The sequence below is a fragment of the Desulfitobacterium sp. genome, from assembly GCF_034927245.1.
GTDB lineage: Bacteria > Bacillota > Desulfitobacteriia > Desulfitobacteriales > Desulfitobacteriaceae > Desulfitobacterium_A.
Genome location: NZ_JAYFQK010000042.1, coordinates 1 through 41,042, shown reverse-complemented (window position 1 = coordinate 41,042; position 41,042 = coordinate 1). Strand labels below are relative to the sequence as shown.

At 44.5% G+C, this 41,042-nt stretch carries 38 protein-coding genes; 2 read left to right on the top strand and 36 right to left on the bottom strand.

Annotated features, from left to right (window positions below; translation table 11 throughout):
- Window positions 1-79: 79 nt before the first annotated feature.
- From VB077_RS11080 to kdpF, 13 genes are all read right to left on the bottom strand, one after another.
- Window positions 80-1,462 (bottom strand): radical SAM protein, encoded by a 1,383-nt coding sequence (locus tag VB077_RS11080; RefSeq protein WP_323415302.1) that lies wholly within the window; start codon window positions 1,460-1,462, stop codon window positions 80-82.
- A gap of 88 nt (window positions 1,463-1,550) precedes the next feature.
- The gene (locus tag VB077_RS11075) at window positions 1,551-1,688 is read right to left on the bottom strand and encodes a hypothetical protein (RefSeq protein ID WP_323415301.1); all 138 of its coding nucleotides are present in this window, start codon (window positions 1,686-1,688) and stop codon (window positions 1,551-1,553) included.
- Window positions 1,689-2,236: 548 nt separating this feature from the next.
- Entirely contained in the window at window positions 2,237-2,944 is a 708-nt protein-coding gene (locus tag VB077_RS11070; protein WP_323415300.1) for a response regulator transcription factor, read from the bottom strand.
- On the bottom strand, window positions 2,941-5,313 hold the full coding sequence (locus VB077_RS11065; RefSeq protein ID WP_323415299.1) for an ATP-binding protein: 2,373 nt from the start codon (window positions 5,311-5,313) through the stop codon (window positions 2,941-2,943). Before VB077_RS11065 ends, VB077_RS11070 begins: the two co-directional genes overlap by 4 nt.
- Entirely contained in the window at window positions 5,294-6,247 is a 954-nt protein-coding gene (locus VB077_RS11060; protein ID WP_323415298.1) for a polyprenyl synthetase family protein, read from the bottom strand. Before VB077_RS11060 ends, VB077_RS11065 begins: the two co-directional genes overlap by 20 nt.
- A gap of 4 nt (window positions 6,248-6,251) precedes the next feature.
- A complete protein-coding gene (locus tag VB077_RS11055) occupies window positions 6,252-6,446 on the bottom strand; it encodes a hypothetical protein (RefSeq protein ID WP_323415297.1) in 195 nt (64 codons plus the stop codon).
- 275 nt (window positions 6,447-6,721) lie between these two features.
- A complete protein-coding gene (locus VB077_RS11050) occupies window positions 6,722-7,117 on the bottom strand; it encodes a hemerythrin family protein (RefSeq protein WP_323415296.1) in 396 nt (131 codons plus the stop codon).
- Window positions 7,118-7,261: 144 nt separating this feature from the next.
- Window positions 7,262-7,945 carry a response regulator gene (locus tag VB077_RS11045; protein WP_323415295.1) on the bottom strand — a complete coding sequence of 228 codons (684 nt, stop codon included), beginning with the start codon at window positions 7,943-7,945 and terminating at the stop codon, window positions 7,262-7,264.
- A complete protein-coding gene (locus VB077_RS11040; RefSeq protein WP_323415294.1) occupies window positions 7,905-10,640 on the bottom strand; it encodes a sensor histidine kinase KdpD in 2,736 nt (911 codons plus the stop codon). Before VB077_RS11040 ends, VB077_RS11045 begins: the two co-directional genes overlap by 41 nt.
- A gap of 124 nt (window positions 10,641-10,764) precedes the next feature.
- Complete coding sequence (kdpC, locus tag VB077_RS11035; RefSeq protein WP_323415293.1) at window positions 10,765-11,343, bottom strand: potassium-transporting ATPase subunit KdpC; 579 nt, start codon at window positions 11,341-11,343, stop codon at window positions 10,765-10,767.
- A 13-nt stretch (window positions 11,344-11,356) separates the two neighbouring features.
- Complete coding sequence (gene kdpB / locus VB077_RS11030) at window positions 11,357-13,411, bottom strand: potassium-transporting ATPase subunit KdpB (protein WP_323415292.1); 2,055 nt, start codon at window positions 13,409-13,411, stop codon at window positions 11,357-11,359.
- Window positions 13,412-13,436: 25 nt separating this feature from the next.
- A complete protein-coding gene (gene kdpA / locus VB077_RS11025) occupies window positions 13,437-15,134 on the bottom strand; it encodes a potassium-transporting ATPase subunit KdpA (RefSeq protein ID WP_323415291.1) in 1,698 nt (565 codons plus the stop codon).
- Window positions 15,135-15,239: 105 nt separating this feature from the next.
- Complete coding sequence (kdpF, locus tag VB077_RS16635; RefSeq protein WP_416337054.1) at window positions 15,240-15,323, bottom strand: K(+)-transporting ATPase subunit F; 84 nt, start codon at window positions 15,321-15,323, stop codon at window positions 15,240-15,242.
- 249 nt (window positions 15,324-15,572) lie between these two features.
- On the opposite strand from kdpF, the gene VB077_RS11020 reads away from it, so the two are divergent.
- Entirely contained in the window at window positions 15,573-15,821 is a 249-nt protein-coding gene (locus tag VB077_RS11020; protein WP_323415290.1) for a hypothetical protein, read from the top strand.
- A 342-nt stretch (window positions 15,822-16,163) separates the two neighbouring features.
- Here VB077_RS11020 and VB077_RS11015 read toward each other — a convergent pair whose 3' ends face one another.
- The 18 genes from VB077_RS11015 to VB077_RS10930 all read right to left on the bottom strand — a co-directional run bounded on the left by VB077_RS11015 (window position 16,164) and on the right by VB077_RS10930 (window position 34,032).
- Entirely contained in the window at window positions 16,164-16,322 is a 159-nt protein-coding gene (locus tag VB077_RS11015; RefSeq protein ID WP_323415289.1) for a hypothetical protein, read from the bottom strand.
- Between the two features lie 203 nt (window positions 16,323-16,525).
- A complete protein-coding gene (locus tag VB077_RS11010; protein ID WP_323415288.1) occupies window positions 16,526-17,938 on the bottom strand; it encodes an NCS2 family permease in 1,413 nt (470 codons plus the stop codon).
- Between the two features lie 311 nt (window positions 17,939-18,249).
- On the bottom strand, window positions 18,250-19,632 hold the full coding sequence (gene lpdA, locus VB077_RS11005; protein WP_323415287.1) for a dihydrolipoyl dehydrogenase: 1,383 nt from the start codon (window positions 19,630-19,632) through the stop codon (window positions 18,250-18,252).
- Window positions 19,633-19,673: 41 nt separating this feature from the next.
- The gene (locus VB077_RS11000; RefSeq protein ID WP_323415286.1) at window positions 19,674-19,871 is read right to left on the bottom strand and encodes a DUF1858 domain-containing protein; all 198 of its coding nucleotides are present in this window, start codon (window positions 19,869-19,871) and stop codon (window positions 19,674-19,676) included.
- A gap of 95 nt (window positions 19,872-19,966) precedes the next feature.
- Window positions 19,967-21,028 carry a methionine synthase gene (locus VB077_RS10995; RefSeq protein ID WP_323415285.1) on the bottom strand — a complete coding sequence of 354 codons (1,062 nt, stop codon included), beginning with the start codon at window positions 21,026-21,028 and terminating at the stop codon, window positions 19,967-19,969.
- A gap of 24 nt (window positions 21,029-21,052) precedes the next feature.
- Window positions 21,053-23,197, bottom strand: a complete 2,145-nt coding sequence (locus VB077_RS10990; RefSeq protein WP_323415284.1) for a beta-galactosidase — start codon at window positions 23,195-23,197, stop codon at window positions 21,053-21,055.
- 130 nt (window positions 23,198-23,327) lie between these two features.
- Entirely contained in the window at window positions 23,328-23,753 is a 426-nt protein-coding gene (locus VB077_RS10985; RefSeq protein WP_323415283.1) for a transcriptional repressor, read from the bottom strand.
- A 214-nt stretch (window positions 23,754-23,967) separates the two neighbouring features.
- Window positions 23,968-24,141, bottom strand: coding sequence for a 4Fe-4S binding protein (locus VB077_RS10980; protein WP_323415282.1), 174 nt, complete (start codon window positions 24,139-24,141; stop codon window positions 23,968-23,970).
- Window positions 24,142-24,505: 364 nt separating this feature from the next.
- Complete coding sequence (locus VB077_RS10975) at window positions 24,506-25,843, bottom strand: vWA domain-containing protein (protein WP_323415281.1); 1,338 nt, start codon at window positions 25,841-25,843, stop codon at window positions 24,506-24,508.
- 24 nt (window positions 25,844-25,867) lie between these two features.
- On the bottom strand, window positions 25,868-26,767 hold the full coding sequence (locus VB077_RS10970) for an AAA family ATPase (protein ID WP_416337052.1): 900 nt from the start codon (window positions 26,765-26,767) through the stop codon (window positions 25,868-25,870).
- 36 nt (window positions 26,768-26,803) lie between these two features.
- A complete protein-coding gene (locus VB077_RS10965; RefSeq protein WP_323415280.1) occupies window positions 26,804-27,502 on the bottom strand; it encodes a hypothetical protein in 699 nt (232 codons plus the stop codon).
- Between the two features lie 97 nt (window positions 27,503-27,599).
- Complete coding sequence (locus VB077_RS10960) at window positions 27,600-28,265, bottom strand: HD-GYP domain-containing protein (protein WP_323415279.1); 666 nt, start codon at window positions 28,263-28,265, stop codon at window positions 27,600-27,602.
- A gap of 44 nt (window positions 28,266-28,309) precedes the next feature.
- The gene (locus tag VB077_RS10955; protein ID WP_323415278.1) at window positions 28,310-29,068 is read right to left on the bottom strand and encodes a histidinol-phosphatase HisJ family protein; all 759 of its coding nucleotides are present in this window, start codon (window positions 29,066-29,068) and stop codon (window positions 28,310-28,312) included.
- Window positions 29,069-29,442: 374 nt separating this feature from the next.
- Window positions 29,443-30,762: a metallopeptidase TldD-related protein gene (locus VB077_RS10950; protein ID WP_323415277.1), complete on the bottom strand. Its 1,320-nt coding sequence runs from the start codon at window positions 30,760-30,762 to the stop codon at window positions 29,443-29,445.
- On the bottom strand, window positions 30,759-32,219 hold the full coding sequence (locus VB077_RS10945) for a TldD/PmbA family protein (protein ID WP_416337053.1): 1,461 nt from the start codon (window positions 32,217-32,219) through the stop codon (window positions 30,759-30,761). The genes VB077_RS10950 and VB077_RS10945 overlap by 4 nt, the downstream gene beginning before the upstream one ends.
- Window positions 32,220-32,452: 233 nt before the next feature.
- Complete coding sequence (locus VB077_RS10940) at window positions 32,453-32,968, bottom strand: hypothetical protein (RefSeq protein ID WP_323415275.1); 516 nt, start codon at window positions 32,966-32,968, stop codon at window positions 32,453-32,455.
- Window positions 32,969-33,110: 142 nt separating this feature from the next.
- A complete protein-coding gene (locus VB077_RS10935; protein ID WP_323415274.1) occupies window positions 33,111-33,275 on the bottom strand; it encodes a hypothetical protein in 165 nt (54 codons plus the stop codon).
- A gap of 283 nt (window positions 33,276-33,558) precedes the next feature.
- Window positions 33,559-34,032, bottom strand: coding sequence for a GNAT family N-acetyltransferase (locus VB077_RS10930; protein WP_323415273.1), 474 nt, complete (start codon window positions 34,030-34,032; stop codon window positions 33,559-33,561).
- A gap of 111 nt (window positions 34,033-34,143) precedes the next feature.
- Between VB077_RS10930 and VB077_RS10925 the strand changes: the two genes are divergently transcribed.
- Complete coding sequence (locus VB077_RS10925; protein ID WP_323415272.1) at window positions 34,144-35,061, top strand: Na/Pi symporter; 918 nt, start codon at window positions 34,144-34,146, stop codon at window positions 35,059-35,061.
- A 154-nt stretch (window positions 35,062-35,215) separates the two neighbouring features.
- On the opposite strand, the gene mobB is transcribed toward VB077_RS10925, so the two are convergent.
- From mobB to VB077_RS10900, 5 genes are all read right to left on the bottom strand, one after another.
- A complete protein-coding gene (gene mobB / locus VB077_RS10920; protein ID WP_323415271.1) occupies window positions 35,216-35,719 on the bottom strand; it encodes a molybdopterin-guanine dinucleotide biosynthesis protein B in 504 nt (167 codons plus the stop codon).
- Window positions 35,720-35,754: 35 nt separating this feature from the next.
- A complete protein-coding gene (locus VB077_RS10915) occupies window positions 35,755-36,072 on the bottom strand; it encodes a hypothetical protein (protein WP_323415270.1) in 318 nt (105 codons plus the stop codon).
- Window positions 36,073-36,190: 118 nt separating this feature from the next.
- Entirely contained in the window at window positions 36,191-37,408 is a 1,218-nt protein-coding gene (gene glp / locus VB077_RS10910) for a gephyrin-like molybdotransferase Glp (protein ID WP_323415269.1), read from the bottom strand.
- A gap of 39 nt (window positions 37,409-37,447) precedes the next feature.
- Entirely contained in the window at window positions 37,448-39,442 is a 1,995-nt protein-coding gene (locus VB077_RS10905; RefSeq protein ID WP_323415268.1) for a FapA family protein, read from the bottom strand.
- 120 nt (window positions 39,443-39,562) lie between these two features.
- Window positions 39,563-40,687, bottom strand: a complete 1,125-nt coding sequence (locus VB077_RS10900; RefSeq protein WP_323415267.1) for an LCP family protein — start codon at window positions 40,685-40,687, stop codon at window positions 39,563-39,565.
- Window positions 40,688-41,042: the final 355 nt, after the last annotated feature.

The window sequence follows — 41,042 nt, the reverse complement described above, 5'->3', positions numbered from 1 at the left end:
ATTGGTTAGAATTAAGATTGCCGCCATCGGCAAAGATTTGCGAGAAAAAGAATAACCGCTGAAGGCGGTGAATCTAAAGTTAATAATTAAATGAAATTGGCAATGGGCACATTACCGCCAAAGAACTCAGTTCGCTACACTCAAGAGTTACATAACAAATTGTGCATAAATTTCTTACGTTACATTTCTCACAACGATTTTCAAATTTTGACAATGCCATATTTAGATATTTTATTTGCTTCTTTACGTCAAAACCTTGTTCTACGTTACCAATTGGATATTGTAAACTAATTTTTTCACACATATGAAAGTTTCCATTTACATCTACAGCGAGTTTACTAATCCCAGGAAAACATAGCCCGCGAGACCGGTCATAGTTATAATTGATATTCGTAGATGGTTCAAAAATAATTCCTTGTACATATTTGCGAATAAAATTAGTAATAGGCTGGTCAAATTTTATCATATATAAAAATGAATCTATTGCGTCTTTTTGCTTTTGGATTGTTCCATTATCGGATTGTTTACTATTTAAATAATAATTAGAATTCAAATCTTTTACTTTAGAAATACGAGAAATTCTCTTATCTAAATCAGGATGGTTTTTAAAAAAACCATATACTTCTTGCAAATCCGTAAAATTGTCATAAGTAACTAATATCACGTATGGATAAATATCGTTTTTAAAACTAAAACTAAAACGTTCGTTAAATTTTTTATCTAATATTAATAAATTTTGATAAACTATATCAAAAGTGGGTCTATTATTGATAGTTACTCTATTCCTGTTATGCTCTTGCTCACCACCGTCTAAACTTATAGAAATTGCAAAATTGTGATCTAACATAAATTGTATTTTTTCTTCATCTAGTAAATACCCATTAGTGGTAATTGCAAATATCGTTCTGAAAAAATAACTTTTGTATTTGTCTTCTACATAATGTACTACTCTAGTTATAGTTTTAAAATTTAAAAGTGGCTCTCCACCGTAAAATCCTATACTTATACTCAGGTTCGGGTTATACTTCAAACTTTTTATATTATTATCCATATATTTGTCAATAGCGGATTTTGCGGTATCAAAGCTCATTTCTTTATCTGAATAACCATTACTAAGTGTATAGTGGTCAGAATATATACAATATTTACATCGAAAATTACATGATTCGGTTAAGATCAAACATAGGTGTCCAATACCCTCTTTTTTGAGCTTATTCCTTACGTCTTCCTCTTTAAACGTTGTAAGTAAATACGTATTCTTAAATAAACCATATCTCTCTGCTTTTTCCGTTAAACTATGTAGTCGTGTATCCTGCTTCATTTTAATAATATCTGGTTGCTCATCTATATTTTCCAGGTGCTCTAAATAATCTTTTTCATATCCTTCAGTAGGAAACGTCATCCTAGTAGCATCATCATAAAAATACCAGTTATTATTTTCTGTTTTGAATAGAAGGGGCATTCATTTTTCCTCCTTGAGACTCTTTTCCCATATTGTATAAGGCACGATATTTTATATCGTGCCTTATACAATATGGGTGTGTTAGTAATTAAGCTGATTTACTTAGATTAAATCCGGTACCTGCACCGATTACATCTGCGACTGGTGATATTGTGTCAGCTGCACAAGCAATTCCACACTCTGTTACACACCAAACATCGCATACTAAACCCATTGGTTGCATCATACATCCTCCTTCCCTAATTTTACATAACCAACTTTGAAGTCCGTTCCACTTTATTGAGCGTCCCCCTCTTTTGGATATGTTCTACATCTGAAAAATAGTGCGACATTCACTATTCGGTTATGATTTGACTGAGGAGAAGATACACTACAAATCACGGTAGGAAGAGTCATAGACTGCTCTTCTCAGCTCAAATCAGTATTAAACAGTATGTAGTTCCCAAGGTATCTCAAGTTATTCGATTCGGTAAACTTTATTTAAATTATATCCTAGAGTAAAAACTCTAGTCACGTACCAAGGTACAGTTATTAAAAAATAAATACTGTACTAAAAGACAGGTATTATATCCTGAGTTCCCGGATTGTGTAACGAGTAACCTCGAAAACCTGCATAGATACTGGAAAAATACTGGAAAGTTCCATTGCTATAAATGTTTTAGTATAACGATGGATTGATGAACGAATTTACGGTGAGACCTTGATATTACAGCATTCCGAGAACTTAGGTTATTTATCACAATATGATTTAATTTACTTTCGATTTTCCCAACTCTAATATCTTTGTACTCTTTCATCCTGATTCTTAGACATTGTGTTCCAAACTGAAACCGCTTTTAAGCGAGATTTAACACCGAGTTTAAACAAAATATTGCTAACATGAAATTTAACAGTTCTAATTTCGATATATAAAGTTGATGCAATTTCTTGATTGCTTAAACCTCTTGCAATAAGGTTCATTATTTCTTCTTCCCTTATAGTTAATCGGTCTCTACTATCTTTAGATTGTAACGTTAAACAACTTTTGTCTTCATCATTTCCTACAATTGCCGTCTTCAGATAAGGCCCCAAACACCTAGAAAAATATTCTTGTCCTTGTGCTACACAAAAAATAGCTTCAATCATTTCTCTCTTGTTACATTCTTTTAATAGAAATCCATGAACATCCTTACTGAGTGATTTTGTAAGATATCCTTTTGGGTTAAGCCCAGTAAGCATAATAATCTTTACTTCCTGATGTATTAATCTGATTTCATCAATTAAATTAATTCCCGAGCAATCCGGTAGACTGATATCAAGCAGGATAATATCCGGCTTTTTTAATTTTACAAGGCTTAAGCATTGCTCCCCATCGTTAGCGATTCCCACTATCTCAAGATTTGGTTCCAACGACAGCAAGACAGTAGTTCCTTCCGCAAAAAGCGTATGGTCATCAACTAATAATATTTTAATCTTCTCTAATTTTCCGTTATCAGATGTCATTTTTCATCTCTCCCTTTAACCGGAATAGAGGCTTTTAGATGTGTGCCTTGGGACATTGCGGAATTAATTTGCAACTCACCGCCTATACTTTGGAGCCTTTCTTTCATGCCAATTAAACCAAGATGATCATTTGTTAGTGGCAGGTCATCTATTTTACCAATATCAAACCCCTTGCCATAATCTCTGATGCTTAACTCCAGTTTAGAATCATCCAACTCGATTTTTATCAGAATCTCGCTGGAACTCGAGTGTTTCACGGCATTTGATATTCCTTCCTGCAGAAAACGGTAAGCCGCTAATTCTATTTCTTCCTTCAAGGATACTCCCTCGTTAAACCCTGTCGTTTCTAAAGAAATGATGATTGACTCATTCTGCATTGTTTCTTCACACAATGATTCAACGGCAGAATACAATCCTAAATCATTTAAAGATGGCGGGCGCAAATCACTACAGATTGAACGCAATTCAAAATTTAAGTTTCTAATGACCTCCCGTTGACGAGAAATTGCTTTGGAAATTCTTCCATCCCCGGTACTTGGACATTCTTCGGCAACTTCTTCCAGCCACCGGTTCAAGTCAAGGGCCAACTGCAACGGTCCATCGTGAATATCACGAGCAATTGATTTCCTCTCTTGCTCAATACTTTTAAACAAGGAGCCGGTTATTCCTTGCATTCTCTGAATTTTTCGTTGGTAATTCAACGTTTTTTGGGAAATCTCTTTTATTTCTTGCGACAGTTCTTTCATACCATACGTTGTTAAATAACGCTGAGCCGCCTGATTGGAAATCAAAGTCACTAACGGTAGATCTTCTTGCCGTAATTTTGTGCGAGAAAATCGGTGACCTAAAAATATTCCACAATCAAAATCATTATACTTAAGGAATATATAGAATTCGGCCGGAAAATCATCAGGTAGTTTTTTGGCTCCTAAGATATCTCTTGGATCTGCCAGGAAATAAGTTTCCAGTTCGGCTTGTTCGTCAGGGTTTCCCTCAAACCTTCCTGCCGCTTTTTCAAGATACATTCCATTGGCATTTTCAGCGACTATAAAAGCTCCCTCCATATCCAAGCAATTTACAACTTCTTCTAAAATGCATTCCTCTTCTTGTAGTGATGTGAGTCTTTCATTTAATTTAAGTACTCTTTGGCTTAAAGTTTGCTCACCCGTTAAAAAGCCGAATTTGTTGAATAGTTTGCTCATCAACAGACGAAGTAGATTAAAGCCAACTATTACCATTAGGGCTAAGGAAAACCAGGCTAGTAATGCTCCAAGGCTCAAATTCTTGAATACTCCGACAAAGAAAAGGATGCCGAAAACTATAAGACTCATGATGATTCCTGCTAAGAAATATGAGATTACTTTCCCTAAAATCCTTTGGCTATCCGGTAAATATTTATTAACGATGACATAATACCAGAAAGCTGGAATCACCGAAATAAACAGAGTACTGATATGGGCATCTACAATTAATTGAAAACCAAAGATCATGGGAATGCCTGTTAAGAGTACGAAAGGGGTAAATCCCAAAATGATACTTAAGAGTAATAAAACAGCTTGATTGTTTTCTGATTTATCCTTAAGCGTCTTTATTGATATACTTAAATTTCCAATCACGATAAAAATACCAATGCTCATTGTACTCAAGACAAGTCTTTTCAACAAACTATAGTTATGGACAATACCCATGGATTGCAGCACTGTTATGGTTAAGATAACTACAAATAGCCAAGTTACTATTAGGCTGCCCCACTCGTTGATCTGTCTTTTCTTCTTTGTAGGAAAAACCGAGACAAAATTAATGAGAAAGATAGGCACTGCCGAAAAAAATATAATTTCCAATTCCTTGGCCAACAGCAAATCTCGACTCGATGCGGGAGACACCGCCAAAGCTAAACCGATAAACCAGTTCAACCAGAAAAAAGAACGGGCTTGAACCAGAAGTGGACGTTTAAGCCAGGTCAAAAACCCCAGAAACCCAAAAACGAATCCCAGGATTTCCAAAGGAAATGAGCTTAGTCCGTTTTGCCATGGAAGCACAGGAATATTAATGATTTGATCATTATTCTGGTCAAGTTTACGGACTTCAAGAGTTGATGCCCCTTCTGCCTCACTCCATATTTGAACAAAACGGTTTCTGCCCGGATCACTTTGATTTATTTTTATAATTAAATCCCCGACCCGTATTCCCGCCTTGTACCCTTCGCCCTGAGGATCACTATAACTGACGATCCATTGTTCATTGACATGCTCAAGCTCAAGACCGACATAAGGTCGATGAATAACACTGACAGTATACACAATCCACATTACAAGAAAGACGACACTTGCATAATAGTATGCCTGTCGTCTAAACATTTGGTTCAACAAGTCTGATCATCTTCTCTTTTTGTTTTTCCGGAACAGGAAGTGTCCGTATATTTTCCCATGACTTTTCCCGAAACATTTCATACATCACTCTGCAGTAATGTATAGCCCCTTCATCGACGGCCAGTTGTCTTAGATAATTTTGCTCTTCATCTCCAAACTCTTTTAACCCCTTGGTTAATTCTTTGAACTTTTCGGCTGTGGTCCCTTTCAGAACGTTCAAAAGATAGACATACGGTAAGGTTTTCTTGTTTTTAATAAAGTCATTTTTCTTTTCGAAGTGTAAAAAGTCGTGCAAATCGTTCCTAATTTGGCTCATGATGCCTAGGCTTGTCCCAAACTGTTCCAATTGAAGCACCAAGGATTCAGATGCCCCGCCTAAGGTTGCACCGATTTTACAGGCACAGGCAGTCAAGCTTCCAGACTTTCGCTTGACCAGTTCAAAATATTGGTCAAGCGAGATTTGCTCCCGAGTGTCAAACAGAATTTCCTGGTATTGACCATCACTGGCTGTAATCCACATTTTGCTGAGAATTGGACCAATTTTTTCGAGGAAGTTTTTATCTTTGTCTTCAGATAAAACCACCAAAGCGTGATAACCCAACATGCTTAAACAGATGGCTAGATTGAGCGCGTTCTCAGTAGGTATCTGACGCCATGGTAATTCATCATTGTCCTGATCTTGAATATCATCAAAAATATCAGCCGCCAAAGCAGCTAATTCCATGGCAATTGCACCTGGCAGCCCCGTTTCAAACTCTCCGCCGACACACTCACAACACATTAAAGTTAAGTGCGCCCACTTGAACCGTTCGCCGGTCTCGCAATCAGCGTTCAACGAAGCTTCAATCATACTCTTCATTTCCGAACTGAGTTGTTCTTGCGCTAGGATTTTATTTATTCCGGCTAAAACCGCTTGTTCAATGTGAAAATTCATTTCTTCAAATCCAAAAACCTAAGGGTAGTGTATCAATTGCAAGAATATCTCCAGATGTCTCACACCCGCTAAATACCCTATTGATCAGAGTAAGTTCTTTAGTCTTGAGTTCCTCCAAAGCTTTGTTCTCTAAAGGCAACAAACCTTTCGGATTTTTAACTAATTCATGCACCAATTCCGCAATTTCTTCATTATTCATTTTAAAACACCCTTCCTTCCTTTAATAATAATAGTATTCTGGATTATTTCCCCATTTCCTTTATTTTGGGATAATATTGATAATTCTGGATAAGTTTCACGCACACGTGGACAATGGAATAAGATAGAGCTTAGCGCCCAAGAACCTTATTCTTGGCAGCGTCGGCTATTACGGCATACCTTCAGCGTTAAAACTAAAAGCTCTCGTCCAAAAATGACGGGAGCTTTTTAAAATACGTATGCTTTTATGAACGTTTTCGCCTTAACAAGAATTGCTTAGACTTCCGCTGTGATCTTCATATCAGATTTAAGAATGTGTTCTAAAATCCAATTAAAAACAAATATCAATAAATCGTTTATGAACTTGTCCTGATCCTTATCAACATCGTTTAAATTAACAGCCTCAATCTTAGCTACAAAATCATCGTGAGCTGTTTTTTGCTCAAGGTATCCTCGATATTTTAGTTTTAGCATTAAAGCCTCTTCACTGGCGAAATGATACTTTGTGTAATCCTTTAACTCGGTAATAAAAGTGGTAATATGATCGTATTTATCAAATGCCATAGGATCGTTTAACAGGCTGTAGATATCATTGCCAATTTCAAATAGGTGTTGATGCTGCTCATCAATTTTTGGAATACCAATTTCATACTTTTTCTCCCAATTTAGCACGAATGTTTCTCCTCTCTTTCTGTAGCTACATGTACAATTGCCAGTTTTGCATTTGTTCCTATTTAGCCATTATCATCTCTCCCTTTACAAACTCGTTGTCCCCACTAAGGATTCTACAAGCCTATTGACTAATCCTTCTAGTGGTTAGACCAGTCTATACCCAACCCCTGGTTCCGTTAAAATATGCTGAGGCTTTGACGGGTTGGCTTCACATTTCTTGCGCAATTGCCCAATATAAATACGCAGATAATGCCCTTCTTTCTCATAATGCGGACCCCAAACCGTATCTAAGAGAAACCGATGGGTGAGCACTCTTCCGGCATTCGTGGCTAAGGTTTTTAAAAGTTCATATTCCGTAGGGGTCAGCTTGACCTCTTTACCGTCGACGAAAACCATTCTTTTTACCCTGTCGACGACTAAATTATCAAATGTCATGACCGGCTGATCCGCGGAATCCCCGGCATGCCGTAAGGCAGCTCTTACTCTGGCTAATAACTCACCCATGCCAAAGGGTTTGGTAATATAATCGTCAGCCCCTAAGTCTAAAGCTTGAATTTTTTCACCTTCATCTTCGCGAGCAGACAGAATCAAGATGGGTGTCTTTGACCAATCTCTGACAATTTTAATGACCTCTAATCCGTCTAAATCGGGAAGTCCCAGATCAAGGATAATTAAATCAGGCTTAAAGGCTAAGATACTATCTAACCCGTCTTTGGCATCAGAGGCCAGATGAATCTCATAATCATGAGCTGTTAAAGTCACTTTGAGCAGTCGCTGGATTGGGGATTCATCGTCTATAATGAGAATCTTCTTGCCTGTCTGCCCCATCACTCATTACCTCCGCGTTTATAGGAATCTCCGGCACAGTTTCACTGGGTAAAACAAAAATAATACTGACCCCGCCATCCAAAGAATTTTCCGCCCAAATTCTACCGTTATGCAGCTCGACAATGCCCTTGGAAATAGCCAGACCCAGTCCGGTACCACTAATTTGTCTGGGAGCTCTGACGCGATAGAATCTATCAAAGATATTTTCTAAGTCTTCCGCCGGAATTTGCGAGCCCCAATCATGGACCGTTACCTCAATTTCCTGATCACTGTTTCTCACATTCAAGAGAATTTTACTCCCGGGATCTGAATATTTCAAAGCATTATCCAAGAGATTGACCACGACTTGTTCAATAAGAACAAAGTCAACATAAATCAAGGGCAACCCGGGTCGGCAATTGATACGGAAATCACGAACCTGCAAGGCTTGGCCCAGACGTTCGATGGCCGTTTGAATAATCTCCTCGAGATCATACCAATCTTTGTTTAGTTTCAACATGCCACTTTCAAGGCGAGCCATGTCCAAAAGATTATTGACGAGACGATTCATGCGGATCGCACCTTGTTGAATGGTTTGCAGGAGATCGTTACGCGTGGTTTCATCATAAATAGGGTTATCTTCCAACAAAGTCGTCACAGCACCAATCATGGTAGCTAAAGGGGTGCGTAAATCATGGGACACAGAATTAAGCAAAGCCGTGCGCAGCTTTTCGGATTCACTTAACAGTTGCGCCTCCCGAACCTTTGCGGTCAAAGAAATCCGAGCAACGGCCAGGGCTGTTAAACTGGTAAAGGCTTCAAGTAAAGATTGCTGTTCGTGCTGAAGCGTGTTTTCTCTGTTCTTCGGTGTAATACCCAGCACACCATAAATCACGTGTTCAGAAATCAGGGGGAAATAACTTCCTTCTGCCCCCCCGAGCGTATCTGTTCCCCATCCGGCCCTTTGTTTATGCGCATAAACCCAAGCGGCTACTGCTCTCTCACTTTCATTCAAAAAAGATTCATCATTTGAACTTGTGCGCAAGACTAAAGTCCCCGTTTCATCCGGCAATAAGATCCCAACTTGTACATCAAAAATCTCAGTGATCTTTTTCACCACACTGTCCAAAACCGTCTTTATGTCTGAGACGGCGGCAATTTCACGACTTAATGAATATAACGCCGAAGTTTGAGCCTCGCGCTTACGCGAATAATCGATTTGTTCCCTTAACCGGGTTGAAAGTTTACCGGTATAGATGCCTATGAGCAGGAAAATAAAAAAACTAATCACATACCGTAAATCGGCCACGGAAAAACTGAGTAACGGGGGTACGATAAATAAATCAAAAATTACAATGGCAGTTATGGAAGAAAATATGCCAACCTGTAATCCCCAACGAACGGAACCCAATAATATAGGAAGTAAAAAAAGCATCGCTATATTCACGGCTCCCAAGAATGAGCCCCATTTCCAACCGATGGCTGTGATGAGGGCCATCAGAGACAGAATTTCAACATAAGGCACCCAATTTCTAGCCCTCTTCAAATCCGATCGTTGGTCAGATTGATGATCTCTTGTCTCTTCAATTTTCCCCGGAATGATATGAACGCTGATATTTTGGCTTTTTCTCACCACTTGATCCACGATTGAACCGGTCAACCTTTCACGCAAACCCAGGGTGCCCGGTTTACCGATAATCATTTGGGTGGCATTTCTTTGGCGCGCCATTGCAATTAACTCATCGGCAATATTTTCGCCGTTGAGCGATATTATCTCAGCCTCGAGTTCCTGAGCTAAACGGAGATTTTTCCCAAGTTGATCTTTTTCCTTCTCTTTCATCGGGAATTGTCGCGGCGTATTCACATAGACAACAAGCAGTTCAGCTTTCATACCAACGGCAATTCGTCTGCCAAAGCGGATTAATTGTTCGGAGAACGGGCTTGAACTGATACAGACCATAACCCGTTCACCCGCCGGCCAAGGACCCATGATCCCATTCATCCGCATATACGTTTCCATTTGTCGGTCGACGCGTTGTGCGGCAAAACGCATGGAAAGTTCACGTAACGCATTAATATTACCGGGCCGGAAAAACTTCTTTAAGGCTTTGGCCGCTTGATTCGGTACATAAACCTTCCCTTCTTTCAGCCGTTGAATCAGTTCTTCCGGCGGAATATCCATCAGTTGAATTCTGGCCTTCTCTAAAATGGAATCGGGAACCGTCTCGCGGACTTTCACACCGGTTATTTGGGCAATAATATCGTTAAAACTTTCGACGTGCTGCACGTTAAGGGTTGTATAAACGTTGATCCCCGCCGCCAATAGTTCTTCCACATCTTGATATCGTTTCGCGTGACGCGAACCGGGCACATTCGTATGAGCAAGTTCATCCACCAACACAACGTGTGGTTTTCGAGCAAGAATGGCATCTAAATCCATTTCCTTCAGCTTATGATTCCGATACTCGAAGATTTTGGCAGGAATGGCGGGAATACCGACCAGCAAAGCGCTTGTTTCCGGCCGATCATGGGGCTCAACCCAACCGACGACCAGATCAACGCCTTCAGAGATTTTTTCCCGGGCCGTTTCAAGCATCCCGAACGTTTTCCCCACACCCGCCGCAGCACCCAAGAAAACAGTCAATTTTCCCCTACGCTCTTCTTCAATATCCGCTAACAAATCATCCGGATTGGCTCGTCTCTCTTCTTTCGGCAAAGTACTCCACTCCTCAGAATATATAGGAAACTCTTTCCCCTATAAGAATAAAGCAAAAAGCGGATTTGCCAAGTATTTCATTGAATGACTTGACAAATCCTTGATACACTGTGAATAAAACGATCTACTTTAAATTAGCTAAACTTAGGTTTAATTGCACGACGTTGACCCGGGGTTCACCGAAAATGCCTAAGGCCCTAGGCGTGATATTCTCCCGGACTAAAGCCCGTACTGCCTCTTCCGATACGTTCCGGGCTTGAGCGATGCGCGGGACCTGAAGCAAGGCAGCTTCCGGGGTGATATCCGGATCTAAACCGCTGGCAGAGGCGGTGACCAGATCAGAGGGAACGGATTGATTTGCGGAGAGTCCGTTTTCTTGACGGACGGTCTTGGCCCTTTGTCCCGCTTGATCTAAGAAATCCTGATTTGTCGGTCCCAGGTTCGATCCCCCAGACGATGTTGCATCATAACCCTGGGGTCCGGCTGCTGAGGGTCTGGAGTGAAAGGTTCGGGGATCATTAAAGTTTTGTCCGATGAGCGCAGACCCGACAGCCTGCCCATTTTGATACAGGATCGACCCATGCGCTTGACGGGGAAAAAGAAGCTGGGCAAGGCCCGTCATCACAAAGGGATAAGCAATGCCTGTCAGAACGGTCATGACCAAGAGCATCGCCAGCCCCTTACTCCACTGTTTTACCATCATTCATCCTTCCTTTCTATACCCAGCCGAATGACGAAATAAGAAGATCAATAAGCTTTATTCCGATAAAAGGAGCAACTAACCCGCCCAAACCATAAATCAGAAGATTCTTGCGCAGAATAACGTTCGCCCCGCGGGGTTGATATTTTACACCGCGTAAAGCCAACGGAACCAGAGCGACAATGATGAGGGCATTAAAGATGACAGCGGAGAGGATGGCACTTTGGGGTGAAGATAATTTCATAATGTTGAGAATCCCCAGTTGAGGATAGGTGGCAAGAAATAAGGCCGGAATGATCGCAAAGTATTTAGCCACATCGTTGGCGATACTAAAGGTTGTCAAGGAGCCCCGGGTCATCAAAAGCTGTTTGCCGATTTCGACGATTTCGATCAGCTTCGTGGGGTTACTGTCCAAGTCAACCATGTTACCGGCTTCCTTCGCCGCTTGCGTTCCGCTATTCATCGCCACCCCGACATCCGCTTGAGCCAGGGCGGGAGCGTCATTGGTCCCATCTCCGGTCATCGCCACGAGATGGCCTTTGTCTTGATACTCACGGATCAGCTTCAGTTTGGCTTCCGGAGTCGCTTCCGCGAGAAAATCATCGACACCGGCTTCTGCCGCGATAGCCGCTGCTGTCAAAGGATTATCGCCGGTAATCATCACGGTTTTTATGCCCATTTTCCGGAGCTGAGCAAAACGCTCTTTGATCCCGCCCTTGACAACGTCTTTGAGATAAATGACGCCAAGGGCCTGCGCCCCTTCGGCGACAACCAGTGGGGTTCCGCCTTTTTTGGCAATATCCTCAACGGCCTTTTTGACATCGGCCGGCATGATCCCCCCTTGTTCCCGCACATATTGCTCGATCGTATCCGCTGCTCCCTTACGAATTTCCCGGTCTTGAAGATTGACACCACTCATCCGGGTTTGCGCACTGAAGGGCACAAAAGCCGCCCCTAAATTCCGCATATCTCTTTCTCTTAAGTTATACTTTTCTTTGGCCAGAACGACAATACTCCGTCCTTCCGGTGTTTCGTCAGCTAAAGAAGAAATCTGAGCCGCATCTGCCAACTTTTCGATTTCGACACCGGATGCTAGCACAAATTCTGTCGCCATCCGATTCCCCAGCGTAATGGTACCCGTCTTGTCTAGGAGTAAAGTATCCACATCTCCGGCCGCTTCAACCGCCCGACCGGACATGGCCAGTACATTTCGCTGCAACAGACGATCCATGCCGGCAATCCCAATCGCGCTAAGTAAGCCACCGATTGTCGTCGGAATTAAGCAGACCAGAAGAGCTAAGAGTACAGGGACAGCAACGAGTGTTCCGGAATAGATCGCAAAAGGTTCCAATGTCGCCACCGCTAAGAGAAAAATAATCGTTAACCCAAGGAGTAAAATGGTTAGGGCGATCTCATTCGGAGTTTTTTGCCTTTTGGCCCCTTCAACCAAATGAATCATTCGGTCCAAAAAGGTTTCGCCGGGGTTCGCCGTCACCTCCATTTTGATCCAATCGGATAAGACCTGCGTTCCGCCGGTGACCGAACTCCGATCACCGCCTGATTCCCGAATAACCGGCGCGGATTCGCCCGTTATGGCACTTTCATCGACAGAGGCGATTCCTTCAACGACCTCCCCGTCACCGGGAATAGTATCCCCCGCTTCGACCAAAACGATATCTCCTTGGCGAAGTTCGGGAGCAGGAACATGGATCACTTTTTCTCCCTTGAGTTTCTTCGCTGTCGTCTCACTTCGCGTCCGACGGAGCGCCGAAGCTTGGGCTTTCCCACGGCCCTCCGCCAACGCCTCGGCAAAATTGGCAAACAGAACCGTCAGCCATAACCAGCAAGCGATCTGACTATTAAAGAACAAGGTTTTTGCCCCCGTGCTGAAATCGCGGACGACGAAAAATGTACTGAGGATCGCAACCACCTCGACCACAAACATCACTGGGTTGCGCCACATCGAACGGGGACTGAGTTTACGAAAAGAATCTTTAAGCGCTTCGCGTAACATCGCTGAATTGAATCCGCCCGTTTTTTTATCTTTCTTATTTCTCTTGTTGTGCATCATAACCGGCCTCCCACATTCCTAAGGTTTACATTCCAACCATGATGAGATGTTCGACAATCGGCCCGAGAGCAAGCGCCGGGAAAAATGTCAAGGCCCCGACAATCAGCGTGACACCCACAATCAGCCCTGCAAAAAGCGGTCCCGTCGTTTGAAACGTTCCGGCGCCGGCAGGAATCACTTTTTTGCTTGCCATACTTCCGGCGATCGCGAGGATGGGGAGAATCACTCCAAAGCGCCCGATCAGAATAGCAAAACCAATCGCCAGATTATAAAAAGGAGTATTGGCGTTGAGTCCGGCAAAGGCACTTCCATTATTGGCAACTCCGGATGTAAAAGCGTAGATGATCTCACTCAAACCATGCGGACCGGAATTGAGAAGCGACGACGTTCCCACCTTGGTGACGCTCGCGATCGCGCTTCCCAGCAAGATAGAGGCAGCAGGAATGAGTACGACCAGGATAGCCATCTTCATTTCTCGGGACTCTACCTTTTTGCCTAAATACTCCGGAGTACGGCCAACCATCAACCCAACAATAAACACAGTCAGAATAACGAAGGCTAACATTCCGTAGAGTCCGGAACCTACGCCACCAAATACAATTTCACCTAACATCATCTGCAGCATAGGCATGAGGCTGCCCAGGGGTGTTAAACTATCATGCATGGCATTCACGGCGCCGCACGAGGCCGCTGTTGTTACGTTGGCAAAGAGGGCGGAACCCGCAATTCCGAAGCGCACCTCTTTCCCCTCCATGGCCGAAGGACCGCTGACCCCCAGCGCTGTGACCTGGGGATTCCCATAAATTTCGCTATGATAAGTCACGCCGAGAAAAACAGTAAAGAGTAAGAGCATGGCGGCAAAAATAACCCGACCTTGTCTTTTATCCCCAACCATTCGCCCAAAGGTAAACGGCAAAGAGGCAGGAATCAGGAGTATCGCCAGCATTTCCAAAACATTCGTAAGCGGTGTGGGATTTTCAAAAGGATGTGCCGAGTTGGCATTAAAGAATCCTCCGCCGTTTGTACCTAACATTTTAATGGCTTCCTGGGATGCCACCGGCCCCATGGCGAGGGTTTGTTTCCCGCCTTCAAGAGTCGTTACATGGACATAGGGGCTTAAATTTTGGATCACACCTTGTTGGGTTAAGACCAACGTTAGCAAAATAGACAACGGAAGTAAGATCCATAAGACCGAGCGCGTTAAATCAACCCAAAAGTTACCGATGGTGCTCGCCGTTTTGCGAGCGAGCCCCCGTGTTAAGGCAATGACGACGCTCAGCCCGGTCGCGGCTGAGACAAAATTCTGCACCGTTAAACCCGCCATTTGGGTTAAATAGCCCATGGTTGACTCACCGGCATACGATTGCCAGTTTGTATTCCCCACAAAACTAGCCGCCGTATTAAATGCCCCATCAGGGGAGACAGCGCTAAACCCCTGAGGGTTAAGCGGTAAATGACCCTGTAACAATTGAAGGAAAAAGAGAACCACCAAACCCCAAGCGTTAAAGATAAGCAGCGCCCCGGCATACTGCTTCCAGTTCATTTCCTGCTCAACATGAGTACCGGTTAAACGGTAAATCAGTCTTTCCAGAGGTCTTGCCACAGGGTCCAACAACGTTTTGTCTCGATTAAATACTTTTGCCATATACCGTCCCAGGGGAATGGCCAGAAGCGTGAGTATCAGAATAAATAAAATCATTTGAACCATATCTATCGCCTTCATTCGATAGCCTCCGTTTACAAAATCTTACGACCGGCCGTTTTTCCTAACGGCCTATTATAAAGATTGCAACTAAATGACTCACTTCATTGAGTCTTCTCTTCAGCTTTATAATTTTTCTGCGTTCCATAATGAGTATGTTAAATAAATGAGCAGTCCTAAGGTTACTAACCCCCCTAACCATAAGTCCATCATCTTATTCCCCCCGTTCTTTGTTCTATCGTTTCGTTTCGGTTCCACTCCATAGTAAGTCATCGTTGTGTAAATTAGGCGTAAAGAATCCTATGGAAAGTGTAAAAAAAATATAAAGAAAACTATCTTCTTCCACCATGTAACATTTCAGGCCAAGCCTTCATAACTTATATCAGGAAACAGAAAACCCCTTCTCAATCTTATAAGGCCACTTAATGGCCTAATAGAATTTAAGAAAAGGGGTATATTATGTCACTATTTGGAGTTCCTTGTGCACCTGTGCCTTTCGTTGTAGGGCTTTTTGACACCTATCCCATTGGCGCTAGGCTTGCCGTAGGAGAAGATTCCGGGTTCTGGGTAGGAAACTTTGGCGGCTTACAAGACGGAGTTGCCCTTTTGACCAATGCCCTGTTGTTCTCCAATATTGGAACACCCATTGACGGAGTTCGCCCCGTTGTGCGGATCCCGCTGCGTGCTATTACCTTCGTAAGCCAATAATCCACGTGTTAGAGGGCGGCTGATAGCTGCCCTCCTCATTCCAAGCATATAGTCTTATGGTGATCAATCGATCACAACACCCCTTTCTACCCCGAAGAAGACGCTTGAGGCGTCTTTTTGGGGTTTTGGTGGCATTATCCCTTATTAACCATTTTGCTTTTGTAACAAAGAAGAACAACCTTTCATATTTTATATTGAGTAAAAAAGCAGTCAACCTTCCCCCCTCTATTCTTATAGGGCCTTGAGAGCCCAACTAAATTTAAAAAGAGGGGATTATATGTTTCCGGAATACAGCCTCCCGGGAGATGCACCGGTGCCAACCGCCGCACCTCTGACATGCACTCAAGAAGCCCCATGGTTTCCCCCGGTTCCGCCCCCGCCGCCACCTCGACCGTGCGGTCCACTTCCCGGAACAATACTCCGGATTTTCACTCCACCGGGTGCCGTTATTAACCTCTTAAACCTTATTGAGATAGCGTCCCCAAGCGGAATTTGTTTCATTGTGCGTCTTCCCTTCCTCGGTGGAGACCCGAGAAGAAACACAAAAGTTCAGTCATTAATAAATGCAGTTCAAACATCGGGTGATAGAGCGGAAACTGTTCGGCAGTAAAACTAAAAGCTAAAAACTAAAAGCTCCCGTCTAAAAATGACGGGAGCTTATTAAAATACGTACCTTATTGAGTACTGCAGTTACTTGATCAGAATCAGAGCAGGGCAAGAAGTACAAAGTTAAGGATAAACAGCAGGGCCGATATCCATAATACCGGGCTTACCTCTTTGGCCTGACCCTTGCAAATCTTTACAATGCAATAGAAAATGAATCCGGCGGCAATGCCGTAAGAGATATTATAGCAGAAAGCCATAAAGATTCCGGCAAAAAAAGCAGGAATGGCTTCGCTTAATTCTCCCCAGCTAATATCTTTAAAGGAAGAAATCATCATAATACCGACAAGAATTAAAGCTGGCGCAGTAGCAACCGAAGGGACAGCACTAATCACCGGAGCAAAGAAAGCACTAATGACAAACAAGACAGCGACAACAACGCTGGTCAGTCCTGTGCGTCCGCCCGCTCCGATACCGGCTGCACTTTCGACATAGGTTGTGGTATTAGAAGTCCCAACGATAGCACCAATGGAAGTTGCAATAGAATCCGCAAAGAGAGCCTTGTCCATTTTAGAGCTGAAACCTTTGCTTGATTCAAGCGCTTTTAGATCTGCATCAGAGAAAATACCTGTGCTCCGACCGGTACCGATAAAGGTTCCGATAGTGTCAAAAGTATCGGACAAGCTGAAGGCAAAAATCGTGACTAACACGAGGGGAATCTTACCGGGATCACTAAACAGGGACACTAACCCGGGATTACCGAAAGCGGCCAAGAAGGTTTGAGGAAGTTCGGAAACAGCTTGACCTAGACTCATACTGGAACCGAAATGAGTAATTCCAAAAGGGATACCGAGTAAAGTTGTGACAATAATCCCGATAAATATTGAACCTTTTACATTGCGCATAAGTAGGATAACCGTAAAAATAAGGCCGAAGATTGCTAAGAGCACTGAAGGTGTATTTAAAGTTACAAGTGATGGAACTGCACTGGAACTGGCGATAACTGTTCCACCTTCGCCGAGCTGAACATAAGTTCCCGGATCAGAGATGAAAGAAAGTAAACCCGCATTTTTAATACCGATATAAGCAATAAAAATCCCGATACCGCCGCCGATGGCATATTGCAGACTTGAAGGAATAGCTTTAATGATCTTTTTACGGATGCTTGTGACCGTAATTAAAATATTAATAATACCGCAGATAAAAACCATAGCAAGGGCTTCTTGCCATTTAAACCCAAGACCGAAAACAACGGTAAATACAAAAAAGGCGTTTAAACCCATACCCGGGGCTAAGGCGTAGGGTACATTGGCGACAAGACCCATAACAAGGGTTCCGATCGTTGAGGCAATAATAGTGGCCAGAAATACTGCCCCCCATGGCATACCCGCTTGAGAGAGAATAGTAGGATTAACCATAATAATGTAAGCCATTGCAAAGAAGGTGGTTAATCCGGCAACAAACTCAGTACGAATATCTGTGCCGTTTTCCTTAAGTTTGAAGAAGTTTTCCACACGTAATTCCTCCTCTTTAATAAATCTTTGCCATTTTTCCATATCATTAGACGTCAAACGACAATAAAAGAATTATATCGCATATCCGAACATTAGTCCATAGTTTTTTGCCTTCGTTCGGAGTTTGCATTTTTTTACCTTTGCGCTTTTTAGTGTTTTTTTACCTCAATTCTTTTTGATGTAAACAAAAGGTAAACAATAGAAACAAAAATGCTTGGCTTGCACCCGATTGCCGTCCGTTAGTAAATTAAAAACTGCAGGTCCGCACGAACCTACAGTTATTAAAATCATTTTGATCAGAAATAAAATTCCTAAACCAGATGCAAAGGCTTTTCAAAAATGCCGTGGGCAGCTTCCATTATCGCCTCCGGCAAGGTCGGATGAGCGTGAATCGTCCTGACCAATTCCTCTGCGTTTAATCCTTTCTCTACAGCCAGGACTAATTCTTGAATCAGACTGCTGGCTTGCGGTCCCATAATGCTTGCCCCTAAAACCACGCCCTGTTTATCCGCAAGTATTTTTACTAAGCCCATTATTTCGCCAAGAGCTAAGGCTTTTCCATTGGCACTAAATGGGAACTTGCTGACTTTATATTCCTGACCGGAGGTTTTCAGCGCTTGTTCCGTCTGTCCTACTACCGCAATTTCCGGATAAGTAAAGATCGCGCTGGGAACCGCTTTGTAACTAACCTCTGTGTGAAGCCCGGCGATATTCTCGGCCGCAGCAATTCCCTGCATCGAAGCGACATGAGCCAGCATAATACCGCCTGTCACATCGCCGATGGCATAGACATTGGGAAGAGAGGTTTGCATTTTTGAATTGACAATAATGGCTCCCCGCTCTGTCCGCAGTCCTAAATGCTCAAGATCAATGCCTCGGCAATTCGCTTTGCGGCCTGTCGCTATCAGAACTTTATCGGCAGCAATTTCCTTTTGTCCTTTTGCGTCTTCAACGACAACCGTTAATTGAGAAGCCTCTTGACGAATTTCCTTAAGCGCTGTTTTGGTCATGATTTGCATGCCCGCTTTTTTTAAAAGCGGAGTCATTCTTTTCGGAATTTCCTCATCAATATTTGCCAGCAATGATGGCAGCATTTCAACGACTGTAACCTTAACCCCGAATTCCTGATAAATCGAAGCAAATTCCAGACCGATAACCCCGCCGCCGATAATCACCAAGCGCTCCGGGAGTTCTGTCATCTCCAGGATTTCATCACTGGTAAGAACACCGGGCAAACCCGCGCCCGGGATCGGTAAACGTGCAGGAACAGAACCGGTTGCCAAAACCAGATTCTCAACTTCATAGTTCTCGGGACCTGTTGCTGTTTCAACCTCAATCTTCCCGGCTTCCCGCACTTGTCCAAAACCTTCTACATAAGTGATCTTTGCGGCTTTGATCAACCGCTCGATCCCGGCGACCAAAGTATCCACCACTTGATCCTTGCGCGCCGTCACTTTTGAAAAATCTATACCGGCATCGCTGATTTGGATGCCAAATGTATCTGCGTGTTTAATTTCCCGCCAAAGTTCGGCACTCCTCACAAGTGCTTTCGTCGGGATACATCCTTTATTGAGACAGGTTCCGCCTATTCGCTCTCCTTCAATGAGCAAAACGGATAGGCCCAACTGTGCCGCCCGAAGAGCGCACACATATCCTCCCGGGCCGCCGCCGACAATTCCGACTTGATATTTCACGGATCAGTCCCCCCTCTTCGATCTATGATTTAGAGGTTTATTTATCCATTGCTAACTGCTGTATTTAACTGTTTCACTAACTCATCCGGCTTTCTTCCATGCGTTAAAGCAGCACCTTCAATACTCTCACTCGTGGAAGAAGGACAGCCTAAGCAGTGCATTCCTAATTCCAAAAAAATTTGTACCGTTTGCGGATAAGTCCTTAACACTTGTCCTACGGTCATATCTTTTGTAATCAAGCCGATTTCCCCTTTCAATATCCGAACCAAAATCAATTCTAAGTAAAATAGTCGGTTTTCCTCAATTATAAAGGATTGTTATTGAAGACGCAAGTTCAGCCCATTTTCAAGGCCAGCCCTTTCAGCAAGGCGTATATCCTTTCCGCCAAGGCGACCTCCAGCGTACCCGTTCCACAGCTCGGGGTCAGCATACTTTGAGCGCGTAATCGTGACTCATCAACCCCTCGTTTAACAAGCCCCTTTATGTTTTCTTCGAGACGTTCCTGCAGACTTTCAACCGTTTCTTCCCAAGCCTTAGCCGAGGTTGGCACAATTCCCCAAGAAAGAATCCCTCCCCGTGCTAAGAAATCATTTAAAGGCCCCGCTAAAACAAGCATACTTGTCATATATTCATAGGCATCAAAGTTGACCACCTGTATCTTTGAGTCAAAAAGCAAGGTCCAATCTGTCCCGGCACAAACATGCGCTCCCGGTATGCCCCCTTGCCGGAGGATTCCCTCGGATACCTCATTAAGATGGGCAAGGAGAGTTTCGCGTCCCAATGTTACATGGGTCGAAGCTCCGTAAGCATAAAGTGACGGATCATCAATCGAAATCAGAACCGGATAGCCAAAACCCTTTAGACGCCGGGTTTGCCATTGTGCATGCATCGCCAATGCTTTAACCAATAGATCCCTTTGCGTCTCATCATAATAACTGGCGCGCCGCGACGCATCTGTTATTTGCATTCCCACCGTCAAGGGACCGCTTAATTGTCCCTTAACAAAGGAAATATCCTTGGGTTTACGCTGCCGGAAATCTGAACAGAAACTTTCAAACCCCACTCCCCCCTCGGGAGTAAAGCCAAAAGATTCGAGCGCTTCGTCATCGCCGCTTTCCGCCCGCAAGTAAAGTTCATAAAAACGCATCATCCGCTCCGACCAGTCCGGAGCCTCCACCTGAAATCGAGGCGTGGCAAATCCCTCAATCACTCCGGTTTCAATCAACGGCCGTAAATATTGACCTACGAAACCGCTTTCCGCTCCTAAGTTTGGAAGCTGAGGCCAATGGGGAGCAGCGGGCACCGACTGCCAGATCAGGTCCAGCGCCGCTTGAGGCTCCAAATAAGGCAAGCTGCCTATCCCTGTCGCTAAAAAATGAGGTTCCTTTAAGCACATATTAATCCATCCTTTGTTTTAAACTCACAACCTTAAGGCCGTAACAAAATGCCAGAGATAATACCAGTCCGACCATCGCCAAGCTGCGAAAGCCAGGATGACCAAGAAAAAGATGTTCGGCACAACCATAATCGGACGGTATTTTCCTTTTATCTTATGCACATCATGCATTCTTATCGGAAGATACAGAAGTGTCAACCCTATATAGGCTGCTAAAGGAAGATAAATCGGAAGGCCAAAGGGTTGGGCAGCCCACAGTAGTACAGGAATCCAAATCCAGCGGTAACGGCGTTCCAACCATAAAGCCAGACCGAGAGGATTAGGGGCCTCCGGCAGACGCGGTGCCGCAACACCCACTTGCAAAACGCGCAGAAAGACAAGTAAAGATGATAAAACAATCCAAATTAACAATGGCGGCTGCTGTTTTATGATCGTCCACAAAGGCCACTGCTCAGGGATCCAGTTTGCCCAAGGAACTTGAGTATTAAAAATTAATGATATCACGAGACCGGCAAGTGTTCCCTCCCGGGTTAATAAGGCTAAACCCTGCCAGTTCCATGCATTCCGCAGGGCGCGTTTGGGTTTTCGTTCAAATATTTCCCGATAACGCCAGTTGGCGGAACCAATATTGGCAATAATAACAAGGATTACCCATGCTGCCCAAACCCCGCTGAATACTTTTTCCTGCGGCCAGGATTGGGAAGGCTTTGTTTGGCCTTCTGTATTGTAAACGACTTTACCCCAAGGTCCATTAAAATATGTCCCTGAAAGCTGCACCTTATGTATTGAAGCCGGAACCGGTTCCTCCGTTAAACGCGCCGCAAACGCAGGCAACGGTTGAGTTTGCAGCCGAACATTCTCCCAATACGTCGAATTTAAAGAGCGAGGATCACTCTCCAAACCCATCCCCGCGGTCCACGCCCACAGGGAAGGATGAAGCATTCCCTTTTGGATCATCGTTTCCCATACCGAAGGATTAGAGACACGATCAGCCGGCACCATCTTTTGAGGAAGTTCTGCCCATATGCCCATTCCTATCTTATCGGCACCCTTTAACCAAGCTTCATCGGGAAATGAACCGATAAAATAGAGAAGATTATATCCTTTACTTTTTTGCGCAGTCAACCATTCTTCCACATTTCCGGTGTTGCGAATCTGGGCCTCTTGCCCCGGAGAAAGAGTAAGTCCCGAAATCGTTAAGGCCTGTCCATTTTGAACGAATGTTTCATCTTTGAACGTTGCCGTAGATAACCCAAGGGGAATGGACACATCATCCTTATCTCCTTTGGGATTCAACAGGGTCACATAAAGCTGATATTTAAACGGGTCTGTCGGCGACCAGGCGCGAGCCTGAGGAACGTTAAAAGTCAGGGTCACATTCTGAACCGCGGATTCCTCCGCTTTAACCTGGGCCGAAGCGGTTGCAGCAGCAGAAGAACCATCCGATAAAACACCTTGAATATCCCAAGGCCCATATTCTGTAACAGAATGATGATTCAGCCGGATTTGTACGGAAACGACTGCATCTGTATTATTCCACTGAGCACTTACCTTTTGAACCGATAAACTCGTTTCCATAGTCCCGACGAGCTGCAGATCCCCCTTGATTTGTCCCTTGGCCGGCCAACGCATACCCAATAGTGTATTTGCCTGGGATGGCGGTGATGAAGACTCAATCAGAAGTATATTATCCTCCCCATAATTAAGCGCATTCGCGGGCAGAAGGAACTCTTCGGATCCTCCCTCGTTCTCAAACTTACCGATCCGATGTGCACTATCTATTCCGTTTAAATAAATTTCTCCTTCACCATAAACCCCATTGATTTGAAGGAGAACGCTTCGTGCACTCCATTCCGGCTGGATTTGAAAATGTTTAGCCACAACATGGAACTTTTCCATGGAGGGAAGATTTAATTCCTTCCCGGCAGTTAGTGAAAAACGCTTCAGTTTATCTTCCGGATTCCCTTGATTTATTTCTGTGGTATAAGCTTGGCGGAGCGAAGAATAACTATTCCAACCCCCCTGCAAATCCAAGGTCAAACGCTCGGCACTCACGGAACCTTTCTCTGTCTTTAAGGATATCCCCGGAGTCTCACTCCAGTTCCAAGCCAGAATCCCTAACACTGCTGCGAATATAATGATCAATAAAAAAATACGACGTTTAAACATTCTCCCGTTAAGCCCCTTCATCAAACTACAGTGGATTTAATACACTTAGTTCGCGAAAACTAAAGAAAATCCTTGCTCCGGGCCATAAAAAAAAGGACAGTTGCATAACTGTCCCTCTTATAAACGACCCTTAATGAAGCTTTGACTTTTTACAATCCGGGCAAACGCCGTAAAACTCCATCCGATGTCCGATCACATCAAAGCCGGTTTTTTCGGAAACCTCGTCTTCCATTTGTAAAAGCGGGCGATGATAATCTACAACTTTTCCGCACACTGTACAAACCACATGATAATGATTCTCCGGATTGCCATCAAATCGGCTTGACATATCCCCATAAGACAACTCTAGAATATGACCGTGATCCTTCAGCATGTTCAGCGTATTATAAATTGTTCCCAGACTTACTCCCGGAAATTTTGCTTTCACATGATTGTAAATATCTTCAGCAGTCGGGTGGGTATCCGTTCCTAAAAGATATTCAAGAATAGCCTGTCGTTGCGGTGTAAACCGTACCCCTTTTTCTTTTAACTGTTTTAAGATATCGATTGCTTGCATCTCTCTCAACTCCTTGCTTCCCCATTACAGGTATAATAAGATATCCCCAAGCCCGCCTTAATTTATAATTATTTTAATTTTATTATACGAACTAAAAGAGCTGATGTCAATTATTCTTTATTAGGAATTAGAGGTTGTAAATTAAAAGGGAGAGCATTTTTGCTCCCCCTTTTAATACTTTAAACCATACGATTTAAAATTTATCCTTTTTCCTTTATTCGGCCTGAGCCGGTGCACCGACAGGACAAACTCCCGCACAAGAACCACATTCTGTGCAAGCGTCTGCATCGATGACGTATTGGTCATCTCCTGCACTAATAGCACCTACCGGGCATTCAGCTTCACATGCACCACAGCTGATGCAGTCTGAGGAAATTTTGTAAGCCATTATTAATCAACCCCCTTCTCCCCTTATTCAACGACACTATACCAAAGGGAAGAAAAAAGTGCAAGCTGTAAATTACTATTTTACCCAAAGTTAAACTTAAATATCCCGATCGGGTCGATAGGGAACCTGATAAAGTCTTCTCATACACTGGGAACAATACGGCAATGTTCGATTACTAACCTGATTTCTCCGAAAAAGGACATGTGTGAGATCTTCGTGTTCAAAACCACAGGACCGACATTTTTCCAACACCGGTATTACCTCCTAGACATTTGTGCGCTTATGGACTATTGGATTAACATTTCTATTATGCACAATAAAGCCCCGCACTAAACGTCTATCTTGCGATGTTTTACAAAAATGCTTAAAAGTGAGCGTTCATGATGTTTTGCAAATGTTCCAAGGTATAACACTCGACCATGCGGCAGTACGGCTGGAAAAGGGCAACCGTCTTTGTTTCCTCCCAGCGCTTTTGCGGAAGCGTATTCAGCCAAAGAATCTCACGGACCTTTCCGCGAAAATTCTTAAGAAGATGAGCTGCCTTCCCCCCTTCAAGGGTCTGAGTATCACTAAGGATGATCAAAACAGTGCCGCGTGAAAAACACCGGGCATGATTCTCTGCAAGCTCTTCTAAAGCAATCGCTAAATTTGTTCCACCACCCCATTCTTTGCTGACTTCCGGCAGAGCCAATTCCAGCATTTCCTGAAGCGTACGGCCCGGTCGGACTTTGCCTGTCAGCTTGACCAACCGATCGGCAAAGGCAAATGTTTCAATCCCGCTGACAACGGAAGATAAGCCATAGATAAACTGCAGCATAAATTCCGTATATTTCATCATCGAACCGGATAAATCACAAAGCAAAACAAATTTGGGACGGCTCCTGCGTTTAATCCGAAAGTGACGTTTCAGCAGTACCCCTCCAAAGCGAAGATTATCACGAGGGGTATGACGCATATCAACTCCGCCGCGTTTTCCTCTCACTTGGTACCTTCGCGAAGCTTGGGAAGCGAGACGCTGCGAAAGCTTGTGAATCAATTTCATAACTTGCGGCCATTCTTCAGGTGAGATATTCTTCAGGTCTTTGGTCACATATTTAATTTCTTGCTCACGCCAGGCACGTTCAATCTCGGACATAATCCCCCCTTTTCCGGGCGGGGATAACGGGAAATCATTCTCTTCACCCAATTTTTTTCGCCAATACTCGAGTGAACCCCTCATCACTTGTTCAATCATCGGCTGAAAGGAATGATCTACAGGGAGACCATTATGAATGCCCTGCTCTGAGCGGTTTAAGAAATCTTTCAACCGCTCCTGTTCCTTTTCGGGAAGCTGCATATAGACGATCAATTGTTCATCGGTTAAATCGAGTTCCCTGCCTTTAAAGCTCAGCTCCCTGCGGCTTTTGTTAAGTCCCTGATGAAATTGGTCCGCTTTTTCTCTTGCTTCCTTTTGCCAATCCATTTGTCGTTCCGGCGGAGCAAAGAAGACGCGAAACGTTTCTTGGAACCAAGGAATACTTTGCGGCGATTTGACCAACGTTGCCTGCAGAATTCCTTCGGTACGCTCTTTATCCTCTATCCCGAGAACCAGCAAGGCTTGCAGCGCATCTTGGACTTCTGTCATGCTGACAGGAACTCCGCCTTCCCGTAATAAGCCGGCAAACTCCAGAAGATGATGATCCAGTTCGCTCCTCTGCTTCATCTTATTCTTCTCCCTCTTTGCCCATCATACTTTAGTTTCCCAAAGCAAGCGTTCCGCACCCATCTCCTGATAGAAAAGTTCCAAATCCTCCTGACTTTTGAGCAGCAAATTAAGGGTCGCCTCAATCCATGCCGGATCTAATTCTGATTTACCCATCACCAATAGTGCCTTCGCCCAATCCAGCGTTTCTGACACAGAAGGTGTTTTTTGCAGTACTAATTTTTCGCGAAGAATACCCACCGCTTTCGCGACCTGGTAGGCCAGTTTATCGGGAAGCCCCGGGAGTTTTGAGCGCAAAATCCTGACTTCTTTTTCAACTGAAGGAGCTTCGACATTTAAAAAAACACAGCGCCTTTTCAACCCATCGGAAAGTTCCCTTTCGCCATTCGATGTTAAAACAACCAAGGGCCGTTCCAGCGCTTTTATGGTTCCCATCTCCGGGATGGTGACTTGGAACTCCCCTAAAATCTCCAGTAAAAATGCTTCAAATTCACTGTCCGTCTTATCAATCTCATCGATCAGCAAAACGGAGGCTTCCCTGCTCATAAGCCCTTGAAGCAATGGACGCGGCAGTAAATATTCGGGAGAAAACAGATCCTCTTCCTGAAGATTCTCCTTCTGCATTTGAATTCTTAAAAGCTGTCTCTGATAATTCCATTCATAAAGGGCCTTATTTTCATCTAAGCCCTCATAGCACTGCAACCGAATCAACGGGGCTGACATGACCCGGCTTAAAGCCTTGGCTACCTCAGTTTTTCCCACACCCGGAGGACCGACAACCAAAATGGGTTTTTCTAGCCGGATGGCCAGATAAACCGTCAGCGCAATCCGATCTTTCTTTTCGGTGATATACCCGATTTGGGCAAGCGCCTGTTCAAATTCATCCAAAGTCATTTCGATTTTAATATCTACCCCTCCCCACATTCTCTCTTATAGGGGTATCATATCATAAAATGAGTCTCAAGAAAATTCTGAAATATTGATACATCGTTCCAGCACTTCGAAACAGTCTAAACGGCTGAATGCCAGCAAATCATTCCATTGAGCGCGGTCCAATTCCCACGGACTATGAGCTGAAATACGGCTGGCGAAACCGATCGGCCTTCCCCCCAGCAAGCGTTCAGTACGGCGTTGGGCCAAACTCACCACTCCCTCGGCCCGAGCCGTACAGAAGATAGGTTCCAGACAAAGGGCCGGTTTATCCCTGTAGGTTACCTGCAAACTGAATTGGAATAACGGTTCGACCCTGATATGTTCACGATGGATATCTTCCTTAAGCCGTGTCGGGTCAGGGTAAAGTCCCGCCCCCATCTGCCGCCAAAACTTTCTCTCCTTCGCATTCATAATCGGAGCCCGCAGGGCAACAGCGCCCATTTGCCGCGCAAAGCGAGCCACGAAATGGACTAACTCCTTCTCCACCGAACTTTCATAGGATAACCCCAATAGAACAACGAGGCGTTCCGCTGAACTGATGACCAGCTCACCGAACTCCTCGTTTTCTCCCAAAGCAACAGTATAATACCCCGGCAGCATGTGTAATCGGGGATTAATATTTTCTCCCTTTTCAAGGAGAAAAGCGGTCAAAGCGGCTGACCAATCTTCTAAACATCCCTCATTCCATTTATCCGCAGGGTTTAAATTGAGTTCCATCCAAGGCATAGTCTTCCCTCTTTCCGAGCATGGCTAATCTTAGAATTTTCCTTAGTGTGCCAAAATATTGCACCGTCTATGCTCGCAAAAGAAGGCGAATTTAAACCTAGAAATTCTTTAATTCTTCGGTCAGCCACTCATCCGGATTCGAAGGGAGCTGGACCTGGGATAGAAATTCAATAATCGGTTCTCCCCAGTATGGATCAAATTCATAACCCAAAAGCCCCCGGATTTCCTTTAAGGCACTCTCCTTATCCCTGACTTGCACCCGATAACGCTTCACTTCCGTCATTGTCATATACCGGTCAAAGATCCGGATTCCGCGAGCCAGTAAAGGAATAGCCTTTCCCTTGAGTTTATAGGGATAACCCCCGCCCGAGTAATTTTCATGGTGAGCGGCTAAGCCTTTGGCAATTCTCTCCCAGAATCGATTCCCCGTCCTTTGGTAAAAATCAAGAATTGCTCTCTCCGATTCAAGCGGATGCTCAATTTCACAGCGCCAAAACTCCAGCAATTTCTCATTGTCCATGTCACTTAATTGTTCCGTAGAAAAAAGGATTTCCCTTGGCCAGCGCATTTTTCCAATATCATGGAGCAAACCCGCAGCCACCCATTCATTTCGTGTAACCCATGCTTGTTTAGTCATCTGTTTACCCGAAGGAGTATCTGCAAACGCTGACATGAGATAGCCAACCCTTAAACTATGATAATAGGTCACATCATCAACCCAGGCTAAATCCCTGAGTAATTGCTGAATTTCCTTGCCATACATATTTGTTTAGCCCCTCTCCTCCTGTTTCAACTGCTTAGCTATGCTCACAATCCATAGATCAGGTGTTCCTTCTGTTCAAAATGAATCAACCGCTTTACCCCGCAGTTTCGAAGGAATTGCACTCCCTCTTGCAGATCGCGCCCGACATACTGAGCTTCATGAGCATCAGAGCCCAGCGTAAAGTCAATTCCTCGCCTCACCATTTCCCGAATCAATTTTTCCTCAGGGTAAAATTCCCCGACCGGTTTATACCTGCCCGCTGTATTCAGTTCGGCCACTAACCCATTCGCGGCGATAGCTTGCAGCGCCTTATCGGCCAATTCGCGGACATCGGTATGCGGTCTCACCCCGAATAATTTAATCAAATCAAAATGGCCGATCGTTGTAAAAAGTCCGCTGCGAGCTGCCTTTTCCACTAACTCAAAATACGCCAGATAGAGGCGGTCAGGATCTTCGGCCTGATGTCTCTGAATTTGATCCGGATAATCAAACAACCAGCTATTGATCTCATGAACTGATCCAATGACATAATCAAAGGGAAATGTCTGCAAAACGGCCTGAATTTTGACTTCATCCTCAGCCCGATAATCGACTTCCAAGCCGACCCGAACCTTTAAATCCGGATATTCTTCCGCAACCCTGCGGATCAACGGCAAATCTAGGTCCTCTAAATACATATCATGATCGGCAAAGCCGATTTCGTTGAGTCCCGCCCGCCGCGCCGCTTCCAAAAAGTTCCGGACATTTTCTTGATTTGCAAGCCTATCCTGATGCCCTATTAAATGAATATGCAAATCAAACATGATCTATCTCTCCTCAAACTATCTCTTTACCCTACGATGCATGCTGTTAAGTCCGGCAGGGTAAGTGCGACTACCCCGCTATCTCGCTTTGCTCGTTACCGGCCAAGTCTTCTTTACCCTACGATGCACGCTGTTAAGTCCGGCAGGGTAAGTGCGACTAGCCCGCTATCTCGCTTTGCTCGCTACCGGCCAAGTCTTCTTTACCCTACGATGCACGCCGTTAAGTCCGGCAGGGTAAGCGCGACTAGCCCGCTATCTCGCTTTGCTCGCTACCGGCCAAGTCTTCTTTACCCTACGATGCACGCTGTTAAGTCCGGCAGGGTAAGCGCGTCTAGCCCGCTATCTCGCTTTGCTCGCTACCGGCCAAGTCTTCTTTACAGTGTTTGCAGTCCTGTTTTAACAAGGATATAAGGCTTTGTGGATAGCTCAGACTTCGCAAACCGAGTCTCGGGAGATTTCAAATCGTTAAAGAAATTCCCCGAAAGTTTAACATCAGTCTTACCCACAATTTTGCCCTTTTGGATTCTTAAACTTTGCGGAGCGCTTAGGGAGTAATACCCTGCCGCACTATTTTGGGTATGCATTCCGAGAACCGATAAAATCAAGATACCATCTTCAATTTCCTGGAGAACCTCCGGCCATAACCCTTCTTGAGCATGTTTAAGGTATAGCCCTGATGTCCCCAAAGGAAGTGCCGTGGGTCTTGTGCCCCATCGCCGGGCATCCTTGACCCTTAAGATCGGGGTCTTCAAAACTCCGTCTTGAACAAGAACAGTGCGATCGGCCGCAACTCCCTCAGAAGTCACTAAATAAGATCCCAATTCAAAAGGACGGAGAGGATCAATGATTAACGTTAAACCTTCGTTAAAAACGTGTTCCTGCTTTTCAAAATGTTCGACTCGGTAAGCGCTTTGCCCCTCTAAAATACTCTGCCCGATAAAATTAGGAACAATAAATTGCCCTATAAAAGCGTCTGCTACCCCCGGAGAAAAGACCACAGTGGTCTGCGGAGTAACCTGGGCTGCTTCCTGCTGCATTGCTTGATAATACTCCAGAGTCTGCTGCCAGGTCTTTACCCATTCTTCCTCACGGATCAAACGTCTTTTGGCAAACCCTCCTCCGACTATACTATCAAAGGAAAAGGAAAGCGCATATTCCGATTCCTGATACGTAACCGCTAAACCCTTCGAATTGCGGACATGGCGATATCCCCAGGCGGCTTGAATTTCGGCCTGCATTTCAGCCTGCTCGGGGCGATCTTTAAGCAAGCGGCTCAATTGGGCAAAAAGGATTTCATCATCACCCGCCAAAACCTTCTGAACCGCTCGATCTTCTACCGCAACCAAAGGGATGGCCTCCGGGGCCGGAATTTCCCTGCCATCCGGATCTTCATAGGCGGCCTGATACCACTGCCGCAGCTGCTCTTCCCCTGATTGATCATTTCTTTCGGATACGGCTTGAACCCTCGCTTGGCTCAAACGGCCGTCCTCCCAGACAATAAGGACTTCCCCGCTTTCCCTCTGACGATAACCGGGGGGGGTATATACACTCCCCGGTGCATTATCCTTAATTCCTAAGGAGATGAGTTGAGATTCATGCACGACAACTCGCCAGTCACGAATCCTTAGTTTCTGATCGGCCGGGGAAGTTTGGGCTTTATATAAAAGATCTTCGAGATGTGCTATAAGTTTCATCCTTGTTCTCCCCCTAAACTCACCTGTTCATCCTGTTCAAGCAAAAGATAACGATGGCTTCCCCCACTGGAAGGTACCGCCTGACCCGATTTACCGCAGGTACCGATCGCATCGTAACACCCTTGTCCCAGACCGCCGCGAATCGCTTGCAGCGCCGAAATAATTTTCCCGCTGAAAATGCTGGGTTGATAAACGGGTAAGGATGGATCGGCGAGGTCAATCATGCCGTCACACTGGAAAACAAAATCTCCCGTCTTGGGATTAACCTGTCCTCCGCGGTAGCCAAACAGCAAAAGGTGTTTTCCTTCTTCCCTTAATTCTCCTTTTTCTTTAAGGATTTCACGGACTTGCTGAATTTCCTCTTTTAATGTTGATGTTGGTGGAAGGGGAATCTCCTGATCTACGAGGAGACGGATGTTGGTCATTCGTGGAATAGGAATATAACCATAGCTTTCCGCACGACCCGCTCCGGTCACCTCCATTCCGGCTTCTTCAGCCGAGAAGATATCCCCCAAACCAGCTATAAGTACCCCATCTTTAACAATTTCGACGGTTTCCCGTTTTAAACCATTAGCAGAGTATGGCTGATACGCCCAGTCCCCTAAGAGCGGCCCATCGACTATATTTACACCGCTTCGGGCCACTTTCAGACCTTTTCTCAATTTTCCGTTTTCGCCAAGGACCGATTCTTTGATATGATCCGATTCCACGGCATGCCCAAAAGCTTCATGAGCCAACCCCTTAGCCAATCCATAATCAATAACTAACGGATAATGCCCTGAAGGAAGCTGGGGAGCCCGACAAACCTCCTGAGCAAGTTCAGCGCGTTCAAGTGCTTTCTTTTCCAGTATCGCATCTTCTTTTTCCTTAAGCAAGATTTCGACATCCACACCGCTACGATTTACAAGCGTACTTTGAGCTCTGCCATTTTCCCGAACGGTTCCCTGATGCATAAGCACCGCACGTGGAATTACAAAAGATACCCGTGTCCCATCCGAACGTCCGATGCACCAATGATCTTCAACTTGGCGGTAACTCGTCTGCCAAGCAATTTCAGAATTGTGCTTAAGTAAACGTTGATGCAGACCCAGAACAAGCTCTTGTAGTTGGGCCAAAGAAAAGTGTTCAAAGGGATAAACCCGCGGATCAACAGCCTCCTCCACAAGCTGAGGCGTCTTAAATATCATGCGGTTAGACTCCGCCCCGATCTTGGCGTTACGCTCTGCTAAAACAACAGCGCGTTGGATAACCTTCAGCCCCGCCTCAAGGCCAAGAACATCTGAGGATGCAAAACCGGTAACCCCTTCTTCCGTAAAAGCCTGAACCCCAATTCCGCTGTCCCAGCCGCTTGAAACCCGCTCAAACTTTCCATTGCTTAAACGCATTCCCCATTCGCGTTTGGATTCCAGGCGTACAATAATATATTCTAACCCGTTTTCTTTAAAGAGCTGATCCATCAGTTCTCGAAGTTCATCCTTGTTCACAATGTTCCTCCATTTTCCCACATATTGATGTATTGTATTATACCATGCTTAGCCTCGGAAAATAATTCCTCGGGAATTTTATGTATAGTAAAGCCCTCGAGCGGACACAATCTTATTAGTCTCACGTTTTCCAATTTTTTATCCCCACTCCTCTCTTTTACTTCACTTGCGGCGCGTGTATTTAGATACCCGGTCGCAAGCTTTTTTTATTTATGTGATATTAAGAGAATATTACTTACAGGACTATTTTCATCCGATGAGGAATAAAAGGCTATCAGTGTATCACCGAGTTCAAACTCAAGAATGCAGCCCCCGCCTTCTTCATTTTTACCGTTAAAACGCGGCTCCCCTATAACCGCTTTGACCTCCGCAGGGGTTTGTCCGACTTTAGAACCGTATACGTCAATCTCTTTATTCTTAATTTCGATACCGGAAATTATGGTGTCTACTGATGTATAAAAGATAACATCTTTTAAGTTGCTAAACACGAACCCATTATTCTCTATCTTTATTTCACCCCACTCAGTGGGAGCCGATTCTAAAGTTTTTCCCATCCATTCCGGGACAATTGGCGGCTCCTCTTTATCTCCTTGTTCCACGAGAGAATCAGCATTCTGACTTTCTTCCCCTGGTGTGATGGAATCGTTGATTGCGGCTTGGTTTGAGCTGCAGCCACTCATGATCAGGGTGATAAGCAAAATTAAAACAATTTTCTTCAGCACCGATAGCCCCCATTTCCTCTTGTCTCTTTCCGCCTTCACTAATTCCTCTATATGTAAGATATAGCTAATTATACTATGAACCTCACCCGCTGAATCAACATACAGCGAATGAGGTTCATTGCTTATAAATGGGAAAGAGAAATTAGAAGATTACACCTAAAGCAATCAGGATTAAAATAGCAATTGCGATAATCCCTACGCCGACGCCAACTGCCGGACCAACCGGTGCTGCCGGAGTACATACTGGATGACAGCAAGCACCAACGCCTCCACCGAAGCCTCCACCAAAACCACCTAAACCGTACATAACTTTACCTCCCCTTTATATTTTTGTTCTCACTTAGAATACGATTCCCATTGCAATCAGAAGAAGAATAATGACTACAACGATTGCAATTCCCGGTAAAAAATTAGGTCCACAAGCTCCACCAACACCAGCACCAAATGCCATTTGAAATTCCTCCTTTATCTGAAGATACTATAGATTATTCACAGCACTCGTAATTGCCACAATTTGGTAATACATTTTTTTACATTAAAAAACCCTTAACTCCCTATCAAATGGAAGGTTAAGGGTTTTCGAGGTATTTCTAATCTAAAACTTTGACCATTAACTTTCGTTCCTCAGCAAATCCAAGTGATTCATAAAGGTGTAAGGCATAAAGATTATGACTGCTCACCGCCAATCCCAAATAATGAATTCCCTGTTCTTTTGCATATTCTTCAGCAGATTCCATAAGGGTTCGTCCAACACCGTGATGTCGATATTTCGGCGAAACCGCCAAATCCATGACCCAGGCTTGTAAAACCCCGGTTAGCTCCTCACGCGAGGAGGGATAAAGAACCAAATACCCCATGGGTTCTTCCTTGTCCGTTTCCGCTATAAAAACCACTGAATCGGTCTGCTGAATCCACGTCCAGAACCCTTTTAAGGTCTTCTCCCGAAATTTCATCGTATCTTCCATGGACTGCTTGCGCCATGGTGAAATGCTGGAAGGTATCACATCTTTCCCCAACGCATACATAAAGGGCCAGTCCCGAAGGTTTCCTTGCCGAACCCGCATAAAATCACCCCTTGGGATAATCTACGCACAATTCAATCCGCTTGTTCTGCGATTAAAAAAAAATCATATATTGGTAACGATTCAGTTAACGCTTAAAAGGAGAATTAAAATATGTCACTCCTTCTTGCGATGCTTCTCGGACTTTTTTGCTTGCTTTATGGTATGTCGATTCTCCGGCTCGGACTTGAGCGTTTTGCGGCGGATGCTTTCAAACGCGTGCTTGACAAAATGACCCTTACTCCCTGGCGAGGTCTTTGGAGCGGTACGGCCGCGACGGCTTTGCTCCAATCCAGTACTGCCCTTTCCGTGATGACGATTTCCTTCGTTGATGCCGGACTTATTCCCTTTGAAAATGCCTTAGGGCTTATTCTCGGAAGTAATATCGGCACGACAATGACGACACAGCTCCTTGCCTTTTCTCTCGATTCCTTTATACCGTACATTTTGCTTTTGGGATCTCTCGGATTTCTCTTTATTCCCAATCGTTACCGTTACTTAGCCCTCTCCGTTTTCGGGCTGGGGTTATTATTTCTCGCCCTCCATTTATTGAAAACGGGAATGGCCCCCTTAGCCGAAATTCCGATTGTACAAGCATTTTTAATGCAGCTCGGAGATCATCATTTTCAAGGGGTACTTGCGGGAACCTTGCTTTCCGCCCTTTTACACTCCTCGGCAGCTACAACCGGGCTTGTCATGCTTCTTACCGAGGGAGGATATTTAACCCTGCCGACTGCTCTTGCCTTTATCTTTGGTGCCAATATTGGAACTTGTTTTACAGCGGTTATCGCTTCCTTTGTCACAAACCGAGCGGCGCAGCGTGTTGCCCTTTTCCACGTTTTGTTGAACGTCTTTGGCGTCCTTCTGTTCCTGCCCCTCCTTAATCCCCTAGCCTATTTGCTGGAAGGCTTAGGAGGCAGTCTAAGCCGGCAAGTGGCCAATGCTCATACTGTCTTCAATCTGGTATCTTCATTAGTTGTTTTCCCCTTTTTGCCCTTAGCAACCCGGTTCTTAACACGGGTACTAAAGTAAGGATCAGATAATTTATGGTCGTGTAGTATTTCTTCTAAGGTTTTATTTTAGAGTAATCCTTTGTTATAGAGGCGGAAAAATAGGGACCGTTGCTAACGAACTATTAAGTTCGTTTTGCAACAGTCCCTCTATTTTGGACACATCTTCCACTCTTTTATGGCAACTGATATTTCTCCGCCAGGAAATCACAGATACCCACCGCATCATCGAGATCAAAGCAGGGGATTCCGACCTCGAATGAAACATCGCTGGCGATAGCGATCAGCTCTTCCGGTTTATAAAAGAGTTCTTTATGCACCTCTGACCGAAACACCTCAATTTTGGGTTTGTTTCCGTGTTTGTACCCTTCCGTGAAAATGAGGTCAACTTCTGGGAGACGTTCAAGCACTTCATCAAGGCTTTGTTCCAACTCCCGCGTTTCCAAAATCGCCGTCTTATGAGGTGAAGAGATCGCAACTACATCCGCCCCGGCTTGTGTAAAACGCCAGGAATCTTTCCCCGGTTTATCCATGTCAAAATCATGGGCATCATGTTTGACAACCGCAACTCGCCAACCTCGTTTTTTAGCCTCACACACCAGTTTTTCAAGCAATGTTGTTTTTCCCGAGTTGGAATGCCTTGCCACGATCGAAACGACGGGGGGCTGAATTGAATTCATTCTTCATCCACCTCTTCCCCCAATTAATAATTATATTACTTTCCCAATATTTCCTTAATGGCAAGATTTGAAGCATCAAAATTCATGGCATTATCAGACTCTAAAACTTTAAGATCATGGTTTTCCATACACTTTTCACAGGCCAGCATCATGCTTCCCGCTTCATAATTGGCGGCAAGTTTGCCCCCTTCAAAATAGGGTATTTGGTGAATCTCCCAAGCCAAATGCGTCTCTCCGCATACATCACAGCACATCTCCGAACGAAGCAGACTCTTATCCTTACCGGCCACGATCAGTTGAAGCGTGTATTTTTGAATATAATTCTTTTTAAGATCTTCCAAGCTTTTTGCCATAGCTATTCCCCCGTTTTCTGTTATGTGCATTACCACCGGTAACCCATTATACAATATCACAATTAAATCGATAAGGCTATTTCCGCAGGATTATTTGGGGAATTAATGCCGCACGAGGTTAAATATCTCTCACCTCAGAGTGACTCCAGCGGGCAGATAGGATCTCGCCGGCTTGAACAGGTCCATGTCCTCCGGGAACATCGATTAAGAGATCGCTGCCAATCATCGAGCGTAAAATGCCGGACCCTTGCGCATAATTGGGGTCAGCCCAAATTTCGCCGTCGCGTAAAATCGCGCGTGCCCGTAAAAAGCGACGCTGTTTTCCCGATTTGCTAAAACTTCCTGCCATCCTGACGGGAAAGACCTCAACTTCATCCCGTCGTCCCGCCATTTTTTTCAGCGATGGGCGAACAAGAAGTTCGTAAGTAATCATAGCGGCCGCGGGATTTCCGGAAAGTGCAAAATAGAGCTTATTTTCTTTAACCCCAACCGCCACAGGTGTTCCGGGTTTTAAACTCAATTTCCAAAAGAGCAATTCACAACCGATTCCAACTAAAGCCTCGCGGATTAAATCATAATCTCCCACAGAGGCACCGCCCGTTGTCACCACCGCATCCATGTCCTGTAATGATCTTAAGGTATCCATCGTTTCCGGCAGGCGATCCGGAACGAAAGATGCAACTTTTACTTCGCAGCCCGCCTCCAAGAGAAGGCCTTGCAAGGTATGCGTATTACTGTTATAGATCTTTCCCGGTAAAAGCGGCTTTCCCACTTCCATCAGTTCTGAACCCGTAGAAAGAATACCAATACGCGGCTTCCGGTAAACGCTCACCCTTTCCACACCTAAAGCCGCTAATAAGCCAACGGCAGAAGGGGTAAGCACGCTTCCCGGAGTTAAAACGATTTCTCCCTTCTGAATCTCCTCGCCTTGCCGAACTATATTGGCACCGGGTAAAACCGGCCGCTGAATTAGCACCTGATCTTCATGGGCTTCTGTATCCTCAATCCGCACAACGCAGTTTGCCCCCGCCGGAATCGGTGCACCTGTAAAAATCTTCGCACATTCTCCATGGGCTATTTCACGATCGGGGTAGGTACCTGCCGGTATTTCGCTTACTTGTCGAAGCGCAAGTGCGGTAAGATCCGTTGGACTTGCCGCGTAAGCATACCCATCCAACGGTGAACGATCAAAAGGAGGCATGGCTATCGGAGAAGTCACCGATTCAGCCAAAATCCGATAATACGCCTCATTCAGACCAACTTTTTCTGTCCCGGCCGGGCTTATTTTTGCTGAGACAATTTCCCATGCCCGTTCTAACGAAATCATAGTTTCCATCTGCTTATCCCTTTCTTCACCAACAAGTGAATCCTAATATTACGATTCCTTGGGATTCACCTTGAATCGTTCGACCTGAACCATTCCTCTTTCCCGATAGACTTCCAGTTGACGATAGGGTTCCTCGATTTGGATAATTTCCTTATCCACAATGATCATCACATTGGGATGACAATAATTAACCTTCAATCGTTTCGTACCGTTGAACTGAACTGTGGTGATGCTTACTTCGGATCCCCCTAATTCGCCGATTTCAACGTTCCCGCCTGCAATAACTTTGCCGCCGCGGCAAACCCCTTCGATTTTGACATCCCCGCCTGCTTGAACCGTTGAATTGTAAGCTCCTTTATAGCAAATAAAGGAACCCCCGCATTCCACATTCGCTCCTTGAATATATGTAACCGAGCACTCTAATTTTTCCGGAACCTCAACAGAGATATTCAGAACAATCTGTTCTAAAGCCTGATCTACGCGTTGCAGAAGAGGCAATGCCTGGGGATCAAGGGGTCCCAAACCGACCAGAAAACGTTTTGCGGTTCGTATCAAAAGAACGATCTCTTGAGTCAGAATCTCATCCTTCATTTTCAAAACGAACTTTTCAAGATCTGCGGACATTTTAGGGAGATCAGGATACCTTCGCTCAATGACGAGTTTTAAACATTGACCCGTCTTTAAGCGTTCAGCCTCGGGACAACCGAATAATTCCGCTGCTTGCAGTAAACATGGATTGAGCGCTTCGTAAAATTCCTTCAAGCGGCGCAATAACTCTGCGCGAACAACATAACGTACCCCGACAATCAAATGCCCGCCCAAGACATTACGAAGAATTTTAAGTCCCTTTTCAGCACGAATTTCCGCTTTTGAAACCGAACCTTGAATTTCTACCTTTCCCCCGGAAAAGACATGAAATCCGTCCTGGACATTTCCGTTGATAAAAACATCTCTTGGGAACTCGACACTTCCCGTCTCCAAATCCACATCTTGATTAAGAAGATAAATGTTTTCGACCAGATATGTTGTCTCATCGACACGAACGGGGAACCCCGCACAGGAAGCAATAACTTCCAAGCCATCTTCGGAAAGTTGGACATTCTTTTTTAGTTTAAATTGTAAATCCTTAACAGGCAGCGGGGGAATCGGCCGACCCAGGACATCTTTACCGGGCGATCCCTCTTGTCCCGGAATTTTCCGTGCTAAAACCGCACCCTCATCAATAAAATTCCTTTTTGAAGCAAAAAAATCAATACGTTCTTTATTTTCATCATAACCGACTGCGCATTCACCCACAAAATCTTCGAAACGGGTATGGACAGTAGGGGACGGAAGAGTTGCCTCAGCGACAACGACTTCTGCTTCTCCGGTTTCTTTGATGTTGAGTATTTCAGACCAGGCTTCATTGCGGACGCCATGAACAATCTTTAAGCGCACGATATCCGCTTGCAAATGTCCGTTATCCCAGTAAGTCCCTTCCGGAGGGGTGTCCTTCCATATGACGATATCCTCCCATTTTAACCGGGTATCCGCTTGAATAACCTCAGGCAGTTCATAACGCCCCGGTTTCTCATATTTAACCTTGGCAACTGCGCTTAAGCCATTTTGGCGAAGAACAATATCCCAAGTCCTATGTCCTAAATTGTCGCATGGAATAAACTCAATCCTGTCTTCCTCTTTCACCGAAAAAGGCTCCATCTGCAGTTCCCCGTTAAAATAAGTGGCCCCTGCCAACGGATAAGGAATAATTTGCCGAACAGACGGAATTAAGGGAACTAAGTATTTCTTTTCTTCTTCATTCCAAATCGGACGAATTTGGAGGCTTGGCTCATTAACTTCAACCTCCTCACAGGTTAAAAAAGGTGCGTCCGTTGAATCCGTTTGCTTTGCCTTCATACATACTCGGACTTTCCACTGCCGGGAAAGGAATCCCGGCTTATCGAGAACCTCAATATCTAGGTCTTCCGGTTGACAGTCCCATTTTCGGGCGTATTCGTTTCTAATGTTATCTATAGATTTCCCCCGTGTTGTTTCTTCCTTCATTATTAACACCTCATCGAATAACATTCCGCGAATTCCGTTAAAAATTACTTTAATAATTAGTTTAACAACTAAGTTGGAGAATTACCAGACAATTCTATAAATACATTTTTTCTTTCAATGTTAAGCACCGCCATCGGGACCTAAAGGCCAGTGAACCTCAACATTTCCCTCAACATTTCCCGCATCATCTCCACCTGTTATTTCTTCTCTATTATCGGTTTTGTCTTTCCGATAGCCGGAGGATCCTTGTCCGTTCGGATCCAGATCATTGCCCGGGATTTTTGGTAGAGCCGTAATGGTCGAAGAGGGAACCGGTTTTAATAAATCAACCTCATGATCATCAATAACCTTAGCCGTTGTAATCCCCTGCAATAAATCACGCATCACTTTTTTGGCGTCCCGGGGATCAACTTCCCAATAGCTGACGCCCTTAAGATCTAAAAACTTTCCAGGCAGCGTTTGTGAAACAATATCTACATTTTGTAAGCCGATCGCCACTTTCGATATTTTCAGAATATCCGGCAGACTCAGATTGGTCTGGACTGCTTCATTAAGCTGAGGAATTAACCAGGGAAGTTTAGGAAGGGTTGAGATTTGAAGCATTTCTTTGGCAACTGCTTTCAAAACCTCTTGTTGACGGGCTGTCCGTGAAATATCAGCCAGAGCATCATGCCTAAAACGGGCATACTGAAGAGCCTTCGACCCATCTAAACGTTGAACCCCTTTTTTAAGGTTGATATAGCCGTCCGTTTTATCTCCGGTTTCATAGTACATATCTTTTTCAACATCGACCGTAATCCCCCCAAGGGTGTCAATGATCTGTTTAAAACCGCTAAAATTGGTCTCAATATGGCCCGCTACAGGTACCCCTGTTAAATCAGAGACGACCCCTTCGAGGGTTTCCATATCCTCAAGCGCAAAAACCGAGTTTATCTTAATATTGGGATGCCCGGGGATCGAAACCCGAGTATCGCGGGGGATCGAAAGCAGACTGATTCTCTGGTTTGTCGGATCAACACTGGCCAGAATTAATGAATCTGTATTAAACTTCGTATCTCCCTGTCGTTGATCTGCTCCCACCAACAAAACGCTGACAAGCTTCGACGTATCCAGTCCGTCCGAATCCGCCGAAAAAATACCGTTGCCATGCTTAGAAACAGGGAATAATCCTAACTGAAAAGCTCCGAATGCTGTAGCAGCGACGAGTAGGACAATTATAGATAAAAAAGCCTTTTTTCTTCTCACGTGATCAACTCCATGCAACATTCTGCTTAATCCCATTGTACCTATTTTTCTTATCTATTACCAGTTTACCAGAAAAAAGCGTTTTTAAAAATAAAGCTTTTCAGATTTCTTAGATGGTATTTCTCTTTCTAAGATGATAAAGTTGTTAGAAAGTCAAAAAGAGAAAAATATCAAGAATGAAAGGATATTATACACGGGTTTAATTTACCTCGTTTCAGTAGCGTTGCATCAAATTAACTAACAAAAAGTCAAGTCTCTTGTAAGGTTAAATTTCAAAGAAATCTTTCGTAAACGGTCAATATTCCTGATTATTCCTGTCAAGGCAATAAAAAAGTCCTTATAATTAGAGTTAGGG

Bases quoted from the DNA above. Each gene is read 5' to 3' on its own strand.
- VB077_RS11080 (WP_323415302.1), bottom strand. From the start codon at position 1,462: ATGCCCCTTCTATTCAAAACAGAAAATAATAACTGGTATTTTTATGAT.
- VB077_RS11075 (WP_323415301.1), bottom strand. From the start codon at position 1,688: ATGATGCAACCAATGGGTTTAGTATGCGATGTTTGGTGTGTAACAGAG.
- VB077_RS11070 (WP_323415300.1), bottom strand. From the start codon at position 2,944: ATGACATCTGATAACGGAAAATTAGAGAAGATTAAAATATTATTAGTT.
- VB077_RS11060 (WP_323415298.1), bottom strand. From the start codon at position 6,247: ATGAATTTTCACATTGAACAAGCGGTTTTAGCCGGAATAAATAAAATC.
- VB077_RS11055 (WP_323415297.1), bottom strand. From the start codon at position 6,446: ATGAATAATGAAGAAATTGCGGAATTGGTGCATGAATTAGTTAAAAAT.
- VB077_RS11045 (WP_323415295.1), bottom strand. From the start codon at position 7,945: ATGGGGCAGACAGGCAAGAAGATTCTCATTATAGACGATGAATCCCCA.
- kdpC (WP_323415293.1), bottom strand. From the start codon at position 11,343: ATGATGGTAAAACAGTGGAGTAAGGGGCTGGCGATGCTCTTGGTCATG.
- kdpB (WP_323415292.1), bottom strand. From the start codon at position 13,411: ATGATGCACAACAAGAGAAATAAGAAAGATAAAAAAACGGGCGGATTC.
- kdpA (WP_323415291.1), bottom strand. From the start codon at position 15,134: ATGAAGGCGATAGATATGGTTCAAATGATTTTATTTATTCTGATACTC.
- kdpF (WP_416337054.1), bottom strand. From the start codon at position 15,323: ATGGACTTATGGTTAGGGGGGTTAGTAACCTTAGGACTGCTCATTTAT.
- VB077_RS11020 (WP_323415290.1), top strand. From the start codon at position 15,573: ATGTCACTATTTGGAGTTCCTTGTGCACCTGTGCCTTTCGTTGTAGGG.
- VB077_RS11015 (WP_323415289.1), bottom strand. From the start codon at position 16,322: ATGAAACAAATTCCGCTTGGGGACGCTATCTCAATAAGGTTTAAGAGG.
- VB077_RS10995 (WP_323415285.1), bottom strand. From the start codon at position 21,028: ATGTGCTTAAAGGAACCTCATTTTTTAGCGACAGGGATAGGCAGCTTG.
- VB077_RS10990 (WP_323415284.1), bottom strand. From the start codon at position 23,197: ATGTTTAAACGTCGTATTTTTTTATTGATCATTATATTCGCAGCAGTG.
- VB077_RS10985 (WP_323415283.1), bottom strand. From the start codon at position 23,753: ATGCAAGCAATCGATATCTTAAAACAGTTAAAAGAAAAAGGGGTACGG.
- VB077_RS10980 (WP_323415282.1), bottom strand. From the start codon at position 24,141: ATGGCTTACAAAATTTCCTCAGACTGCATCAGCTGTGGTGCATGTGAA.
- VB077_RS10975 (WP_323415281.1), bottom strand. From the start codon at position 25,843: ATGAAGCAGAGGAGCGAACTGGATCATCATCTTCTGGAGTTTGCCGGC.
- VB077_RS10970 (WP_416337052.1), bottom strand. From the start codon at position 26,767: ATGTGGGGAGGGGTAGATATTAAAATCGAAATGACTTTGGATGAATTT.
- VB077_RS10965 (WP_323415280.1), bottom strand. From the start codon at position 27,502: ATGCCTTGGATGGAACTCAATTTAAACCCTGCGGATAAATGGAATGAG.
- VB077_RS10960 (WP_323415279.1), bottom strand. From the start codon at position 28,265: ATGTATGGCAAGGAAATTCAGCAATTACTCAGGGATTTAGCCTGGGTT.
- VB077_RS10955 (WP_323415278.1), bottom strand. From the start codon at position 29,068: ATGTTTGATTTGCATATTCATTTAATAGGGCATCAGGATAGGCTTGCA.
- VB077_RS10950 (WP_323415277.1), bottom strand. From the start codon at position 30,762: ATGAAACTTATAGCACATCTCGAAGATCTTTTATATAAAGCCCAAACT.
- VB077_RS10945 (WP_416337053.1), bottom strand. From the start codon at position 32,219: ATGGATCAGCTCTTTAAAGAAAACGGGTTAGAATATATTATTGTACGC.
- VB077_RS10935 (WP_323415274.1), bottom strand. From the start codon at position 33,275: ATGTACGGTTTAGGTGGTTTTGGTGGAGGCTTCGGTGGAGGCGTTGGT.
- VB077_RS10930 (WP_323415273.1), bottom strand. From the start codon at position 34,032: ATGCGGGTTCGGCAAGGAAACCTTCGGGACTGGCCCTTTATGTATGCG.
- VB077_RS10925 (WP_323415272.1), top strand. From the start codon at position 34,144: ATGTCACTCCTTCTTGCGATGCTTCTCGGACTTTTTTGCTTGCTTTAT.
- mobB (WP_323415271.1), bottom strand. From the start codon at position 35,719: ATGAATTCAATTCAGCCCCCCGTCGTTTCGATCGTGGCAAGGCATTCC.
- VB077_RS10915 (WP_323415270.1), bottom strand. From the start codon at position 36,072: ATGGCAAAAAGCTTGGAAGATCTTAAAAAGAATTATATTCAAAAATAC.
- glp (WP_323415269.1), bottom strand. From the start codon at position 37,408: ATGGAAACTATGATTTCGTTAGAACGGGCATGGGAAATTGTCTCAGCA.
- VB077_RS10905 (WP_323415268.1), bottom strand. From the start codon at position 39,442: ATGAAGGAAGAAACAACACGGGGGAAATCTATAGATAACATTAGAAAC.